Source organism: Glutamicibacter sp. NPDC087344, assembly GCF_044744225.1.
In the GTDB taxonomy this organism is placed as follows: Bacteria; Actinomycetota; Actinomycetes; order Actinomycetales; family Micrococcaceae; genus Glutamicibacter.
In genome coordinates this window covers 1-57671 of the sequence record NZ_JBIUXY010000015.1, presented here as the reverse complement: position 1 = coordinate 57671, position 57671 = coordinate 1, and the positions used below count along the sequence as shown (strand labels likewise).

At 56.4% G+C, this 57671-nt stretch carries 50 protein-coding genes and 1 tRNA gene; 41 read left to right on the top strand and 10 right to left on the bottom strand.

From position 1 onward, the window contains the following. Window positions 1-53: 53 nt before the first annotated feature. Together mshD and ACIOWL_RS19730 are read right to left on the bottom strand one after the other, a co-directional pair. Window positions 54-1010: a mycothiol synthase gene (gene mshD / locus ACIOWL_RS19735; protein ID WP_400389203.1), complete on the bottom strand. Its 957-nt coding sequence runs from the start codon at window positions 1008-1010 to the stop codon at window positions 54-56. A gap of 50 nt (window positions 1011-1060) precedes the next feature. Beyond that, on the bottom strand, window positions 1061-1729 hold the full coding sequence (locus ACIOWL_RS19730) for a winged-helix domain-containing protein (RefSeq protein ID WP_400389200.1): 669 nt from the start codon (window positions 1727-1729) through the stop codon (window positions 1061-1063). A gap of 127 nt (window positions 1730-1856) precedes the next feature. Between ACIOWL_RS19730 and ACIOWL_RS19725 the strand changes: the two genes are divergently transcribed. From ACIOWL_RS19725 to ACIOWL_RS19715, 3 genes are all read left to right on the top strand, one after another. Next, window positions 1857-2597: a hypothetical protein gene (locus ACIOWL_RS19725; protein ID WP_400389198.1), complete on the top strand. Its 741-nt coding sequence runs from the start codon at window positions 1857-1859 to the stop codon at window positions 2595-2597. Window positions 2598-2869: 272 nt separating this feature from the next. Continuing rightward, window positions 2870-3484 (top strand): FABP family protein, encoded by a 615-nt coding sequence (locus ACIOWL_RS19720; RefSeq protein WP_400389196.1) that lies wholly within the window; start codon window positions 2870-2872, stop codon window positions 3482-3484. A 2-nt stretch (window positions 3485-3486) separates the two neighbouring features. Next, window positions 3487-4569, top strand: coding sequence for a YgfZ/GcvT domain-containing protein (locus ACIOWL_RS19715; RefSeq protein WP_400389268.1), 1083 nt, complete (start codon window positions 3487-3489; stop codon window positions 4567-4569). Window positions 4570-4646: 77 nt separating this feature from the next. On the opposite strand, the gene ACIOWL_RS19710 is transcribed toward ACIOWL_RS19715, so the two are convergent. The 4 genes from ACIOWL_RS19710 to ACIOWL_RS19695 all read right to left on the bottom strand — a co-directional run bounded on the left by ACIOWL_RS19710 (window position 4647) and on the right by ACIOWL_RS19695 (window position 7875). Continuing rightward, window positions 4647-5675 (bottom strand): 6-phosphofructokinase, encoded by a 1029-nt coding sequence (locus ACIOWL_RS19710; RefSeq protein WP_400389194.1) that lies wholly within the window; start codon window positions 5673-5675, stop codon window positions 4647-4649. A gap of 239 nt (window positions 5676-5914) precedes the next feature. Continuing rightward, on the bottom strand, window positions 5915-6157 hold the full coding sequence (locus ACIOWL_RS19705; protein ID WP_400389191.1) for a PspC domain-containing protein: 243 nt from the start codon (window positions 6155-6157) through the stop codon (window positions 5915-5917). A 30-nt stretch (window positions 6158-6187) separates the two neighbouring features. Next, window positions 6188-6436 (bottom strand): hypothetical protein, encoded by a 249-nt coding sequence (locus ACIOWL_RS19700; protein ID WP_400389188.1) that lies wholly within the window; start codon window positions 6434-6436, stop codon window positions 6188-6190. A gap of 11 nt (window positions 6437-6447) precedes the next feature. Continuing rightward, complete coding sequence (locus tag ACIOWL_RS19695; RefSeq protein ID WP_400389186.1) at window positions 6448-7875, bottom strand: PspC domain-containing protein; 1428 nt, start codon at window positions 7873-7875, stop codon at window positions 6448-6450. 126 nt (window positions 7876-8001) lie between these two features. On the opposite strand from ACIOWL_RS19695, the gene ACIOWL_RS19690 reads away from it, so the two are divergent. Further along, window positions 8002-9273, top strand: coding sequence for a PspC domain-containing protein (locus ACIOWL_RS19690; protein ID WP_400389183.1), 1272 nt, complete (start codon window positions 8002-8004; stop codon window positions 9271-9273). Continuing rightward, window positions 9270-9935: a LuxR C-terminal-related transcriptional regulator gene (locus ACIOWL_RS19685; protein ID WP_400389180.1), complete on the top strand. Its 666-nt coding sequence runs from the start codon at window positions 9270-9272 to the stop codon at window positions 9933-9935. Before ACIOWL_RS19690 ends, ACIOWL_RS19685 begins: the two co-directional genes overlap by 4 nt. Before the next feature lie 69 nt (window positions 9936-10004). On the opposite strand, the gene ACIOWL_RS19680 is transcribed toward ACIOWL_RS19685, so the two are convergent. Further along, window positions 10005-11204, bottom strand: a complete 1200-nt coding sequence (locus ACIOWL_RS19680; protein WP_400389177.1) for a pyridoxal phosphate-dependent aminotransferase — start codon at window positions 11202-11204, stop codon at window positions 10005-10007. A 264-nt stretch (window positions 11205-11468) separates the two neighbouring features. Here ACIOWL_RS19680 and ACIOWL_RS19675 point away from each other — a divergent pair. From ACIOWL_RS19675 to ACIOWL_RS19640, 8 genes are all read left to right on the top strand, one after another. After that, window positions 11469-11541 (top strand) — tRNA-Trp (locus ACIOWL_RS19675). Between the two features lie 43 nt (window positions 11542-11584). Beyond that, the gene (secE, locus tag ACIOWL_RS19670; RefSeq protein WP_400389174.1) at window positions 11585-11905 is read left to right on the top strand and encodes a preprotein translocase subunit SecE; all 321 of its coding nucleotides are present in this window, start codon (window positions 11585-11587) and stop codon (window positions 11903-11905) included. A gap of 73 nt (window positions 11906-11978) precedes the next feature. Beyond that, window positions 11979-12854, top strand: a complete 876-nt coding sequence (gene nusG / locus ACIOWL_RS19665) for a transcription termination/antitermination protein NusG (protein ID WP_400389171.1) — start codon at window positions 11979-11981, stop codon at window positions 12852-12854. 127 nt (window positions 12855-12981) lie between these two features. Next, complete coding sequence (rplK, locus tag ACIOWL_RS19660; protein WP_047119691.1) at window positions 12982-13413, top strand: 50S ribosomal protein L11; 432 nt, start codon at window positions 12982-12984, stop codon at window positions 13411-13413. Between the two features lie 139 nt (window positions 13414-13552). Then, window positions 13553-14254: a 50S ribosomal protein L1 gene (rplA, locus tag ACIOWL_RS19655; protein WP_400389168.1), complete on the top strand. Its 702-nt coding sequence runs from the start codon at window positions 13553-13555 to the stop codon at window positions 14252-14254. A gap of 812 nt (window positions 14255-15066) precedes the next feature. Continuing rightward, window positions 15067-15630 (top strand): 50S ribosomal protein L10, encoded by a 564-nt coding sequence (rplJ, locus tag ACIOWL_RS19650; protein WP_400389166.1) that lies wholly within the window; start codon window positions 15067-15069, stop codon window positions 15628-15630. 71 nt (window positions 15631-15701) lie between these two features. After that, entirely contained in the window at window positions 15702-16076 is a 375-nt protein-coding gene (gene rplL / locus ACIOWL_RS19645) for a 50S ribosomal protein L7/L12 (RefSeq protein ID WP_400389163.1), read from the top strand. A gap of 148 nt (window positions 16077-16224) precedes the next feature. Then, complete coding sequence (locus ACIOWL_RS19640) at window positions 16225-17394, top strand: acyltransferase family protein (RefSeq protein WP_400389160.1); 1170 nt, start codon at window positions 16225-16227, stop codon at window positions 17392-17394. On the opposite strand, the gene ACIOWL_RS19635 is transcribed toward ACIOWL_RS19640, so the two are convergent. Further along, window positions 17348-17845 carry an aminoacyl-tRNA deacylase gene (locus tag ACIOWL_RS19635; protein WP_400389158.1) on the bottom strand — a complete coding sequence of 166 codons (498 nt, stop codon included), beginning with the start codon at window positions 17843-17845 and terminating at the stop codon, window positions 17348-17350. The two genes, ACIOWL_RS19640 and ACIOWL_RS19635, sit on opposite strands and share 47 nt — an antisense overlap. Before the next feature lie 631 nt (window positions 17846-18476). On the opposite strand from ACIOWL_RS19635, the gene ACIOWL_RS19630 reads away from it, so the two are divergent. From ACIOWL_RS19630 to rpsQ, 18 genes are all read left to right on the top strand, one after another. Further along, window positions 18477-21983, top strand: a complete 3507-nt coding sequence (locus ACIOWL_RS19630) for a DNA-directed RNA polymerase subunit beta (protein ID WP_400389155.1) — start codon at window positions 18477-18479, stop codon at window positions 21981-21983. A gap of 98 nt (window positions 21984-22081) precedes the next feature. Continuing rightward, a complete protein-coding gene (locus ACIOWL_RS19625; RefSeq protein WP_400389152.1) occupies window positions 22082-25972 on the top strand; it encodes a DNA-directed RNA polymerase subunit beta' in 3891 nt (1296 codons plus the stop codon). An 860-nt stretch (window positions 25973-26832) separates the two neighbouring features. Continuing rightward, window positions 26833-27207 carry a 30S ribosomal protein S12 gene (gene rpsL / locus ACIOWL_RS19620; protein WP_047119685.1) on the top strand — a complete coding sequence of 125 codons (375 nt, stop codon included), beginning with the start codon at window positions 26833-26835 and terminating at the stop codon, window positions 27205-27207. Continuing rightward, window positions 27207-27677, top strand: a complete 471-nt coding sequence (rpsG, locus tag ACIOWL_RS19615) for a 30S ribosomal protein S7 (protein WP_047119684.1) — start codon at window positions 27207-27209, stop codon at window positions 27675-27677. Before rpsL ends, rpsG begins: the two co-directional genes overlap by 1 nt. Window positions 27678-27746: 69 nt before the next feature. Continuing rightward, window positions 27747-29861 carry an elongation factor G gene (gene fusA, locus ACIOWL_RS19610; protein ID WP_400389149.1) on the top strand — a complete coding sequence of 705 codons (2115 nt, stop codon included), beginning with the start codon at window positions 27747-27749 and terminating at the stop codon, window positions 29859-29861. A gap of 239 nt (window positions 29862-30100) precedes the next feature. Then, a complete protein-coding gene (tuf, locus tag ACIOWL_RS19605) occupies window positions 30101-31291 on the top strand; it encodes an elongation factor Tu (protein WP_400389146.1) in 1191 nt (396 codons plus the stop codon). 185 nt (window positions 31292-31476) lie between these two features. Continuing rightward, window positions 31477-35226 (top strand): hypothetical protein, encoded by a 3750-nt coding sequence (locus tag ACIOWL_RS19600; RefSeq protein ID WP_400389143.1) that lies wholly within the window; start codon window positions 31477-31479, stop codon window positions 35224-35226. A 434-nt stretch (window positions 35227-35660) separates the two neighbouring features. Further along, the gene (rpsJ, locus tag ACIOWL_RS19595) at window positions 35661-35969 is read left to right on the top strand and encodes a 30S ribosomal protein S10 (RefSeq protein WP_013349689.1); all 309 of its coding nucleotides are present in this window, start codon (window positions 35661-35663) and stop codon (window positions 35967-35969) included. 20 nt (window positions 35970-35989) lie between these two features. Next, the gene (gene rplC, locus ACIOWL_RS19590) at window positions 35990-36640 is read left to right on the top strand and encodes a 50S ribosomal protein L3 (RefSeq protein ID WP_400389140.1); all 651 of its coding nucleotides are present in this window, start codon (window positions 35990-35992) and stop codon (window positions 36638-36640) included. A 4-nt stretch (window positions 36641-36644) separates the two neighbouring features. Further along, on the top strand, window positions 36645-37247 hold the full coding sequence (rplD, locus tag ACIOWL_RS19585; RefSeq protein WP_400389137.1) for a 50S ribosomal protein L4: 603 nt from the start codon (window positions 36645-36647) through the stop codon (window positions 37245-37247). Beyond that, window positions 37244-37546, top strand: coding sequence for a 50S ribosomal protein L23 (gene rplW, locus ACIOWL_RS19580; protein WP_400389134.1), 303 nt, complete (start codon window positions 37244-37246; stop codon window positions 37544-37546). The genes rplD and rplW overlap by 4 nt, the downstream gene beginning before the upstream one ends. 31 nt (window positions 37547-37577) lie before the next feature. Next, window positions 37578-38417 (top strand): 50S ribosomal protein L2, encoded by an 840-nt coding sequence (gene rplB / locus ACIOWL_RS19575; RefSeq protein WP_141365958.1) that lies wholly within the window; start codon window positions 37578-37580, stop codon window positions 38415-38417. 12 nt (window positions 38418-38429) lie between these two features. Next, window positions 38430-38711 carry a 30S ribosomal protein S19 gene (gene rpsS, locus ACIOWL_RS19570; protein WP_022874134.1) on the top strand — a complete coding sequence of 94 codons (282 nt, stop codon included), beginning with the start codon at window positions 38430-38432 and terminating at the stop codon, window positions 38709-38711. Window positions 38712-38771: 60 nt separating this feature from the next. Continuing rightward, window positions 38772-39137 carry a 50S ribosomal protein L22 gene (gene rplV, locus ACIOWL_RS19565; RefSeq protein WP_047119677.1) on the top strand — a complete coding sequence of 122 codons (366 nt, stop codon included), beginning with the start codon at window positions 38772-38774 and terminating at the stop codon, window positions 39135-39137. Continuing rightward, window positions 39138-39923, top strand: a complete 786-nt coding sequence (gene rpsC / locus ACIOWL_RS19560; RefSeq protein ID WP_400389129.1) for a 30S ribosomal protein S3 — start codon at window positions 39138-39140, stop codon at window positions 39921-39923. Next, a complete protein-coding gene (gene rplP / locus ACIOWL_RS19555) occupies window positions 39924-40340 on the top strand; it encodes a 50S ribosomal protein L16 (RefSeq protein WP_400389126.1) in 417 nt (138 codons plus the stop codon). It begins immediately after the preceding gene. A 2-nt stretch (window positions 40341-40342) separates the two neighbouring features. After that, on the top strand, window positions 40343-40606 hold the full coding sequence (rpmC, locus tag ACIOWL_RS19550; RefSeq protein WP_047119674.1) for a 50S ribosomal protein L29: 264 nt from the start codon (window positions 40343-40345) through the stop codon (window positions 40604-40606). Continuing rightward, a complete protein-coding gene (rpsQ, locus tag ACIOWL_RS19545; RefSeq protein ID WP_047119673.1) occupies window positions 40606-40893 on the top strand; it encodes a 30S ribosomal protein S17 in 288 nt (95 codons plus the stop codon). The genes rpmC and rpsQ overlap by 1 nt, the downstream gene beginning before the upstream one ends. 143 nt (window positions 40894-41036) lie before the next feature. Here rpsQ and ACIOWL_RS19540 read toward each other — a convergent pair whose 3' ends face one another. Further along, entirely contained in the window at window positions 41037-41834 is a 798-nt protein-coding gene (locus ACIOWL_RS19540) for a helix-turn-helix domain-containing protein (protein WP_400389122.1), read from the bottom strand. 68 nt (window positions 41835-41902) lie between these two features. On the opposite strand from ACIOWL_RS19540, the gene ACIOWL_RS19535 reads away from it, so the two are divergent. From ACIOWL_RS19535 to ACIOWL_RS19490, 10 genes are all read left to right on the top strand, one after another. Next, window positions 41903-42406: a VOC family protein gene (locus ACIOWL_RS19535; RefSeq protein WP_400389119.1), complete on the top strand. Its 504-nt coding sequence runs from the start codon at window positions 41903-41905 to the stop codon at window positions 42404-42406. Between the two features lie 221 nt (window positions 42407-42627). Further along, window positions 42628-43059, top strand: coding sequence for a helix-turn-helix domain-containing protein (locus ACIOWL_RS19530; protein WP_400389116.1), 432 nt, complete (start codon window positions 42628-42630; stop codon window positions 43057-43059). Further along, on the top strand, window positions 43060-43953 hold the full coding sequence (locus ACIOWL_RS19525) for a zeta toxin family protein (protein WP_400389113.1): 894 nt from the start codon (window positions 43060-43062) through the stop codon (window positions 43951-43953). Window positions 43954-45244: 1291 nt separating this feature from the next. After that, window positions 45245-46009 (top strand): nucleotide exchange factor GrpE, encoded by a 765-nt coding sequence (grpE, locus tag ACIOWL_RS19520; protein WP_400389110.1) that lies wholly within the window; start codon window positions 45245-45247, stop codon window positions 46007-46009. Window positions 46010-46046: 37 nt separating this feature from the next. Then, complete coding sequence (locus ACIOWL_RS19515) at window positions 46047-47642, top strand: Hsp70 family protein (protein WP_400389107.1); 1596 nt, start codon at window positions 46047-46049, stop codon at window positions 47640-47642. Window positions 47643-47690: 48 nt separating this feature from the next. Beyond that, window positions 47691-50414: a fibronectin type III domain-containing protein gene (locus ACIOWL_RS19510; protein WP_400389105.1), complete on the top strand. Its 2724-nt coding sequence runs from the start codon at window positions 47691-47693 to the stop codon at window positions 50412-50414. Between the two features lie 2 nt (window positions 50415-50416). Next, the gene (locus ACIOWL_RS19505; protein WP_400389102.1) at window positions 50417-51649 is read left to right on the top strand and encodes a hypothetical protein; all 1233 of its coding nucleotides are present in this window, start codon (window positions 50417-50419) and stop codon (window positions 51647-51649) included. Between the two features lie 2 nt (window positions 51650-51651). Continuing rightward, complete coding sequence (locus ACIOWL_RS19500) at window positions 51652-53757, top strand: hypothetical protein (RefSeq protein ID WP_400389099.1); 2106 nt, start codon at window positions 51652-51654, stop codon at window positions 53755-53757. Between the two features lies 1 nt (window position 53758). Next, window positions 53759-55405 (top strand): hypothetical protein, encoded by a 1647-nt coding sequence (locus ACIOWL_RS19495; protein WP_400389096.1) that lies wholly within the window; start codon window positions 53759-53761, stop codon window positions 55403-55405. Beyond that, the gene (locus tag ACIOWL_RS19490) at window positions 55402-55629 is read left to right on the top strand and encodes a hypothetical protein (protein WP_400389093.1); all 228 of its coding nucleotides are present in this window, start codon (window positions 55402-55404) and stop codon (window positions 55627-55629) included. The genes ACIOWL_RS19495 and ACIOWL_RS19490 overlap by 4 nt, the downstream gene beginning before the upstream one ends. A gap of 1028 nt (window positions 55630-56657) precedes the next feature. Here ACIOWL_RS19490 and ACIOWL_RS19485 read toward each other — a convergent pair. Next, on the bottom strand, window positions 56658-57416 hold the full coding sequence (locus ACIOWL_RS19485) for a hypothetical protein (RefSeq protein ID WP_400389091.1): 759 nt from the start codon (window positions 57414-57416) through the stop codon (window positions 56658-56660). Window positions 57417-57671 lie beyond the last annotated feature (255 nt).

Here is a 57671-nt window from a genome sequence, read left to right as displayed (position 1 = left end):
GCCGTCTTCACCATGAGTCGGCGGTCCGGGAATTCCCGGACCGCCATGTGGTCTTAGTTTATCGGTTCGGGGCCGTACATGATGTCTGCTGACCAAAGCGTGAAGCCCAGCGAACGGTAGAGTTTGACCGCCGCTTCATTTTCCGCATCCACATACAACAGCACGGAACCGACCCCTTGCTCCAGCAGGTAGTTGATTCCTACCGTGGTCAGCGCCCTACCTAGACCTAGACCTTGAGCTTCAGGAACAACGCCGACCACATATACCTCGCCCATCGGCCGGCTCTGGTCTGCCGTGGCCTGGTGGATCTTGGTCCAGTGGAAGGCGATCAGTTGGTGATCTTGGTCAAAGGCCAAAAAGAAGCCGGAAGGGTCGAACCAGTTTTCGTTCATTCGGGCGTCAAGATCCGCGTAGGTGAGCGAACCCTGCTCGGGATGATCGGCAAAGGATTTAGCGTTGGCTTCAAGCCAGGCCGCTTCGTCTTCTCCGACGCGGAAGGTCCGCAGTGACAGGCCACGCTGCAACGGAGTTTCTTCCAGCGAATCTGTACCTTCGCGGCGCATGCGGTATAGCTCCCGGACCCGGGCCAGGCCAACCGAGGCGGCCAGTTTGCGTGCGGCCTCGTGATCGCCGTGCGCCCAGGTGAGGATCTGTGACAGATCCAGCTGTTCGCCCAGCTTCTCCAGTAGCTGGCGGCCGATACCATGGTTGCGGAAGTCTGGATGAACTACCAGTTCGACAACCCAGCGTTGGGAGATCGGGTCGTCAATCGCGACGATTACACCGCTAAGTTGGGCGTCGGTACCTTCACCGGAGTATGCCTGCAAGGTGATGACATTCTCACCGGAATCCTCGGAGCCCAGGGCGACAAGTGTTTGATCGCTCAAAGGAGGATTGCCGTCCTGCGCGGCGGCAACGGTAGCTAGCTCTCGAATCTCGGCCAGCGAACTTTGTTCCAGCTCGCCAAGGACCTTCTGAATGGACACGGTTTTCTGGGGAAGCTCGTTCATGCTCTCAGGTTATCGGTTCATTGACCGGGCTCGCCAGAGCCAACGAAATCTTACGTTTCGTTATGGAATCTGTACCCGACGTTTCGGACGGTCCCAATCAGTTGCTCGTGGTCGGTACCGAGTTTCGCGCGCAGGCGCCGCACATGGACATCAACCGTGCGGGTGCCTCCGTAGTAGTCGTAACCCCACACCTCATGCAAAAGCTGTTCGCGGGTGAATACGCGGCCCGGAAACTGCGAGAGGTACTTGAGCAGTTCGAATTCCTTGTAAGTGAGGTCGAGGATTCGCTGGTCGATCTTCGCCGTGTAACTGAGCTCGTCAATGCGCAAGCCCGAACGCCCCTGCGGTTGTTCCACCGGGGCGGCAGGCTCCGGGGTGGCCGAGAGGATCAGCCTGATCCGGGCTTCTAGCTCCGCTGGGACGGCAGTGGGCAGAATGAAGTCAGCGGCGTGCCATTCAGAGTTCAGGATGCTCAAGGCACCTTCGCTTGCGACCAGCAGGATCGGGAGCCGCAAGGTTGAATGGATGAGTTGAGCCAAAGCGCGGGCGGCCACCAGCTCCGTGCGGGCATCAAGAATGACCGCGTCACAGTCGGAAATCTGACTCAGGGACTGCGTTTGCGCCGGTAGACACTGGATCTGATGCAGTAGTAATTCAAGCGCCGGAAGCACTTCAGCTTCGGACTGTCCGTTGTTGGTCAGGAGCAGCAGGTTAGCCACAGCGGTCTTCCTCCTGCCGGATAGTTGCGAAAAAATCGTTTTTACGTGTCAAAGTATAGAGAATGGAAGAGTCCAAGTTCGCATGTGAAGTCACAAGTGCGCATAAATTACCGTCAGGAATTCTGGTTTGAGGATTAAGGTACTGATAAGCGGCCTGCTGGCTTCGGCCCTGCTTTTGGGGGCTGCCAGCGTCCAGTCCGTAGCGTGGGCGATGGGCGCTGTGGCGGTCATTTTGCAGCTTCTGTTCTCCTATGCGTGGCCTCGGCTGGTCCGTTCGGATGCACCCTGGCCACTGACGATCATTCTTGCGGTGTGCTCGTTGGCTGCCACCGCGGCGGCATTATTTATGCCCGGCGTGTCGCCCATGGCGCACGGGGTGGAAGTGATTGCGGTCGGTGTGCTCCTGGTTTTTATCAGCCAGGTATTACGTGGAGCCGATGCCGAAGGACGCATGGCCGGGACCGTCAGCGGCATCACCGGGCTGGTGATGGCTGTATTGGGTTCAGCATGGGCAGCCGCTGGCACAGTGAATCAGGGTTTTGCGCTCACAGTGGTGACGGTGATCGGATTGCTCGGTGCTGGGGTGGTGTCCATGACACGATTGCCCAACCGCATCACCATGGTGCTGGCCCCGGTGGTGTCGACCGTGCTCGGCGCCATTGCCACTGCCCTGCCCTTGGGCTTGCATGCCTACGAGGGCCTGGTACTTGGCTTGTTCGCCGGAATCCTGGTCAGCGCGCTGCGTGCGCTGGCACTTGCCACCCGCAGTGTGCGCAACCTGACAGGGGTTATCGGGCTGTCCAGCGGCATGATCTTAATCAGCGGAGCGGCCAGTTGGTACGTCCTTGAACTGATGGCCTTCAGCTAGGCAACGACACCGTTCACAGCACAGATTCCCCGGTGAAGTCACGGATGTCGCGGTTCATTCGATGCTCGCGCTAAGATGAAGCCATGAATGATAATTTTCTTGCACTCGAAATTTTCTTCCAGGCTCTCGTAGTGATCGCCGGACTGGGAATGGCAGCTTTCGCCGGTCTCGTCGTCAAGCGTCTGTTCCAGGGCCAGAAATAGCGAACAGCGCACACAATAGCGTGTGCGCTGTTTTTTATTTCACCGACGATTCTAAGGAGCATGTAGTCCATGGCGTTTGACCTCCCGACTGATCTCACCCCGGAACTAGTGCCGTTTGCATGGCTCATCGGCACCTGGGAGGGAACGGGTCGCCTTGGCGAAGGCGAGGCCGAGGATGAGTACTTCTGGCAGCGGGTCACGTTCACTAATATCGGTGGCCCCTACCTGGAGTACCGAAGCGAGTCCTGGTTGACCGACGCCGAAGGTACAAAACTTCGGCTTTTGACTGCGGAGACCGGGTTCTGGTCGCTGGACCGCGAGCAGCTTGAAGCTGATGCCGGTCCAGGCATGATCCCCGGTGATGCGTTCCCCGTTCTTCGCTCGGCGGATGACGTACAGAAATTGCATACCCCTGAAGGATTCAAGATTCAGGCTCACATTGTCCAGCCCGGCGGAATTTCCGAGCTGTACTACGGCCTGATTAACGGTCCGCGGGTACAGCTGGCCACCGAAGGATTGTTGCGTAGTAAAAACGCAAAACAGTATGCTTCCTCCACCCGCATCTACGGGTTGGTCAATGGCGAGCTCTTCTGGCGCTGGGACGTTTCTGAAGGAAATCTTGAGCTCAAAGCCCATGCGTCAGCCGCTTTGAAGCGTATCGTCGCAGATGAAAACACGAAGTAATGATGACTGAGACTTATCGTTCCCCTTTACTGCAGCGTGAGGGCGCCGTAGAAGCCGGGGGAGTAGATACCGGCGTCGCCGCCCACTATGGTGCGCCAACTCGCGAAGCCCGTCGACTGTTCGACGGTGAAGCGATTGCTGACCTGACGCACTTTGACATCCTTGAAATCTCCGGAGCAGATCGCCAAAGCTGGCTGGACACACTCAGCACCCAGCGAATCTCAACCCTGAAACCCTCAGACAGCACTCAAACTCTGTTGCTTTCCATTCAGGGTCGTGTTGAGCATGAGATGAAGGTGCTGGTCCAGCCGGAACGGCTGCTGCTGATTCTTGAACCGGGTGCCGCTGCTCCTTTGCAGGAATTCTTGAATTCCATGCGGTTTATGCTTCGTGTTGAGGTCGCCGACCTTTCCGCCACCCATGGTGTGCTTGCCGCAACCCGTCCGATTCCCAGCGCGGGCGATGCAGTATGGACCGATCCATGGCCTGGCGTAAGCGAGGGCGGATGGGCGTACTCCCGTGAGGACCATCCCGGTACTGAGCGTCCCTGGTTGCTGCACGTCGTAGAGCTTGAGAACACGATTCAAGCCGTAGCCGATGAACAGCTCGCCGGCATGATGGCCGTTGAGGCGTTGCGTATTGCCGCCTGGGAACCGCGCTTCGGTGCAGAGATCGATGACAAAACCATTCCGCATGAACTGGACTGGCTACGGACCTCGGTTCACCTGAATAAGGGGTGCTACAAGGGCCAAGAGACCATTGCCCGGGTGCACAACATCGGGCATCCGCCCCGGCGTATCGTGTTCCTGGACCTTGACGGGTCGTTGCATACCTTGCCGGCTCCAGGATCCGAGCTGAAGCTTGGGGAGCGGACTGTTGGCCGGGTAACTTCGGTGGCGTTGCATTTCGAGGCCGGACCCATTGCTTTGGGTGTGGTTAAGCGCAACGTCGATCCCGAGTCGGTACTCAGTGTGGTTGACGGGGAGAGTATTTACCCCGCGTCCCAGGAGATCATCGTAGCTCCAGACGCCGGCCAGGTAGCCGGACGATTCACCGGATTCCTGCGCACACCCCCTACCGCATAACCCAATCAAAAATTACAGGAGCCGTGAAGTTCAAGTGAACTTCACGGCTCCTGTGCGTAGATCTTTGCAGCCCTCCGTTAGCCGAAGAGGATTCGTGCTTCGTTGTAACGATCCATCGGCACACGCTTGAGGTTATTCAGGGCAGCGCGCAATGGGACTCGGTTGATCTTGGTCCCGTGCAGGGCCACCATGGTTCCCCATGCCTCATCCGATACCGAATCTACGGCAGCCATGCCCAAGCGGGTTGCCAGCACCCGGTCAAATGCCGTAGGTACGCCGCCGCGTTGGATATGACCCAGCACGGTGGCACGGGTTTCAATGCCGGTGTGTTCTTCGATCAGCGGGGCGAGCATTTCCCCGATCCCGCCCAGGCGTGCCCGGCCAAAGGTATCTACGCCGCGTACCGAGAAGGCCTCTTCCATGCCTTCGGGAACAAAACCCTCGGCCACCACGATCAGCGGAGCGCGTCCACGTTCATGGGCCTCATTAACCCACTGGCAGATCTGTTCCATGGTGGTGGAGACTTCGGGGATCAAGATCGCGTGAGCGCCGGAGGCCATGCCCGCATGCATTGCGATCCAGCCCACGTGGCGGCCCATGACCTCGGCGACCATGCAACGGTGGTGCGAGTCGCCGGTGGTGCGCAACCGGTCGATGGCCTCCACGGCAATCTGATTGGCGGTGTCGAAACCGAAGGTGTAGTCGGTCGCGTCCAAATCATTATCGATGGTTTTGGGGACACCGACGATGGGCAGCCCGGCTTCGCACAGGCGTTGCGCGCCCGCGAGCGTGCCTTCGCCACCGATCGCTATCAAGGCATCGATATTGTTTGTTTTCAGCATCGCCGCGATGTTTTCGGCCCCACCCAATTCGCCTTCGAAGGCGTTGGTTCGTGAAGTTCCCAGGATGGTTCCACCTTGTTTGGCGATACCGCGGACCGCGGTTCTGGGAAGTTCAAAGAATTCGCCTTCTTTGACTCCACGCCAGCCGTCGCGGAATCCAACAAATTCGTAGTCGTAGCTCTTGATGCCGTTGAGCACAGCACCGCGGATCACTGCGTTCAGACCTGGGCAGTCGCCGCCCGAAGTCATGATTCCAATGCGCATTTTGCCTCACTAGGTCATGATGGGAAACGGCCGGTCACGGTGCAGGGGAGCGGGGAAGCTCGGTAAGTCCCAACATATGACGCAGCAGGGTTTCCATCTGGATGTCGATCGATATCCGCGCGCCATTGAGCATCGAGTTCGAGAAATAGTCTACGTGGTTTACGCCACAAGGGCGAGTTCACGAATCACTGATGATCCGTGAACCCGCCCTGGACTTCTGCCGCGTCGCTCACCGAGAGTTAGAGCTTGCGCAGCCACTTCTGGAGAATGATGGTGTCATCCTGTGCCGGGATCAAAAGCCAGGCAACAATGTACGCTCCGATGCCCAATACCGGCAGCAGGAACGAGATCAGCATGATGATTCGCACGATGGTGACATCCCAGCCGAACTTGTCCGCGATTCCGCCGGCGACGCCGCCAGCCATGCGGGCCGGGCCTCGGCGTAGTGGCATTGATCGGATCGAGTTGAAGAACTTGTCCATGTTTAGGCTCCTGATAGTGATAGTTGAATGCTAGAGGTTGGGATTTGCAGGTGGTGGCAGTTCTTCGTCCCGGCTGCCACGTTTCATTGCCGAAGCGATTCCGGAAACGACCATCACGATACCGGCTAAGGCGATCAACGCGATGAAAAATAGCGGAGTGTCCAGTTTCCAATCAAAAAGTGTGTAGCTGAGCGAGACCACGGCCACGACCACGAGGATCAGTCCGAAGACCAAGGTTCCGGTGGGAAATCTTGTCTCCCTGGTTGGTTTGGTGTTCATGAGTTGAGTCCTTAGAACTGGGGTGAAATGACGGTGCCGGAAGTTGCGGCAATTTCTGTGTCGATGCTGGAGAACACGCCATCAATATCTACCGTGAGAGTGGGAGCGTTTGCCGGTAGCTGACGTACATCTTGCGGAAGATCTCCTTCGACGTCTGAGATGAAAACTCCGTCGCTCTTGATCATGACCGGAATATTGTCCGGTAGTTTCAGTTCCACCTTGGAAAATACCGAGGAAACCTCCACCGTGGTGTCTGAGGTGATGCTCTGTTTTCCGGTCAGGTCCAAGGTGGTGTTGCTGAATACAGCGCTATACGAATTTTCCGAATTGCCGCCGCTCACCAGCCCCCGACCGTTGGTAGCCAGGGAACTACCGCCAAAAATGATGGTCAGTACCAGCAGCGGAATGGCTAGTCCCAACAGCCCGCCGCTGGTGCGTTTAGTTGCGGAGACTAGAATCAGTGACACACCTACGAGCAACAGGCCACAGGCTAGGGCTACAGCCCAGCCATTGCCCGGAAGCTGAACAATATTGAGATAGTCGACGCTGAGCACCAGTGCAATGACCAGCACGGTGAGGCCCACTATTGTTGTAGCGATCCATCCGGGGACCGGCGGAGCAACACGTGCCCGGCGGGCTTCCTTGGCTTGTTGCGCGGCCTGCTGTGTCGAGGCGTAGTTCTGGTACTCGTATCCCGAGGTGAAGTCATTTTCCGGGCGCGAAGTTGGCTGGGCCTTGGTGTGTGGCGCGGCCGGTTCCGGTTGGTCAGAATCCATGGTCCCCTCCTGGGAATCCGAAGTGGGTGTCTGGGTGAAGTCGAAAGAATCGGTGGCAGACGGTGGGTCGCTGTGAGGAACCGTGGCCTGCGCGCTAAAAGACGAATCCTGCGAACGCCACGGTTTTTCAACTACTGTGCCTGTGAGCGGGCCGTCGGTGTGGGATGCCGCATTCGGCCAGGTGCCAGTCGGATCGGTGCTGGTACCAGGAGCTGAAGCAGGGTTTGCCCCGGGGGTTGACCCGTCGTATTTGGTGTTGCGGCGCTTGAAAATCAGGAAAATGATGGCTGCGACAATCGCGATGGGCCACAAGATAGGAGCCAGTGTGTCCAAGAACCAGGGGGCCGGGAAGATCCCAAGGATCACCGCGGTCAAGGCGCCGGTCATTCCCGTGGTCCATTCCTTGTTGATGGCTCGCTCAAGGTGGATTTGGTTGTTGGTATCGGGTAGTAAAGCCCAGGCGAGGCCGTACACGATCAGGCCAAGCCCGCCGAGGATGCTCAGTGCCACCAGGATGCCACGGACCAAAACCACGTCAAGGTTGAACCGCTGGGCGATTCCGGCGGCAACGCCACCCACCCACTTGGATTCTTGACGGACAATATTCAGCTTGCGCATCTGGGTGAAAAACTTGTCGTTTTGCCCCGGGCTCTGGTTCTTCATGTATTAATTTTCGCTGGGAAGCTTGCTGCGGCGCTATGAGGGGCTACCCTGATTCTTCCCTAGGGGTGCCCCGGGTTGCACCTAGAACGTGAGGTAAACCGGCGTATCCGTGTTTGACTTAGAAGTATGGCAAGCCCAGAACAACGAAAATTCATCGTGCGCAGCGAAGACCGGTTTATTGCCGGTGTCTGCGGGGGACTGGCCGAGCATTTAAACCTCCCCGTGAGTTACGTACGCCTAGGATTTCTGGCTCTCAGTGCCCTAGGCGGTGTTGGCTTGTTGCTTTACGGATGGTTGTGGGTCTTCACCCCGAGCGCCAGCGAAACCCAGGCCGATGAACTGCGGTCCTGGGGAAGCCGGAACCGCAGCCTTGCCGAGGAGATGTCCCGGGTCCAACAGGGCTTGTTTAACGGCACCGAGAACGCGGTATCGCTCAGCCGGTGGCGGGATGTGCTGATCGGTGTGGGAATGCTGACGCTGGCGGTGTTGGCCTTGGGCCAATGGGCTGGCTGGAACTTCCGGTGGGACTTGATCTGGCCTGCCATTGGAATTATCGGCGGCATTTTGCTCGCCTGGATGCAAATTGACCGCAGTGCGGCACGGCCAGAGCGCAAACTGAACGCCACCTTCGTCATTCGCTTGGCACTGGGATTAGTCCTGGTGATCGGCGGGCTGTTGGCTATCCTCAGCGGGACGGTCTCGGTTGCCGACCTGCTGGGTGGGCTTTGGGCGGCGCTGGCTATTATCGCCGGTGCAGTGGTGGTGCTGCTTCCCTGGGGTGCCAAACTGTGGCGTGATTATCTTGCCGAACGCAGCAGCCGTCAGGCCACGGCGCAGCGCGCCGAATTCGCGGCGCACCTGCATGATTCGGTGTTGCAGACGCTGGCAGTCATCCAAAAACGCAGCGATGATCCGGCCGCCGTGCGCACCTTGGCTAGGGTGCAGGAACGTGAACTGCGGCAGTGGCTCTATGGAGAACAGCACCTCGATGATCAAGATGTGGTTGTTGAACTTCAGAATGAGGCAGAGAGTATTGAGAAATTCCTGTTGAGGGACATTGATGTGGTGGCTGTGGGCAATGCGCAGGGATTCGCAGGACAGCAGGCACTGGTGGCAGCCAGCCGTGAAGCAATGATGAACGCCGCCAAACATGCCGAAGGCAGGATTTCGGTTTATGTGGAGTGTTCGGTTACCGAGGTTGAGGTGTTCATCCGTGATCGGGGAACGGGTTTTGACCAGAAATTGATCCCTGAAGATCGTCATGGGGTGCGAGAATCGATTTTGGGACGGATGGAACGTGCCGGAGGCAGCGCACGGATCCGCAGTAGCGAAGACGGCACCGAAGTACAGTTGAGTATGCCGCGTGGCAGTGACCAGGAAGAATCAAAAACATCATGACTGAAACCTCAAAACCGACCTACCGGGTAGTGCTGGTTGATGACCATGCGATCTTCCGTTCCGGGCTGCGCGCTGATCTCGCGTCTGATCTGCACATTGTTGGTGAAGCTGGCAGCGTGGAGCAAGCGATCGAGGTCATCGAGCGTGAGCGCCCGGACGTGGTGTTGCTGGACGTGCATTTACCAGGCGGCCGGGGCGGTGGAGGGGCCGAAGTCCTGCAGGGGTGTGCCCACCTTTTCGCAGAAACAAAGTTTCTGGCCCTGAGCGTCTCAGATGCGGCACAAGACGTGGTTTTGGTGATCAGGTCCGGGGCTCGTGGTTATGTCACGAAAAGCATCTCTGGTGAGGAGATTTCAGATGCGGTGCGTCGTGTCGCTGGTGGCGATGCGGTGTTCTCCCCACGACTTGCAGGGTTCGTGCTTGATGCGTTCGGCTCCACTGTGGCACCGGGAGCGATTGATGAAGAACTTGACCTGCTGACCGACCGAGAGCTTCAGGTCATGAGGCTGATCGCGCGAGGTTACAGTTACAAGGAAGTAGCCAAGGAATTGTTTATCTCGATCAAGACCGTTGAATCGCACGTCTCAAATGTGCTGCGTAAACTCCAGCTCTCCAACCGCCACGAACTGACGCGTTGGGCCGTGGAACGCAAAATTCTTTAGGACCAGGAAATATAACAGTCGAGGCACCAACCTTGTGGGGTTGGTGCCTCGATGCGGATCACGGGAAACTTACTTCGCTTCACCCAACAGCTTGATCATCCGGTCAACACCTTCGGCCAAGTCAGCATCACCCAGTGCATAGGACATGCGGATGTAGCCCGAAGGTCCGAATGCTTCACCTGGAACTACGGCAACCTCTGCCTGCTCCAAAATGAAGGCGGCCAGCTCGGCACTGGTGTTGTTCACGACTCCGCGAATCTCGCGACCCAGCAAACCGCGTACGTCCGAGTAGGCGTAGAAGGCACCTTCTGGGGTCGGGCAGTGCAGGCCGTCTATGGTGTTCAAGCCCTCAACAATTGCCAAGCGGCGGCGGTTGAAGGCAACCTTCATATCGTCCACGGCATCCAGTGGACCTGCCACGGCTGCCAGTGCCGCATGCTGGGAGACGTTGGCGACGTTCGAGGTGGCGTGTGACTGCAGGTTGGTGGCGGCCTTGATGACGTCGTTCGGGCCGATCATCCATCCCACACGCCAACCGGTCATCGCGTAGGTTTTTGCCACACCGTTGAGGATCACCACACGGTCTTCCAACTCAGGAACCAGGGTGGCGATGGAGCTGAACTGGGCATCGCCATAAGTCAGGTGCTCATAAATCTCGTCCGTGACAACCCACAGGCCGTGCTGCGCAGCCCACAAACCAATTTCCTTGACCTGCTCCGGGGTGTATACAGCACCGGTTGGGTTCGACGGAGAGACGAACAGCAGGATCTTGGTGCGTTCGGTGCGAACTGATTCCAGCTGCTCCACGGTGACCTTGTAACCCTGTTCCGGGCCGGCAAAGATCTCTACGGGTTTTCCGCCTGCCAGCTGGATGGCCTCCGGGTAGGTAGTCCAGTAGGGAGCCGGAACGATCACTTCATCTTCTGGATCCAACAGCGCGGCAAAGGTGTTGTATACCGCCTGCTTTCCACCATTGGTGATCAGTACCTGTGAGGGAGCAACCTCGTAGCCCGAATCGCGCAGGGTCTTCGCGGCCACAGCTTCACGCAGTTCTGGAAGTCCGGCCGCGGGGGAGTAACGGTGGTTTTTCGGATCACGCGCAGCCTGCACGGCTGCCTCGATGATGTAATCCGGAGTTGGGAAGTCAGGCTCACCAGCGCCGAAACCGATGACCGGGCGTCCAGCGGCCTTCAGCGCCTTGGCCTTGGCATCAACAGCAAGGGTTGCGGATTCGGAAATTGCGCCGATGCGGCGAGAGATTCTAGACATAGAAGATTTCGTCCTGAAGTCAACGAGGATTGGTGTCACTTCCAGTCTAGATCCCGATGCAACAGTTCCCGCGAAGAACCGGAAAAATGACTTATCGCAACCGGGATTTACGCGGCGAGAATGCGTTGTGCGACACACTGGCACTTATCAGTTCGACATTTTGGAATTCGTTGCGTAGAGTTGTTTCTCGTTGCAAAGACATCGCAACGGACAAGGCATAACGCTGAATCCGAAAAGATGTGGCAACAGAGCATCTAGCTCTAAAGGGTAGTGGCGCAATTGGTAGCGCAGCGGTCTCCAAAACCGCAGGTTGCAGGTTCGAGTCCTGTCTGCCCTGCGCAGTAGCGATATATCGCTCAGCAAGAATTTCACGTCACGGTGTGTTGTGGTCAGAACGGCTGCGACACACCGTGATTGTTTCAACTGGCCAAAAAATTGAAACGGGGAACAACGTGACAGAGGCTGCAGTGAACCCTGGTAAGGGTAAGCAGAAAAAGGGCATTTTCGCTCGTATGATGCTGTTCTTCCGTCAGGTAATCGGCGAACTGAAAAAAGTTGTCACACCGACGCGCAGCGAACTTGTGAACTACTTCTTTGTTGTTCTCGGCTTTGTTGTGGTGGTCATCGCGATCGTCACAGCGTTGGACTTCGTCTTCGGGCAGGGATCGATCCTCCTGTTCACCCGGCAAGTAGAACAGTAATTTGATTGCCTCGGCGGTATAATCGCTCCGAGGCAATTTTAGTGTCATCCAGTCAAAGAAAGCAGGATCCGCAGTGTCCGACAAGGAACTCGAACCGCAGATTAATGACGAGGTCGAAAACGAGTTCGTTGAAGCCACCGGCGATCAGGTGGAGGCAGCTGAAGAAGTTGCATTCGACGAAACCGAAGAGGAAACCCTAGCGGACGACGAATCCTTCGAGGCTTTCCTTGCAAACGTGGATGCCGATGACGCAGACGCCGAGGATGAAGCAGCTGAAGCTTCAGCCGACGAGGAAGCTGAAGAAGAAGCCCCAGAAGCTGAGGACGCAGCCGATAAGGTCGCGAAACTCAAAGAAGAATTCCGCACCAAGCTTCGTCGCCTTCCTGGTGACTGGTTTGTGATCCACACCTACGCCGGTTACGAAAACCGTGTGAAGGTTAACCTCGAAACCCGTATCCAGACCCAGGACATGGAAGATTTCATTTATGAAATCCAGGTCCCGATGGAAGAGGTTGTCGAGGTCAAGAACACCCAGCGTAAGATCGTGCGTCGCGTGCGCATCCCGGGTTACGTCTTGGTGCGTATGGAACTGACCGACGCTTCGTGGGGTGTTGTTCGACACACCCCAGGTGTCACCGGTTTCGTTGGCAATGCCCACGACCCGAACCCGTTGAACCTTGACGAGGTGTTCTCCATGCTTGAACACACCGTGGTTGATCCGGCCGAGCAGCCTTCGGCTTCGAAGCCAGGCCGTGCGCCAATTACTGAGGTCACCGTCGACTTTGAGGTCGGCGAATCGGTCATCGTCAACGACGGTCCGTTTGAGACCATGCCGGCAACGATTTCCGAAATCAAGCTGGAAGCCGCACAGCTGGTTGTGCTTGTTTCGATCTTCGAACGAGAGACTCCGGTGACCCTGAACTTCAGCCAGGTCACCAAGATCCAGTAGTATTAAGTTTTCGTGCCCCGCTTCGAGTGCTTTCGAAGTGAGGGCGCGTTCGGCTGTCGCGCCACGATAGCCACAACCCGCGCCACGCTCCTGTGCTGCGGGAACTGCAAGAGTAGAAGGACCCGACATGGCCCCAAAGAAAAAGGTCACCGGACTCATCAAGCTGCAGATCCAGGCAGGTGCTGCTAACCCAGCTCCGCCAATCGGTCCTGCACTTGGCCAGCACGGCGTCAACATCATGGAATTCTGCAAGGCTTACAACGCAGCGACCGAGTCGCAGCGCGGTAACGTGATTCCAGTTGAAATCACCGTGTACGAAGACCGTTCGTTCACTTTCATCACCAAGACCCCACCTGCAGCTGAGCTGATCAAGAAGGCTGCCGGCATTGCTAAGGGTTCGGGTGTTCCGCACACCAACAAGGTTGCAAACCTGACCCAGGCTCAGGTTGAGGAAATCGCCACCTCCAAGATGGCTGACCTCAATGCCAACGATCTGGCTGCAGCAGCCAAGATCATCGCCGGCACCGCTCGCTCCATGGGCGTGACCGTAGAAGGCTAATTCCGCCTTCTGGCCATTCGCCCCATGGGGGATGGACACTCAAGAATTCAAAAAAGGCGAAAATTTCATCCGATTTTTTCGCCCGTGGCAGGGCCCCGCGCGGTCCAGATGACCACGACTGCATAAGGAGATAACGCAGATGGCAAAGCGCAGCAAAGCATATGTAGCCGCCGCGGCTAAGATCGAGGCTGACAAGTTCTACGCTCCAGCCGAGGCAATCGCCCTGGCCAAGGAGATCGCTGGCGACAAGACCCAGTCGACCGTTGAGGTTGCATTCCGCCTGGGTGTTGACCCACGCAAAGCTGACCAGATGGTTCGCGGTACCGTGAACCTTCCACACGGCACCGGCAAGACCGCCCGCGTGGTAGTTTTCGCTAACGGTGACAAGGCTGAGGCAGCACGCGAAGCCGGCGCCGACTTCGTTGGCTCGGACGACCTGATCGAAAAGATCCAGGGCGGCTGGACCGACTTCGACGCAGCGGTTGCTACCCCGGACCTGATGGGCAAGGTTGGCCGCCTGGGTAAGATCCTCGGCCCACGTAACCTGATGCCAAACCCTAAGACCGGCACCGTAACCATGGATGTGGCCAAGGCTGTTACCGACATCAAGGGCGGCAAGATCGACTTCCGTGTCGACAAGCACTCGAACCTGCACTTCATCATTGGCAAGGCTTCGTTCGATGCCAAGCAGCTGACCGAGAACTACGCAGCTGCTCTGGATGAGGTTCTGCGCCTGAAGCCTTCGGCTTCGAAGGGTCGCTACATCTCGAAGGCAACCATCGCTACCACCTTCGGTCCAGGTATCCCTGTTGACTCGAACGTTACCCGCGTTGAGGCCTAAGCTTTAGAGCTAACTTAAACCCGCGGACTTTACCACCATCGGTGATAGAGTCCGCGGGTTTTTGCTGTTATCAGAGAACTGAGAGTAAGCGAAACCTGCTTGAAGGTATGGCCTGCAGCAGTAGGGAGAGCATTGCTGAGTGCGAACGGCCGGAAACCGCTGGGCCCGGTATCTGCCGACGGCCTTGATGCCAGCTACAGAGCATTGAGTATTGTATGTGGTTCCAAGTCACATTGCGGCGTCTTAGTCGTCAACGTATAAAAATACGTGCATGGTGAAACTTTTCCATCAGGCGCTTAACCCCTAAAAGTCGGGGATCTAGCGCCTTGGCATGCAGGGAACATGGGAAAACACTTGGAATTTACCGGTTTTTGGTTCTGTGTCGTGGCGCCGAAATGTTACTATTGTTCTACTGAGTTATTCAGCGGTGTCTGCATGGGACCCCCAAGACTATGCAGGCGCTGGGTGGGTAAGTTTCCCCAAAGCTTATTCATCGACAAGGAGCCTGTATCTAGCGTCCCCCAAGTGCTAGATGCAGGCCCTGTCTTTTAACTTCGAGGCAGTGGCAGTAATCACAGCCCGCCCCGACGCCCTGGATTTGGATGACGGCCAAGGGCATGCCTACAATAGAAATACCGAAGACCGTCGGTTGAGCATTTTTGCTCCTAAAGGTCCGTAAGGACAACCAACGCAGGTTTCATAGATTTGCTTTAACTTGAATGAGTTGAACTGCCCTGTGCTCCTGCGCGGGGCTATTTTTATGGCCTCGCCGGTTATGAAACGGTACCGAACAAAACCCCGGAAGGAGTGTTATGGCAACCCCAAGCAAGACTGCAGCGATCGAAGAGATCACCGCTGACTTCAAAGATTCATCTGCGGCTGTCTTGACCGAATACCGTGGGCTTACCGTTGCACAGCTCAAGGATCTGCGCCGCTCGCTTGGTCAGGAGACCAAGTACGCCGTTGTGAAGAACACCTTGACCGCTATCGCAGCGAAGGAAGCCGGCATCGAAGCATTCGATGACCAGCTTTCCGGTCCGACCGCTATCGCCTTCATTAAGGGCGATGCAGTTGCTGCCGCAAAGAGCCTCACGGAGTTCGCCAAGGCCAACGACAAGCTGGTTATCAAGACCGGTTGGTTCGAAGGCAAGGCACTTGATACGGCTGGCATCGCGGCCTTGGCTGCGCTGGAATCGCGCGAGACTCAGCTGGCACGTGTTGCTGCCGTGCTGCTGGCTCCAGCTTCCGCTGCTGCCCGCGTCGTCGACGCCCTGCGTGTAAAGCTCGAAGAGAACGGTGGCGCTGCCGCTGAGGAAGCCCCAGCTGCTGCTGAGGAAGCCCCGGCTGCCGCCGAGGAAGCTCCGGCAGAAGCCTAAGCTTTCGCGATTCTCTCGCAACGTAACCCCAATTCATAGGCCGCAAGGCCAAAACCGAAAGGACGCCGACCATGGCGAAGCTCACCAACGAAGAGCTGCTTTCCGCATTCAAGGAAATGACCATCATCGAGCTTTCCGAGTTCGTTAAGGAATTCGAAGAGACCTTCGACGTAACCGCTGCTGCAGTTGCAGTTGCAGGTCCAGCTGGCGGCGGCGAAGCTGCTGCTGAAGAGCAGACCGAATTCGACGTAGTCCTCGAGTCGGCTGGCGACAAGAAGATCGCAGTCATCAAGGAAGTTCGCGCAATCACTTCCCTGGGCCTGAAGGAAGCTAAGGAGCTCGTTGACAGCGCTCCTAAGGCTCTGCTTGAGGGTGTTGCCAAGGATGCTGCTGAGAAGGCTAAGGAAGCCCTCGAAGCTGCTGGTGCAACCGTCACCGTTAAGTAAGTTCCGCGGTCACTCGCAACTTATTGTCAAGGGTCCACAGATTTTCATCTGTGGGCCCTTGGCCGTTAACTGAATGATTCCTTAGAGATTACTTTATAACGTTTCTATTAACAGCGTTTATATAGGTTCAAAGTTTACGCTGGTACTTGTGTTGACTAGCGCCGCCATTCAGAAGAACAAACAGACCCCCCGCTTGGGTTTGTTGGATGGACTACGAATCACCGCCGCGGTGGTTGTAGTCCTCTATCACTACACCGCGTGGGGTCATAATTTTTGGGGCCAATACGCGCCCGACGCCTGGCCGGTGCTCTCCGCTGTGACTCGCTACGGGCAGATCGGCGTCCAGCTGTTTTTCCTGATTTCCGGGTTTGTGATCCTGATGTCGCTCCAAGGCAAAACGGTGATCCAATTCATTGGGTCGCGAGTGGGAAGGCTCTACCCGGCCTATTGGGTGGCCGTGTTTGCGGCAGCGTTGTTGTCGTTCAAGATTTGGCCAACGATTGCCGACGGCCGTGCGATATCGGATATTCTGCCCAATCTGACCATGATGCAAACCGCGTTCGAGGTCCGGCACCTAGACGGTGTGTATTGGACGCTGTGGGTGGAGCTGCGCTTTTACATTTTGCTTGGGTTGATGTTGCTCTTCGGGCTGATCAAAAACAAGGCGATCATGTGGCTCTCGGTGCTGTGGCCAGCGCTGGGGCTTTACCTGCACTTCACGCCTCACACCACACTCCAAGAATGGGTAGCCGGCCCGTACGCTTCGCTTTTCGCCGCCGGTATGGTGCTCTATCTGATCTACCGTGACGGGCATAGTGCGCTTCGGTGGGTTGTGGTGGCCGCTAATACCGCTGTTGCCGCCTATTTTACCGGGCTCAAAGGCAGCGAAGACGCGCTAACGCTGTCGCATATGCAGGTACCAGCGTGGCACTTCCAGCTGCTGATTGTACTGTGTGTCGGATTGCTGGCGGTCTGTACGCTGACACCCCTGAAACACGTTCAAGCCTCATGGCTGGCTGTGGCCGGTTCGCTGACATTTCCGCTGTATCTCTTCCACCAGCTCTGGGGTTGGTGGATGATCAACCAACTGCACACCTATGTGAACAAGTATGTTTTACTGCTGGGCACCATTACGGTGCTGATGCTGTGGTCGTATGTTGTCGCGCGATTTGTCGAAAGGCCGGTGGGCCTATGGTTGCGTCAGGCTACCATCGCCGGTCTGACCAAGGCTCAAAGCGCGGTGCGCAGGGGACTGGCCAAACCTGGTGTGGCTATTCCGGAGTCGAAATATCCGCAATCGTGGCCTCAAATCCGTTAACCAGATCCTGGGGGTTTACCAGCAGTCCATGGAGGGGGTCCCCGCTGCCCAAGGCGACTCGTGCGGGGACCGGATTGGCGAACACGCTGGCGTCGATAAGCACAGGCAGAACTGTATGGGAGCCAAACGGTGTGATGGTACCCCTGACAAAATGGGTGACGGCTAAGGCCGTTTCCGCATCTGGCAAAGAGAGCTTGTTGACCTGCAAGACTGCACGAATCTTTGCCCAGTCGAGTTTTCGGCCCCCCGGGATGAGGGCAAAAACGAAAGTGTCATCCGAGCGTTTGAGCACCAGGGTTTTGAGCAGGTGTTCGGGAATTACCCCTAGCAGCTGTGCGGCTTCCTGAAGTGACCGCGCGGCCTGCCTCGGGACCAACTCGATGGGTACAGCGCGACGCTGGGCATCCAGAAGAACTCGGGTCATGGCCTCCGAAGCGTTCAGATCCGACATTAGGTTTCCCTTCATGGTGCGTGCTTGCTGCCCGTCGCAACGGTATCGAGATCACGGTACCGCGGCATCTATAGAGCCGAGCCTAATGCAGGGCGGGGCAACGCCATGATTATCGCGGTGATGACACACGGGGAGAACCCGTGTTGCGTAGCAAACTGGAGGTTTCCGTGCGGCAACACTAAAAAGTTTCGTCGCGAAACGCAATATTCATGGCCTTCGCGCCACGTTGTGACTAATCCCACTTTTAGGGAGAAGTGAAATTTTGGCCCGACGGCCAGAAGAATTCTTGCGGTATTGCAGCGCTGCGACTTCAGCAGAAAATGCCGTGATGATCTGGGAAAAGTATCAATTCGGGGGACCGGGAGCGCGTTCGCTGTGTGAAAAGCGAGGCATTTGCTGAACTGCTACGTGGTGACCGCGATGACAGGGCCGAAAACTATAGCACGAATTGAGTCCGGAGGTGTCGACAAGTGCAAATTCCTCCGGTAGGGTTGAAGTTTGCGCCTTACTGTTTGCGCGCGCGGCCTTCATATAGCGGTGGGTCTCGCGAGCGAAAAGAGGGCTTGTCCTATGACAGGCACCTTAGCACGGTAAGCGTTCGGAAACCTGACGGTCTTTGGAAGGATCCATCTTGGTCGCCTCGAGCAACCCTAACAACCAAACCGCTAGTTCGGCTCGCGATGCTGCATACGCTGGCCGACTTTCTTTTGCAAAGATTCACGAACCACTTGAAGTGCCTAACCTGCTGGCATTGCAGACCGAGAGCTTTGACCGCCTCGTCGGCAATGAGCGCTGGGTAGAGCGCCTGACCAAGGCCGAAGCCGCTGGCGATACCAGCGTGCCGAACACCTCGGGTCTGGCTGAAATCTTCGAGGAAATCTCCCCGATCGAGGACTTCCAGGACACCATGTCCCTGAGCTTCTCCGATCCGGAATTCGCTGATCCCAAGTACACCATTGCGGAGTGCAAGGATCGCGACGCCACCTACTCGGCACCGCTGTACGTCAAGGCCGAATTCATGAACAATGAAACCGGCGAAATCAAGCAGCAGACCGTGTTCATGGGCGATTTCCCGCTGATGACCGAAAAGGGCACCTTCATCATCAACGGCACCGAGCGTGTCGTGGTGTCCCAGCTGGTTCGCTCCCCGGGTGCATACTTCGAGTCCGCACCGGATAAGACCAGTGACAAAACCATCTACTCGGCACGCATCATCCCGTCCCGCGGTGCTTGGTTTGAACTGGAAATCGACAAGCGCGACCAGATTGGTGTGCGTCTTGACCGCAAGCGCAAGCAGTCGGTCACCGTCCTGCTGAAGGCCCTGGGCTGGAGCGAAGAGCAGATCCTGTCCGAATTCGGCCAGTACGACTCGGTTCGCGCCACCCTTGAGAAGGACAACATCAAGGACCAGAACGAAGCGCTTCTGGATATCTACCGCAAGCTTCGTCCAGGCGAGCCTCCTACGGTTGAGGCCGCCCAGGCGCTGCTGAAGAACATGTACTTCGAGCCCAAGCGCTACGATCTGGCCAAGGTCGGCCGTTACAAGATCAACCGCAAGCTCGGTGTGGAGACCCCGGTCAACGCAGAGAACGCCTCGGTGCTCTCGATTGACGACCTGGTCGCCATGATCCGTTACCTCGTTGCGTTGCACGCAGGTGAGAAGACCGTCTCCGGCACCCGCAAGGGCGAGATCGTCGACGTTCCGGTGAACGTTGATGACATCGACCACTTCGGCAACCGTCGCATCCGCGCGGTGGGCGAACTGATCGAGAACCAGATCCGCACCGGCCTGTCCCGTATGGAACGTGTGGTGCGCGAGCGCATGACCACCCAGGACGTTGAGGCGATCACCCCGCAGACCCTGATCAACATCCGCCCAGTGGTGGCCGCGATCAAGGAATTCTTCGGCACCTCGCAGCTCTCGCAGTTCATGGACCAGAACAACCCGCTGGCCGGCCTGACCCACAAGCGCCGCCTGTCGGCTCTGGGCCCGGGCGGTCTGTCGCGCGATCGCGCCGGCATGGAAGTTCGAGACGTTCACCCGTCGCACTACGGTCGTATGTGCCCGATTGAAACTCCCGAAGGCCCGAACATCGGCCTGATCGGTTCGCTGGCAACCTACGGGCGTATCAACGCCTTCGGTTTCATCGAAACCCCGTACCGCCGTGTCACCAACGGCGTGGTCTCCAACGAGGTCGACTACCTGACCGCGGATGACGAGCTGCAGCACTACATCGCGCAGGCAAACGCCCCGCTGGATGAGAACGGCGCGTTCATTGAAGACGCCGTGCTGGTCCGTGAAAAGGGCGGTGGCGGTGAACCCGTGATCGTCGACGCCGATGAAGTGACCTTCATGGACGTTTCCCCGCGCCAGATGGTGTCCGTGGCTACCGCCCTGATTCCGTTCCTGGAGCACGACGACGCGAACCGCGCACTGATGGGCGCCAACATGCAGCGCCAGGCAGTGCCGCTGCTGAAGTCCGAGCGCCCGCTGGTTGGCACCGGCATGGAGAAGTACGCGGCGATTGACGCCGGCGACTCCGTGGTGGCTTCCAAGCCGGGTGTGGTGACCGAGGTTTCCGCAGACCTGGTGGTTGTCATGAACGACGACGGCACCGAGTCGATGTACCCGATCATGAAGTTCGCACGCTCCAACCAGGGCAACGCGTACAACCAGCGTGTTCGTGTTTCCGAGGGCGACCGCCTGGAATTCCAGTCGATCATTGCCGATGGTCCGTCCACCGACTCCGGTGAGCTGTCCCTGGGCAAGAACCTGCTGGTGGCATTCATGTCCTGGGAAGGCTACAACTACGAGGATGCGATCATCCTCTCCCAGCGCATGATCTTCGAAGACGTGCTCACCTCGATCCACATCGAAGAGCATGAAGTCGACGCCCGCGACACCAAGCTGGGTGCCGAGGAAATCACCCGCGACATCCCGAATGTCTCGGAAGACATCCTCTCCCAGCTCGATGACCGCGGCATCGTGTACATCGGTGCAGAGGTCGAGGCCGGCGACGTGCTGGTGGGTCGCGTGACCCCCAAGGGCGAAACCGAGCTGACCCCGGAAGAGCGCCTGCTGCGCGCGATCTTCGGTGAGAAGTCCCGTGAAGTGCGCGACACCTCGCTGAAGGTGCCGCACGGCGAGTCCGGCACCGTGATTGGTGTGCGCATCTTCGACCGCGACAACGACGACGAGCTCTCACCTGGTGTGAACCAGCTGGTGCGTGTCTACGTGGCCCAGAAGCGCAAGATCACCAACGGTGACAAGCTTGCAGGCCGTCACGGCAACAAGGGTGTTATTTCCAAGATTCTGCCGCTGGAGGACATGCCGTTCCTTGAGGACGGCACGCCGCTGGACGTCGTGCTGAACCCGCTGGGTGTGCCAGGTCGAATGAACGTCGGCCAGGTTATGGAAATCCACCTGGGTTGGGCCGCCAAGCAGGGCTGGAACATCGAAAACGAGCCAGCCTGGGTCAAGGACCTGCCGAACCTGCCTCGCCAGTCGGCATCCACCACCGTGGCCACCCCGGTCTTCGACGGCGCCTCGGAAGAGGAAATCCGCGGAATCCTGGATTCGACCAACAAGACCCGCGACGGGGTGCGCCTGATCGGCAACTCCGGCAAGGCCCGCTTGTTCGACGGCCGCTCCGGCGAACCGTTCCCGGATCCGGTCTCGGTCGGCTACATGTACATCTTGAAGCTGCACCACCTGGTGGATGACAAGATCCACGCCCGTTCCACCGGTCCGTACTCCATGATCACCCAGCAGCCGCTGGGCGGTAAGGCCCAGTTCGGTGGCCAGCGCTTCGGTGAGATGGAAGTGTGGGCCCTGGAGGCCTACGGCGCCGCGTACACGCTGCAGGAAATCCTGACCATCAAGTCGGATGATATCCACGGTCGTGTGAAGGTGTACGAAGCCATCGTGAAGGGCGAGAACGTCCCGGAGCCAGGTGTTCCGGAATCGTTCAAGGTTCTGATCAAGGAAATGCAGTCGCTGTGCCTGAACGTCGAGGTGCTTGGCACCGACGGCCAGACAATCGAAATGCGCGAATCGGACGAGGAATCATTCCGTGCCGCAGAAGAGCTCGGCATCGACCTGTCCCGGTCGGAGCCGAACTCCGTAGAGGAAGTGTAGTCCGGCGCGCCGCCCGGAAGACATTCTCCGGGCGGCCGCGCCGCACACCAACTTATTCGTATCGACTTCAGACACCATAGAAGAGAGAAAAGGACCCTATGTCCAACGATTCCTCATTTGGCCTCATGCGCATTAACCTTGCCACCGCGGACGAAATCCGCGCCTGGAGCTACGGCGAGGTCAAGAAGCCTGAAACCATCAACTACCGCACCCTGAAGCCGGAGAAGGACGGTCTTTTCTGCGAAAAGATCTTCGGTCCTTCCCGCGACTGGGAATGCTACTGCGGCAAGTACAAGCGTGTACGTTTCAAGGGCATCATCTGCGAACGCTGCGGCGTTGAGGTGACCCGCGCAAACGTGCGCCGTGAACGCATGGGCCACATCGAGCTTGCCGCTCCCGTGACCCACATCTGGTACTTCAAGGGCGTTCCTTCGCGCTTGGGCTACCTGCTGGACTTGGCGCCGAAGGACCTGGAAAAGGTCATCTACTTCGCCGCCTACATGATCACCTCAGTGAACGAGGATCGCCGCCACGCGGAGATGCCGAATCTGCAGGCACAGCACGACCTCGAGCTGCGCCAGCTGGCGAACAACTCCGAAGCTGACAAGAAGGCTGTTGCAGCCGACCTGGAAGCCGAGCTGGAGCGTCTGGAAGCCGACGGCGCCAAAAACGCCGAGCTGAACAAGGCCCGCACCCTGGCCGAGAAGACCGTCCTGCAGATCGACAAGCGCGCCAAGGCTGAAGCCGAGCGCCTGCGTGCGGTCTGGGAACGCTTCAAGGGCCTGAAGGTCGCCGACCTCGAAGGCGACGAAGGCCTGTACCGCACCATGCGTGAGAAGTACGGACTGTTCTTCGAAGGCTCCATGGGTGCCGAGGCGATCCAGAAGCGCCTGGAGAACTTCGACCTTGAGGGCGAAGCCGAAGAGCTGAAGTCGATCATCGACAACGGCAAGGGCCAGAAGAAGGCCCGTGCGCTCAAGCGCCTGAAAGTTGTCAACGCATTCCTGGCCAATGGCAACTCGCCAAAGGGCATGGTGCTCGACGCCGTTCCAGTGATCCCGCCAGAGCTGCGCCCAATGGTTCAGCTTGACGGTGGCCGTTTCGCCACCTCGGACCTGAACGACCTCTACCGCCGTGTGATCAACCGCAACAACCGCCTCAAGCGACTGCTTGATCTCGGGGCACCTGAGATCATCGTGAACAACGAAAAGCGCATGCTGCAGGAAGCCGTTGACTCCCTGTTCGACAACGGCCGTCGCGGCCGTCCGGTCACCGGACCGGGCAACCGCCCGCTGAAGTCCCTGAGCGACATGCTCAAGGGCAAGCAGGGTCGTTTCCGTCAGAACCTGCTGGGTAAGCGTGTTGACTACTCGGGCCGTTCGGTCATCGTGGTCGGCCCGCAGCTGAAGCTGCACCAGTGCGGCCTGCCTAAGCAGATGGCCCTGGAGCTGTTCAAGCCGTTTGTGATGAAGCGCCTGGTTGACCTCAACCACGCACAGAACATCAAGAGCGCCAAGCGCATGGTCGAGCGTTACCGCCCGCAGGTGTGGGATGTTCTCGAAGAGATCATCACCGAGCACCCGGTGCTGCTCAACCGTGCACCAACCCTGCACCGCCTGGGTATCCAGGCCTTCGAGCCTCAGCTCGTTGAGGGTAAGGCGCTGCAGCTGCACCCGCTGGTGTGTGGCGCGTTCAACGCTGACTTCGACGGCGACCAGATGGCAGTTCACCTGCCGCTGAGCCCCGAAGCCCAGGCTGAAGCCCGCATCCTGATGCTGTCCTCGCACAACATCCTCAAGCCTTCGGACGGCCGTCCGGTGGCTCTGCCTTCGCAGGATATGATCATCGGCCTGCACCACCTCACCACCAAGCGTGAGGATGAAATGGGCGCCGGGCGCGTGTTCTCCTCGGTTTCCGAGGCCATCATGGCCAAGGACCGCGGCGAACTGCACCTGAACGCTCCGATCAAGGTGCGTGTTGAGAAGTTTGTTCCTTCCGACGAGCAGGCAGCTCCGGAAGGCTGGGAGCCAGGTACCCCGGCACTGCTGGACACCTCGCTGGGCCAGGTGCTGTTCAACGACACCCTGCCTGCGGACTACCCATGGGTATCCCGCGTGGCCGGCAAGGACGCGCTGTCCGACATCGTGAACGACTTGGCTGAGCGCTACCCGAAGGTTGTCGCAGCGGCAACGCTGGATAACCTGAAGGATGCCGGTTTCCACTGGGCAACCCGCTCGGGCATCACCGTGGCGATCTCGGACATCACCTCGAACATGAACAAGGCCAAGATCCTTGAGCCGTACGAGGAACGTGCCCGCAAGGTCCAGGCCTCGTACGACAAGGGCCTGATTGCCGACGTTGAGCGCCGCCAGGACCTGATCGACATCTGGACCAAGGCTACCGACGAGGTTGCCGAGGCCATGAAGAACGGCATGGAAGAGCTGAACACCATTAACCGAATGGTGACCTCCAAGGCTCGTGGTAACTGGCTGCAACTGCGCCAGATTGCCGGTATCCGCGGCCTGGTGTCCAACCCTAAGGGTGAGATCATCCCGCGCCCGATCAAGTCTTCCTACCGTGAAGGCCTGTCCGTGTTGGAGTACTTCATTGCAACCCACGGTGCCCGTAAGGGTCTGGCGGATACCGCACTGAAGACCGCTAACTCGGGTTACCTGACCCGTCGTCTGGTGGACGTTTCGCAGGACGTCATTGTCCGCGAAGAGGACTGCGGCACCAAGCGCGGCTTGACCGTTGCCATTGCGGACACCACCAGCGGTGTGCGCGTGAAGCACGAAACCGTGGAGAATTCGGCGTACACCCGTACGCTGGCCGCCGATGCCAAGGATGCCGAAGGCAACGTCTTGGCGGCTGCCGGCAGCGACGTGGGCGACGTGCTGATTGACGTCCTGTATGAAGCAGGCGTTGATGAGATCCGCGTTCGCTCCGTGCTGACCTGCGACTCCGCTGTGGGAACCTGTGCACTGTGCTACGGCCGTTCGTTGGCAACCGGTAAGACCGTGGACATCGGTGAGGCAGTGGGCATTATCGCCGCGCAGTCCATCGGTGAGCCTGGTACCCAGCTGACCATGCGTACCTTCCACACCGGTGGTGTGGCATCGGCTGACGATATCACCCAGGGTCTGCCTCGTATCCAGGAGCTCTTCGAAGCCCGTACCCCGAAGGGTGTGGCTCCGATGTCAGAGGTCTCCGGTCGCGTGTCGATCGAAGACGACGAGAAGCAGCTGCGTGTTGTGGTGACCCCGGACAACGGCGACGAGAAGCAGGCCTACCCGGTTCTGCGTCGTGCTCGCCTGCTGGTGGAAGATGGCCAGTCCATCACCGCCGGTACCCAGTTGACCAGCGGTACCCTGGATCCGAAGCAGGTGCTGCGAGTTCTGGGCCCACGTGAGGCGCAGAAGTTCCTGGTCCGCGAGGTTCAGGACGTGTACCAGTCCCAGGGTGTGGGCATCCACGATAAGCACGTGGAAGTCATCGTCCGCCAGATGCTGCGTCGCGTCACCGTCATCGAATCAGGCGAAACCGAGTTGCTCCCGGGCGAGCTTGCAGACCGTTCACGCTTCACCGCGGCGAACCGCAAGGCCGTTGCCGAGAGCAAGCGTCCGGCTGCCGGTCGTGACGAGATGATGGGTATTACCAAGGCATCGCTCGCCACCGATTCGTGGCTGTCGGCTGCTTCCTTCCAGGAAACCACTCGCGTCCTGACCCAGGCCGCGATGGAAGGCAAGGAAGATCCGCTGCGCGGTCTGAAGGAGAACGTGATCATCGGTAAGCTGATCCCGGCCGGTACCGGTCTGGATCGCTACACCCAGGTCGACGTTGAGCCAACCGATGAAGCAAAGGCAACTTTGTTCACCGGCACCTCGGCCTTCTCCTCGGGTCTGTACGACGATGCGCTGGAAGGCGGGCTGTCGCCTGAATTCCGTGCCATCTCGATGGACGACTACGACCACGGCTCGGACTTCCGCTAAACCGGAAGCCTGCCGAGGCTAGTTAGCTCGTAGGGCGCCCGCCGCACACTTAGGTGTGCGGCGGGCGCCTTCGGCTTTAATGCCGGCTCAGGTCTTCGTGATGCCATGCCGCGTGCCCGCAGGAAAACAACATGGGGGATTCATCAACCAGTAAATGACCTTGCCGCGAGGGTCGGCGGTGGTTCATCCAAGGTCCGCATGGGGTAGCTGCGGGGGAGCGGCGCAAACGCAGCCCGAACCCCGATGCTCCCGATTGGGATGATTTATCAACTAGCCTCAGTAGGTGATCGCAGTCGGTATGCGCAGTCGGTGTAGCGAGCTTCGCTGCCGGTCCTCTGGGTCCGGGTACTGCTGCCGAGCGGGAATGCCGCTGGCGAGGATCTGGGTGGCCGGGTGCATGGTGCCGGGCCCTTTTTGGCATGAGTAGAATTTTCAACTAGATGTCAATTCATCTATAAAAGCACCCATGCTCTCGGTGCGACGCGCTGTTCAGTGAGGTGTCACCTGATGGCGGTTGCCCGTTCACCGACGGGCGATAGTTTGGAACCAAGGTCCTCACCGCCCGGTGGCATCAAGCAGTAATCGCACGGTGCCCCGCGGTGAGATAGCTTACTGTTCATGGTGCAGGGGCTGATTAATGCTAGAGTTAAAGCAATTGTTTTATGTGTGGCAAAATGGACTCGGTCCGGGTTGCGGGTAGGTTGCGCAACGAATGCCACACTTTCGCACGCCTAGGGACAATCAGATCCTGGATGGGCGGTAAAGCAAGCAGTTAGTGCTGCAAAGGACAGTGTGAGCCCGCATAAGCCCGCCCTGCCCGATGCCGTGCCGAAGAACTTAGACAATGGAAGGACACGAAAGTGCCTACTATTCAGCAGCTGGTCCGCAAGGGCCGCTCGCCTAAGGTCGTAAAGACCAAGGCTCCTGCCCTGAAGGGCAACCCAATGCGCCGTGGCGTGTGCACTCGTGTGTACACCACCACCCCAAAGAAGCCGAACTCGGCACTGCGTAAGGTCGCACGTGTGCGCCTTGCCGGTGGCATTGAGGTCACCGCTTACATCCCAGGTGTCGGTCACAACCTGCAGGAACACTCCATCGTGCTCGTTCGCGGTGGTCGTGTGAAGGACTTGCCAGGTGTCCGTTACAAGATTGTTCGTGGTGCTCTGGATACCCAGGGTGTGAAGGATCGTAAGCAGGCTCGTTCCCGCTACGGTGCAAAGAAGGATGGTAAGTAATGCCTCGTAAGGGTCCGGCGCCAAAGCGCCCACTAGTTTCTGATCCAGTTTACGATTCCCCATTGGTCACCCAGTTGATCAACAAGGTTCTCGTAGACGGCAAGAAGTCCACTGCAGAGCGCATTGTTTACGGTGCACTCGAAGGTGCAGCTGCCAAGTCCGGTACCGACGCCGTGTCGACCCTCAAGAAGGCCATGGACAACATCCGTCCGGCCCTTGAGGTTCGTTCCCGCCGTGTTGGTGGCGCGACCTACCAGGTTCCCGTCGAGGTCAAGCCAGGCCGTGCAACCGCACTGGCTCTGCGCTGGCTGGTTGGCTACTCCAAGGCTCGCCGCGAGAAGACCATGATCGAGCGTTTGATGAACGAGATCCTGGACGCCTCGAATGGTCTTGGTGCAGCTGTGAAGCGTCGTGAAGACACTCACAAGATGGCTGAGTCCAACAAGGCATTCGCCCACTACCGCTGGTAAGAACCGCTTGGAATTGCTGGGCGTCTACCGGCGCCCGGCAGTTCCAGCACCACCTCTTAGGGAGACAACGTGGCACAGGACGTGCTGACTGACCTGAATAAGGTCCGCAACATCGGCATCATGGCTCACATCGATGCCGGTAAGACCACAACTACCGAGCGCATCCTTTTCTACACGGGTGTAAACCACAAGCTCGGTGAGACCCACGACGGTGCCTCGACCACCGACTGGATGGAGCAGGAAAAGGAACGCGGTATCACCATTACCTCCGCGGCCGTGACTTGCTTCTGGAACAAGAACCAGATCAACATCATCGACACCCCGGGCCACGTTGACTTCACCGTTGAGGTGGAGCGCTCGCTGCGCGTGCTCGATGGCGCCGTTGCCGTGTTCGACGGCAAGGAAGGTGTTGAGCCGCAGTCGGAGACCGTTTGGCGTCAGGCTGACAAGTACGATGTTCCACGCATCTGCTTCGTCAACAAGATGGACAAGCTGGGCGCTGACTTCTACTTCACCGTAGACACCATCGTCAAGCGCTTGGGTGCCAAGCCGCTGGTTATGCAGCTGCCAATCGGTTCCGAGTCGGAATTCACCGGCGTTGTGGACCTGCTCTCCATGAAGGCTTTCGTCTGGGAAGGCGACGCCAAGGGCGACGTCACCATGGGCGCAGCGTACGAAACCCGCGAAATTCCTGCAGACCTGCAGGAAAAGGCCGAGGAATACCGCGCAAAGCTGGTTGAAGATGTCGCTGAGGCATCCGAAGAGCTGATGGAGAAGTACCTCGAAGGCGAAGAGATCTCCGTTGAGGAGCTCAAGGCAGGCATCCGCAAGATGACCGTGAACTCGGAAGCCTACCCGGTCTTCTGTGGTTCGGCCTTCAAGAACCGCGGTGTGCAGCCTATGCTGGACGCCGTGATCGACTACCTGCCATCCCCACTGGATGTGGGCGCCATGGTCGGCCACGATCCAAAGAACGAAGAAATCGAGCTCACCCGCGAGCCTTCCGAGGATGCACCATTCTCGGCACTGGCTTTCAAGATTGCCGCTCACCCGTTCTTCGGCCAGTTGAACTTCATCCGCGTTTACTCCGGCAAGGTCGAGTCCGGCGCACAGCTGCTGAACTCCACCAAGGGCAAGAAGGAGCGCGTTGGCAAGCTCTTCCAGATGCACTCCAACAAGGAGAATCCGGTAGACGAGATCCACGCAGGTCACATCTACGCAGTGATCGGCCTGAAGGACACCACCACCGGTGACACCCTGTGCGATCCGCAGAACCCAATCGTTCTTGAGTCGATGACCTTCCCGGATCCAGTGATCTTCGTGGCCATCGAGCCTAAGACCAAGGGTGACCAGGAAAAGCTGTCGACCGCTATTCAGAAGCTCTCGGCGGAGGATCCAACCTTCACCGTGTCGCTGAACGAAGACACCGGCCAGACCGAAATCGGCGGCATGGGCGAGCTTCACCTGGACATCCTGGTGGACCGCATGAAGCGCGAATTCCGCGTGGAAGCCAACGTCGGCAAGCCGCAGGTTGCATACCGCGAAACCATCAAGAAGGCTGTGGAGAAGGTTGACTTCACCCACAAGAAGCAGACCGGTGGTTCGGGTCAGTTCGCAAAGGTCCAGGTCTCGTTCGAGCCTCTGGAAGTTGTGGACGGCGTAACCTACGAGTTCAAGAACGCCGTCACCGGCGGTCGTGTGCCTCGTGAGTACATCCCATCGGTTGACGCAGGTATCCAGGACGCCATGCAGTACGGTATCCTCGCCGGTTACCCGCTGGTTGGCGTGAAGGCCACCCTCATCGACGGTGCTTACCACGATGTCGACTCCTCGGAAATGGCATTCAAGATCGCTGGTTCGCAGGTATTCAAGGAAGGCGCACGCCGCGCCAACCCTGTTCTGCTCGAACCACTGATGTCCGTTGAGGTTCGTACCCCGGAAGAGTACATGGGCGACGTTATCGGCGACCTGAACTCCCGTCGTGGTTCGATCCAGGAGATGTCCGACGCCGCAGGCGTTAAGGTCATCAAGGCTGGTGTGCCACTGTCTGAGATGTTCGGTTACATTGGTGATCTGCGTTCCAAGACCCAGGGTCGCGCAGTTTACTCGATGACCTTCGACAGCTACTCTGAGGTCCCGAAGGCTGTTGCCGACGAGATCATCCAGAAGTCCCGCGGCGAGTAATCGTCCGGGAACAACCACTTGGCCGTGACCCCCGTGTGGGGAAGTGGCCGATCGCAAGGCCGGCGTTAATTCGTTGAGGCCGGCCTTGCAAACGGCCAACGAGGGATTTGCATCACATGCAGGGCCCGCAGAGGACCGAAATTTCCATATTTATCCATGCCCCCAGTAGACTATTTGAAGTTCGTTTGCGAACCGCGCAGACGAAAAATGTCTTCTGTAAATGTTTCTAGGAGGAACTTGTGGCAAAGGCAAAGTTCGAGCGCAGCAAGCCGCACGTCAACATTGGTACCATCGGTCACGTTGACCACGGTAAGACCACGCTGACCGCAGCAATCTCCAAGGTTCTGGCTGACAAGTACCCAGATATCAACGAGAAGCGCGACTTCGCTAACATTGACTCCGCTCCGGAAGAGCGCCAGCGCGGTATTACCATCAACATCTCGCACATCGAGTACCAGACCGAAGCTCGTCACTACGCACACGTTGATGCTCCAGGCCACGCTGACTACGTCAAGAACATGATCACCGGTGCTGCCCAGATGGACGGCGCGATCCTGGTTGTTGCCGCAACTGACGGCCCAATGGCTCAGACCCGCGAGCACGTTCTGCTGGCCCGCCAGGTTGGTGTTCCTACCCTGATGGTCGCACTGAACAAGTCGGACATGGTTGACGACGAAGAGCTGCTTGAGCTCGTGGAGATGGAAGTTCGCGAACTTCTGTCCTCGCAGGGCTTCGATGGCGACGACGCACCAGTGATCCGCGTTTCGGGCCTGAAGGCTCTGGAAGGCGATCCAAAGTGGGTTGCAGCTGTTGAGGAACTGATGGACGCTGTTGACAGCTTCATCCCGAACCCAGTTCGCGACCGCGACAAGCCATTCCTGATGCCAATCGAGGACGTCTTCACCATCACCGGTCGCGGTACCGTGGTGACCGGTCGCGCCGAGCGTGGCACCCTGGCCATCAACTCCGAGGTCGAGATCGTTGGCATCCGCCCGATCCAGAAGACCACCGTTACCGGTATCGAGATGTTCCACAAGCAGCTCGACGAAGCATGGGCAGGCGAGAACTGTGGTCTGCTGCTTCGCGGTCTGAAGCGCGACGATGTTGAGCGCGGCCAGGTTATCGTAGCCCCAGGCTCGATCACCCCGCACACCAACTTCGATGCAAACGTCTACATCCTGTCGAAGGACGAAGGCGGACGTCACAACCCGTTCTACTCGAACTACCGTCCGCAGTTCTACTTCCGCACCACCGACGTAACCGGCGTTATCACCCTCCCAGAGGGCACCGAAATGGTTATGCCAGGCGACAACACCGAAATGTCGGTTGAGCTGATCCAGCCAATCGCTATGGAAGAGGGCCTCGGCTTCGCTATCCGTGAAGGCGGCCGCACCGTTGGTTCGGGCAAGGTCACCACGATCACCAAGTAGTTTCTACTTGATGTTCTAGACCGCTAGCGGTCGAACAGCTTTCCCCGTCACTCATTACGAGTGGCGGGGATTTCTGTCTTAACGGTGTCCGAATGTGGCAAGTAACTCTAAAAGCTGGTCTAATTGGAGAAGGGCGGCGACTGCTCGCCGCACAATAGATCAGTTGTGAGGGGAGCGCACGGAGAATGGAAGTGGTCTTAGCACTGGTTCTGATCGCGGCAGCGTTTTTTATTGGCCGCCGGCAGGGGAGCAAGACTCCCGCCAAGGATTCACCGGCGCTGCTCAAGGCGCGCGAAACCGCCTGGCAGGAAGGGTATGGCGCCGCGGTACGTTTCTACGCCGAACAGCAGCGCAGTGCCGCGGCCACGGCCGCCGTGTCCGAAACAGCCCCGGGCGCACCCGAGCCTGCCACACCCGAACCGGTGGCACCCGAATTCTCGAACGCAGGGCCGGCAACGCCAGAGCCACGGGCCACTGAGCGGCCTGCGGCCGATTCCGTGCCTCAGGCGGGCGCAACCACCGAACCGCAGGCGCCTAGCCGCCAACTGTTCTGGCAGGCCGCACCGGCCACGAATGCAGCGACGGTACTCTCGGCCGCCTCTGCGCCGCCGGTGCTGAGCACCCCTGCCAAACCGGTCAAGGTCCTCAGCAAACGCGAACGCGAACTGCGAAACATCAACATCACCCTCTACGTGGCGGCGCTGATGATTGTTGCAGCCGGGGCGCTGTTCCTCAGCTTTGCGCTCCCGCCCCTGGCCAAGTTGGTGGCGTTGTTCGCCCTGGCCGGGGTGTTCTACGGCGGCGGATTGATTGTCCACGCTACCCGTGCCTCGTTGCGTCCGGCCGCCGCGGCCTTTGCCGGCACAGGTCTCGCGTTGCTTCCGCTGAGCGCCATTGCCACCTACAACACCGTGAACCTCAGCGGTCCCACGGTGTGGCTGGTGTTCTCCGCCATTGCCACGCTGGCCGTTGGGTACGCCACGTTGCGCTTCCGTTCCCGGGTTCTTGCCTGGCTGGCGGTGCTGATCCTGGTGAGTACCGCCATGGCCGGGGCAGCCACCATGCAGCGTGGAGTGTTCTACTACTTGCTGTTTTTGTTGCTGCTCTCCATCATCTTGTTGCTCGCCGCTACACGCAGCATGGCAGTGCGCGCCTCCCTGTTCTTCCAGGCGCTGCATTCAACGGCGCAGCTGCTCCCGGCATTGGTACTGGGATTGGCGGTGATCCTTGCCTCGCAACTGAGCGCGCGGGATTACCTGTGGGTCTTTTTCCTGCTGACCATACAGCAACTGCTGGGGGTCAGGCTTTTCGATTCCATGCGCCACCTGCGATTCCTGGGGGCGCGGCTGAGTGCCATGCTCACGGTGGTGGCCGGCTGTGCGGTGCTGGAACTACGCGTCTCAACCATCGCGCTGGTTCTTGCCTTCCTGCTTGCCGCCCAGGGCGTGGCGGTGCTGGTGGCCGGGCGACGGTATCGCGAAGTTTTTGCCGTTGATGATTCACTGTGGCGCATCGAGCGAGCTAGCCTCTGGGTATTGAGCTTGCTGTCCGTGGTGACCGCCTATGAGGCAGGCGGCTCCGCGTCCGAGTCCAGTCTCATCAGCCTGGTCGTGGTTCCGGTCTTGATGCTCTCAACCTTGCCGGGACTGTGGCGCAACGCGAAAATTGAGGCCGCGGCGCTTCTGCTGTTTGCCTTTGTGCCCGCTGCGGACAGCGCAAGCGACCCTTGGCGCCTGTTGCCCTCGCTGATTCTGGCGCTGGTGATCATGGTGCTCATCAGCCGGCGGACCGAGGGAGCCTGGAATGCAGGCTATCGGATGGTGCTGTGGTTCCTGGGCCTGGCCCTGGGCATCACTGCCGGACGCAGCGCAGCTACGCTGATGTATCCTTCTGAATTCCCGGCGCAAAGCCTGGGAAGCATCCTCGGGCTGTGGGTGGTTCTTTTTGCCTGGTGGGCCGCGGACATCCTGCGCTTGAACTCAAACTCACTGAGAATCCGTGAGCTTGATCTGCGACCAGTGCGGATCGCCTTCAGCGCGTTGGCTGCCGCCGGGACCCTTGCTGCGCTCACCGGATTGGGCTCCGACCAGGCACAGATACTCTTCGGGTTGAGCCATGCGGGTTGGTTTGTTGTTGGCATGATCCCCGCCGTGGTGTTGACCATGGCCTCGGGGCTGCGGATCGCCGCGCATTCCACGCGCGAGGAGCACCTGGTACGTGCAACCGCGGCAGGAATTCTAGTGCTCATTGGACTCTTGAGTCTCACGCTCACGTGGTGGCAGGTTGCCCCGCTGCTGGGACTGGCGCTGATTGCTTACTTCCTCTTCGAAGCCCGCCGGGTACACCACGCGATGTGGAAGATGATTTACGCCGGTGCTGCGCAACTGATCTTCTCGGGCTCCATCTGGTGGTTCACCTGGCACATGGGCTTTGACGTGCATGGCCAGTTCGCCATGTTCATGGTCTCCTTGGTCCTGCCGCAACTCGCTCGTTTGGGTTATGCCTGGCGTCAGCGCCAGCAGCTGCGCAGCGAGCTGAAGGTTATCGCGTGGGGGATGTTGGTTTTCCTGCCGGTATCCACCGCCGTGTATCTGGCCGTGAACACACCGGCCGATAGGGGAGTGCTGCTCCTGGCGAGCGTGCTGTTTGGGCTGTACGGAAGTTTTGCCTTCCTTGCTGATCGGCAGGCCGGGTTCGCGCGGCAATTTTACCTGGTGGCCCCGATCCTGGGGCTGCTTGCCCTGATCCAGATTCCGGCGTGGAGCATGTCGAGAACAACCGGTTGGGTGCGCAGTGCCTGGTGGGACACGAATGTCTCCTTTGGCATGCTGTTGGGGTTCGCGGTGCTTGCCGCGAGTGCCGAGTGGATACTGCGGCGCACACAGAATCTGAGCCTGGTATTGGGTGTAGCACTGTTCGCGCCGCTGTTGGTGCTTGCCGCGTGGAATCCGGCCAGTGGATGGATCATCGCCGGGGCGGTTCTTGCCGCAATGATTTTTACCCTCTTGGTCCATACCCGTGCCGTGGCATGGTTTGCGGCGGGAACCGGAATTTTCACCAGCTACGCACTGTATCTCGTGGTCCAGCTGTGGCGTGAACAGCAGATCCCCAACAGGATGCAAACCTTGGATCTGGTGTGGGTGCTGCTGGGAGCGAGTTTTATCCTCTACGTGCTGGCGGCAGCCCACGGGCGATTCGCCGAGCCAACGCCGCGCTACCCGCAGCTCACATACCGAGCCGTGGATCCCAAGGGTTCGGCATCGAGGCTCTACCTGGCCATGGGCCTGGCGACTGCGGCCGGTGCCGGTGGGCTGGCCCATCTGGGAAGTCCCGGCACGGGCTCGGTGTTGGGCGGGGCGGTGCTGATCTTTGCGGTGGCCGTGGCCTTGCGAATTTTCGAATGCCCGCAGCAACTCAAGCCATTCACCGTTGATCTCTTGTTGCCCTTGACGGCCTGCCTGGGGATGAGCAGCTACATTCAACTGGAACATCTTCCGCAGGCAAGCACTCTGGCCGCGTACGGCAGCGTGGTGTTTGTGTTGCTGGCGCTGTGGCGGATAGTTCAAAAAACTCCGCTGCTGGAGCATCGCTACCTGGTGGTTGCCGGTGTATTGGCGAACCTGGCGATGCTGGCAGACCTGATTCAAGCCAACCCGGTGACACGAATCTACGCACTGGTGTTCTTCGCGGCACTGATTGCCTACGGACTCAAGCAAGGGCGCCGGCTGTATATCTGGTGGGGCGCGGCAACTATCACGCTAGCAGTGCTCTGGTCTCTGCGTTCCTTGGCCTTCCTCTGGCTGGTAATCCTTGGGCTTGGATTGATTGTCGCCGCGGTCATCAAACTTTCACGGGTGGACAAAAACTCGAAACAAGATAGTCCGCAGAGCGAGGTGCCTCATTCGGAGCCACCCAACGCAGACTCGCCTCGGTAAAATTTTTACGCCGGAGATCAACTCCTCGGGCGCGTGAGGTCAAGATCACGCGCCCCAAAGAGCCTGAAAGATTTGCGCGATCTGCATCGACCTGTCAGACTAGATAAGTTGCTTCGTTGCAACCCGATCCCCGTTTCGCGGGGTAATCGGCTGGTTTGAACAACCGGGATCGACTCTCACGCAGGATAATGCCTGGGGTTCGGGATCGATACAACCGTTTCAAACTCTAAGGCCTTCGATAAAAGTGAAAACTTTTGCGGGCTGTTGTGACTAAAATTTTCACGACACGCCCGAGTTCGGGGGTCGGAGCCTCCTGGGGTTGAGGAACCCGGATTTATTCGGATTCAGCCGCAGCGTAAGGCGTGCCGGCTCGCAAGAGCCCGTATATAGGCACAGAACTTGTAAATAGTGCTATCAGAAAGAGGCATGACGCCATGGCGGGACAGAAAATCCGCATCCGGCTGAAGTCGTATGACCACGAGGTCATTGACGTTTCAGCACGGAAGATCGTTGAGACGGTCACGCGCGCAGGCGCAACCGTAGTCGGCCCAGTGCCGCTGCCAACGGAGAAGAACGTGTACTGCGTTATCCGTTCGCCACACAAGTACAAGGACAGCCGTGAGCACTTCGAAATGCGCACGCACAAGCGTCTGATCGACATCGTTGATCCGACCCCGAAGGCTGTTGATTCGCTGATGCGTCTCGACCTGCCAGCGGATGTCAACATCGAAATCAAGCTTTAAGGGGAGGTGGCGAGAAAACTATGACCGCAACCCGCAATGTTAAGGGCCTGCTGGGCACGAAGCTCGGCATGACCCAGGTTTGGGACGAGAACAACAACCTGATCCCTGTCACCGTCGTGCAGGCTGATAGCAACGTTATCACCCAGCTTCGCAACGCTGACCGCGATGGCTACACCGCAGTTCAGATCGGCTACGGCCAGATCGATCCGCGCAAGGTAACCAAGCCACTGGCAGGTCACTTCGAAGCTGCTGGCGTGACCCCACGTCGTCACCTGGTAGAACTGCGCACCGCAGACGCTGCCGAGTACGCAGCTGGCCAGGAACTGTCCGTCGAGATCTTTGAAGCCGGCCAGAAGGTCGACGTCATCGGTACCTCGAAGGGTAAGGGCTTCGCCGGCGTTATGAAGCGTCACAACTTCCATGGCGTAGGCGCTTCGCACGGTGCTCACAAGAACCACCGCAAGCCAGGTTCCATCGGCGGCGCATCGACCCCAGGTCGCGTTTTCCGTGGACAGAAGATGGCCGGTCGTATGGGTTCGGAGCGTGTCACCACGCAGAACCTGACCATCCACGCCATCGACGCTGAGAAGAACCTCCTGCTGATCAAGGGTGCCGTTCCAGGCGCCCGCGGCCGTGTCGTCCTCGTACGCACCGCCGTGAAGGGAGCATAAGTAAATGACTAAGGCACTTAAGGTCGAACTGCCAGAGAGCATCTTCGGCGTACAGACCAACGTCCCGCTGCTGCACCAGGTTGTCGTTGCACAGCTGGCTGCTGCCCGTCAGGGTACCCACAAGGTCAAGGACCGCTCCGAGGTTTCGGGTGCAGGTCGCAAGCCGTTCAAGCAGAAGGGTACCGGCCGCGCCCGTCAGGGTTCGATCCGCGCTCCTCACATGACCGGTGGTGGCATCGTCCACGGCCCAACCCCACGTGATTACTCGCAGCGTACCCCGAAGAAGATGAAGGCTGCTGCACTGCGCGGCGCCCTGTCTGATCGTGCACGCTTCGATCGCGTACATGTCATTGAAAACCTGGTTGCCGGTGAAACCCCGTCGACCAAGGAAGCACTGGCAACCCTGCGTTCGCTGACCGAGCGCAAGAACCTGCTTGTCGTCATCGATCGCGCCAACGACGTTGCAGCACTGTCCGTGCGCAACCTCGCCGCTGTGCACGTTCTGTACGTCGACCAGCTGAACACCTACGATGTTCTGGTTTCGGATGACGTAGTCTTCACCAAGGCTGCATTCGATGCCCTGGTCCAGAAGGAGGAAGCCAAGTGAGCACCTTCTCCAAGGCTCCACACGACGTGGTCATCGCACCAGTCGTATCGGAAAAGAGCTACGGTCTGATCGACGAAGGTAAGTACACCTTCCTGGTCGACCCACGTTCGAACAAGTCGGAAATCAAGAATGCCGTTGAAGCTATCTTCAACGTCAAGGTTGAGTCCGTCAACACCATCAACCGTGCAGGTAAGCGCAAGCGCACCCGCTTCGGGTGGGGAACACGCAAGGCTACCAAGCGTGCAATCATCACCCTCAAAGACGGTTCGATTGACATCTTCGGCGGTCCGCTTTCCTAAGCGGAGACCACTTTAACGAGGAATAGAATAAATGGGAATTCGTAAGTACAAGCCGACTACCCCGGGCCTTCGCGGCTCGTCGGTAGCCGACTTCGCAGAAATCACCCGATCGACTCCGGAAAAGTCGTTGGTTCGTCCACTCACCAAGAGCGGCGGCCGTAACAACTCCGGTAAGATCACCACCCGACACAAGGGTGGCGGACACAAGCGCGCATACCGCGTGATCGACTTCCGTCGTCACGACAAGGACGGCGTTCCGGCAAAGGTCGCTCACATCGAGTACGACCCGAACCGTACCGCTCGTATTGCACTGCTCCACTACGTGGACGGCACCAAGCGCTACATCATCGCACCGAACAACCTCAACCAGGGTGACACCGTTGAGGCCGGTCCGAACGCTGACATCAAGCCAGGTAACAACCTGCCGCTGCGTAACATCCCGGTTGGTTCCGTGATTCACGCTGTGGAGCTTCGCCCAGGTGGCGGCGCCAAGATGGCTCGCTCGGCTGGTGCATCGATCCAGCTGGTTGCCCGTGAGGGTCGCTTCGCTCAGCTGCGTCTGCCTTCCGGCGAAATCCGCAACGTTGATGTGCGCTGCCGCGCAACCATCGGCGAGGTCGGCAACGCCGAGCAGATCAACATCAACTGGGGTAAGGCCGGCCGCATGCGCTGGAAGGGCGTTCGCCCAACCGTGCGTGGTGTAGCCATGAACCCGATCGACCACCCACACGGTGGCGGTGAGGGTAAGACCTCCGGTGGTCGTCACCCGGTCAACCCTAACGGTAAGCGTGAAGGACGCACCCGTCGTCCGAACAAGGAAAGCGACAAGCTCATTGTGCGTCGTCGCAAGACCGGCAAGAACAAGCGATAGGAGCCTGGAAACATGCCACGCAGCCTGAAGAAAGGCCCCTTCGTCGATCAGCACCTGTTCCTGAAGGTCGTTGCTGAAAACGAAAAGGGCACCAAGAACGTCATCAAGACGTGGTCCCGCCGTTCGATGATCATCCCGGACATGCTGGGTCACACCATCGCCGTGCACGACGGACGTAAGCACATTCCTGTGTTTGTCACCGAATCCATGGTTGGTCACAAGCTCGGTGAGTTTGCTCCAACCCGCACGTTCCGTGGCCACGTAAAGGACGACAAGAAGGGCAAGCGCCGCTAGGCCCCGCAAGGGAACTAGTGATCGCTTAGCACTTCTTCGATAGACGAGAGAAGGATAGCAATGGAAGCCAAGGCAATTGCGCGTCACATCCGCGTAACGCCTATGAAGGCCCGGCGCGTCGTCAACCTTGTTCGTGGTCTGCAGACCAACGAAGCACTGGCCATTCTGAAGTTCGCCCCACAGGCAGCTTCGGAGCCGGTATACAAGGTTGTCGCATCGGCAGTGGCTAACGCCCGTGCCGCCGCGGACCGCGCAGGTGAAGCATTCAATGAGGACGAGCTGATTATCAGCGAGGCGTTTGTTGACGAGGGTCCGACCATGAAGCGGTTCCAGCCGCGAGCTCAGGGTCGCGCATTCCAGATCAAGAAGCGCACCAGCCACGTGACTGTGGTTGTTTCAACCCCTAAGAAGGGTGGGGAGAACTAAATGGGACAGAAGGTAAACCCGAACGGTTTCCGTCTCGGCATCACCACTGACCACGTGTCGCACTGGTTCGCTGATTCCAGCAAGCCAGGTCAGCGTTACGCGGACTACGTAAAAGAAGACGTACAGATCCGTGCACTGCTGTCTGACGGCATGGACCGCGCCGGCATCGCCCGCGTAGAGATCGAGCGTACCCGTGACCGCGTGCGTGTGGATATCCACACCGCTCGTCCGGGCATCGTAATCGGTCGCCGCGGCGCCGAGGCCGACCGCATTCGCGGTGAGCTGGAGAAGCTCACCAAGAAGCAGGTTCAGCTGAACATCCTCGAGGTCAAGAACCCTGACATGGAGGCCCAGCTGGTCGCCCAGGGCATCGCCGAGCAGCTTGCTTCCCGCGTGGCTTTCCGCCGTGCGATGAAGAAGGCCATGCAGTCGGCAATGCGTGCAGGTGCCAAGGGCATCCGCGTGCAGTGCTCCGGTCGTCTGGGCGGTGCAGAAATGTCCCGCAAGGAGTTCTACCGCGAAGGCCGTGTGCCACTGCACACCCTGCGCGCGAACATCGACTTCGGCAAGTTCGAAGCCAAGACCACCTTCGGCCGTATCGGTGTGAAGGTTTGGATCTACAAGGGTGACGTCACCGCCAAGGAACTGGCTGCACAGCAGGCTGCTGCTGCTCCAGCTCGTGGCGGCCGCGGCGGCAACGATCGTCCACGTGGTGGAGAGCGTCGTCGTCGTAACGACCGCAACAAGGGCGCTGCAGCTGGTGCTGCGGAAGGAGGAGAGGCTTAAATGCTTATCCCACGTCGAGTAAAGTTCCGCAAGCAGCACCACCCGAAGCGTTCGGGTGCTGCTAAGGGCGGCACCACCCTGAACTTCGGTGAGTTCGGTATTCAGGCGTTGACCCCGGCTTACGTGACTAACCGTCAGATCGAAGCCGCTCGTATCGCCATGACCCGTTACATCAAGCGTGGCGGTAAGGTGTGGATCAACATCTACCCAGACCGTCCGCTGACCAAGAAGCCTGCTGAAACCCGCATGGGTTCCGGTAAGGGTTCCCCGGAGTGGTGGGTCGCCAACGTCAAGCCAGGACGAGTCATGTTTGAACTCGGTGGCGTCAGTGAAGAAGTAGCTCGTGAAGCATTGCGTCTTGCAATCCACAAGCTGCCGATGAAGGCACGCATCGTGCGTCGTGAAGGTGGTGAATAGGGATGTCTATCGGTTCTAAGGACCTAAGCATTGAGTCCCTGGACGGCTTCGATACTGCTCGTTTGAACGAGGAATTGAAGAAGGCCAAGGCAGAACTGTTCAACCTGCGTTTCCAGTCGGCCACCGGCCAGCTCGAGACCCACGGTAACTTGAAGGCTATCAAGCGCGATATCGCCCGCATCTACACGGTGCTGCGCGAACGCGAGCTGGGTATTCGTCAGGATGTCGTTGTTCCGGTTGAAGAGACCAAGAAGGACTCCAAGTAATGAGCGAGAAGGAGAACGGTGTGGCTGACGCAACCGAGCGCAACGACCGCAAGACCCTCCGTGGTTACGTGGTTTCCGACAAAATGCAGAAGACCATCGTCGTTGACGTTGAGGATCGTGTAAAGCACGCCCTCTACGGCAAGGTCATGCGTCGCAACAAGAACGTGAAGGCTCACGACGAGAACAACGAGGCCGGCATCGGTGACTTGGTTGTAATCGCAGAGACCCGCCCGCTGTCTGCTGACAAGCACTGGCGTCTGGTTGAGATCGTCGAGAAGGCTAAGTAAGCTTTCTTGGTGATTTCACGGATTACGTGAACTGCTGAAAACGCCCCGAACACTTCGAAAGAAGAGTTCGGGGCGTTTTTATGCGCTCCGGGGGAACATTCCCGGTAGAAAACGACTTTCCACCGCGGATCATATTCGAACCGTTACATATTGCCACTGGTGTGACCGCGGTAGCTACTTGGGCTGAAGCCCAGCACTTTGCGGAAATCTGTGGCCAGGTGCGCCTGGTCGGCGTATTCCAACTCGGCAGCGATTTCAGAGATGGATTGCGAAGGATTTTCCCTGATTCGTTGGGCCGCTTCCTGTAACCGGTAGCGGCGTATAACCGCCAACGGCGGCAAGCCGATGTAGCGCAGGGAAAGACGCTGGAGACTCCTGACACTCATTCCCAATGCGATAGCGGATTGTTCGACGTTGATGGCATTCGTGGTTGTTGAGACGTAGTTGATGAACTCGTTGGCCAGCAAACCGTTTGCATCCGGAGGTGGGAGACTCTCGCGTAGCCAAGCGCTGTAGGCAGTGGAACAGTCCTGATTCGACGCCGTTCCCTGACCCTTGTTGAGGATACGGGAAATGGGTTCGAGCAATTCTGGTGCGTCATAGTCAACTTCGAGACCAACGAGTTCGTGAGGGGACACCTTGAGGCTTGAAACCGCCGCCGGTTGCAACAGTGCGGCTACGGCCCAGCCTTTTCCACTCAGATCGCGATGCGAGGCGGAAGCCGTAGGACCTGAAAGGGTAACTCCTGGCGCTTGGACCACAAGGTTCATCAAGGGGAACGGCAACAGCTGTTGCCGCGAGGTCCTGCCGTCAGCAATGTCCCAGTGCACGAGCCAATACCACGCCACCAGGTCGGCTAAATCGTCGGGTGGGAGAATCCGTTCAAATTGGGGGAGCTTCGCCGGGTATAGAACACCACGAGGATCATGAACGTCAGGCACTGATTCCCACCTTGCGATTGTCGTTTATTTACAAGTCTAGAGCTGCGTCAGCAACCTAGACTGGTGGCATGAACGCAAACAATGAAGCAACACAGGGTGTCACAGGCGAGTACACAACCAATGGCGTCCCTCGTGGCGTCACCAGTTTGACGCCGTTCCTGGCCATCACCAATGCCGCCGGCGCGCTGGAGTTCTATCGCGACGTATTTGGTGCACGAATCATCGACTCTACGGTGATGGGTGATGTTGTTGTCCACGCGGAGATTGATTTTGGGCAGGGCCATTTGCAGATCGGAGAACCGAGCCCGGACTACGGTTTGGTGCCGGCGCCCGAAGCGCCAAATGCCTGTTACTCCCTGGGCTTTTACTGCAGTGATGTCGATGCAGTAGTGAACAAGGCCGTTGAAGCTGGTGCTGTCATTCGCGAACCTGTCACGAATTTTGTATCAGGTGATCGTTTCGCATCCATTATCGACCCTTTCGGTGTCCGCTGGTCGATCCTCAGCCGGGTTGAAGACCTTTCGGAATCAGAAAGTGCGAGCCGCGTGGCGCAGTGGGCCACCAACCAGTAGGCCTGGCGGTCATTCGATCCTTGCCTCGGTACAAGGTGCATCGCGATGATTCTAGCGTCAGGGTGAAATAGCAGCGTGGCGTGTCGGGTAAGCAGAAATCCGACTTGGGAAAGACGGCTTAACCGCGCATGTGAATTACATTGAGGGTCTGTCGCTCGTTCGCGAAGGAGCGTACCCTAGTGGCTATACATTATGTATAAACAAAGAGGCGGGAAGACACAATGAAGACCATACAAGACGAACTTGCTCAAGTGTATGCGTTTCGTGAGCTGAATCGGATAGATCAACTTCGTGTGTGCAACGAGGCACGTGATCAGGGGTTAACTCAGTCTGAAATCGCAAGACGGTTGTCTCTTTCGCAACCGGAGGTTCATCGTATTCTCAGAAAGATCGACTCATTTCCAGAACTTCTCTTGCGAACACCGCGGGAAGTGATTCTCGACTTTCACGCTGAGAGGTTGGGACATGAAGCGATGATGGAAGAGCTGTTGAACTGGTCATATACGTACTCGGAGCATGCGGAGCCAGGCAACCCGGAAAGTGAGCTGATTAGCGGTAGCTGGGAAAGCGTTACTGACGCCTTTCTTCGGGATCTGATAGACGTTGAAGACTATGAGCGGATACTACACACCGTGTCTGGCGAAGGACGTTAGATGTTGCACCGGGAGCTTGTCGCTGTAGAATACGAGCTTCACTCGATGACGCAACCCGGCGGAATCTTGCATCGAGATTCTTCAATCGCAACTTTTCATGTTGGAAAACCAATGGCCTCCAGCCGTGTGAGGCCATTTCGTTTGTTGCTGGACGAAGCGATGACGGACTTTGAAGGAGATATATCTGAAGACGGTCGGGGCGAGATCGTATTTACCGCGGGACCTCCCGGTGCAGGGAAATCCACGATGGTACGCGAATCAGAAGTAGGGGCGCCGGGTTGGCGGGTAATTGATCCAGATGCAATCAAGGTGAAGCTATTGACTCAAATCATCGAAATGGAGCCATACGCTAATCTTCTCGCGCGCACCTTGAGCGATGGTCATCCGCTGATGGTGAATGAGCTATCCTCGCTTGTGCACAATGAGAGCGTACTATTGGCTGACAGGTTGATCGAGCGTTGTCTAGAAGCCCATGAGAACATCGTGATCGAGGGAACTTTCTCTTGGGGTGGACTTCCGAAACGTTATTTGCGCCTGCTCAACCAGTACGATTACCATGCGGTTACTCTTATTGATGTGGAACTGGACCAAGAATCTGCGCTCAATAGGACGTATTCTAGGTGGGCCAATGGGCGGATGCTGGCCATACAGGAGAATACGATACAAGGTGGTCGGTACACACCTCGCGGGGCGGTAACCTCAAATTATGCTGACAATGGAATTTTCAGCTTGTGCAACAAGAACGCAGTAGATTTCTTTAACGCAACTGAAGCTGAGAATTTTGCAGACTTGAAACTTGTCGTGCAACAAGCCTCAAGCGACAACGTTGGAGTTGTCTACCGCCGAGCAATGGGTGCATACGAATCGGCCGTTCCCACGTACTTGGATATGTAGTGCTGCGCCAGAAACTTGGACATTTTGACTTCAGCTTTTGCGGTTCGTGGTCGCCAACGGGTCGCCTGCCGGTGGGCTAAGCGCAAACATATGGTCAGCCGAACCTGCACCTCAGCTAGTACGTTGTTTTGGGCGGCGGTTTTCATGTTGTCCGCACTAGGAATCCTATGGCCGCAGGTACATTGTCTAGGTGGCGGTTGGCTGCCGAAGATTCAGGCTATTCAAGTATGGCTTCTGTCACTATTGGTGGTTAGCGGACTTTGGCCATATCTTCAGATGATGATCGTGCCTGCTGTCGTTGAATGCGATCCCGGTATACTTGTTGTATTTGATGCCAGTAAGCCATTACATGATGGCTTAATAGACTTCGGGTCATTGTCAGCGTTTACCGTAACGCACTGCCTCGGTGCCTACAGGGGGACAACCGAGATACCGTCTTCTTCTCCAACTACCCGCTGACCGAACGAACTGACAGCCTGACTGCATTGCAGACTGGGTGGTTTTCCCTGCCGGTTGCTGACATTGATGCCCCAATGGGGACGATTTCGGTTGTTGGGGTGCAGTTCTATCGGCCGTTAAATGGGAGAGTCCGATGGTAGTCATTGTCTGCAGATGCTCAGCGATTGGTTGCGAAACGTATCCGATGACCTCATGGTCGTGGTGGGCGATTTCAGTTCAGTTCAGTTCAGTGCGAACGCACCTCGGCTTTCGCTCTTTGAGTACAGGAAGCCTAGACACAGATGGACTGTGGCAAGCGGCCAACTGGCCCGCCAAAAATCCCTATGTTCCACAGATGGGCATTGACCACGTCTTGGCCCGAAATCTGACACCTACTCATTTCCGCTCTATAAAAATAGTCGAGTTAGACAACACAGCAGTCATATCTGCGATAACTCAGTATCGACACCGGCTGATTCTTACCGAAATAGTAATCGAGATATCCAAAGTACAATGGTGACGCAGTCGATCATACGGCCCCGACCTCGAAGTAGATCTACGAGTGGACAGGCGAATAGCCAGGTGCAGCCAACGTATTTTGTGTGATTCAGATTTTGGTTCTGGTTTTGACTATTAGAGCTTTTTGGCTCTTGAAACTTGAAGGTCGATTTGTAGGATGGCCATGGTGGGAAGTTGAACTCGGCCGTACAAACTCTCAGACCAGCGTAATAATCTCGTAACCTATTGGCGAATACTCGACGAAAATAGCATTTTCTGCGGATGATTTGGAGCAGTGGCCCTCTGTTGCTATTTTATAGAAGATAATGCCCGTTGCGTATGGAGGTCCCTTGGTATGGAAAAAGATTTAACGGACGATGAACGAGGGACAAGTAAAGCCGATTTTGTATTCGATCAAGAGCAACACGAGGACACTTTTGCGGATCATTTTGCGATGCCTAGTACTAACTTCGTAACGGGATCTGGTCCTGAGCCAACGTTGGAGATATCGGCAACGCTCGATGGCTCTGACCTTCTGCCTGTTACTGCCACGGATGATGGCGCACTGATTGAACGAATGCTGGCAGCATTGGCTGCGAACACGGCAGAAACTTCTCTGTTTCATGAGCGTATGAAGGCGTATGAAGATAACGCACGTGTAATGCACGCGCAGATTGAAAAACTTCAACAAGATCAGGTTCGAGTATTGCTCAAACCAGCCTTTGAAAGATTGACGGCTCTTCACGCTCAAGCAAATGACATCGTTGATCAGAAGCAAGCCGATGATCCTGATGCGGCCGGAGACTTTAGATTCTTTGCAGAATCAATTGAAGACATCTTGGGTCTATATGATCTTGAATCGGTATCAGCTGCCGTTGGAATGCCGTTCGACCCCAAGAAGCATCAGGCGTCACGAGCAATTAAGACTGACGACGTTGCGTTGGATGCTACTTTGCAAAAGGTAATTCGACAGGGCTTCGGTTTTGCGGCCGCTGACAGGGTTCTTTTACCTGCGCGAGTTTCGGTATATCGCTATCAAAAGCCTTCTGAACTCCCATCGACATCTTCGGCTGAGGATGAAAGAGGGATCGAGGAATCGACTCCCGTCACATCTATCTGAAATCGTCCGACCCATAACATTCGAAAGAGACAACGACATGACCGACTCAGTTTACGGAATCGACCTTGGGACCACCTATTCGGCAATCGCTCGGATCAGCGCACTTGGTGCCCCAGAGATTATTAACAATTTTGAAGGTGACCAGACCACTCCATCAGCGGTTTTCTTTGAAAGTCCAGGCAATGCGGTTGTAGGAAAAGAAGCAAAGAACGCGGCAGTGACCGATCCGGACAACTCGTGCATGCTTATCAAGAAGCACATGGGAACAGAGTTTCCGCAGGATTTTCACGGAGAGACTTTCACTCCTGAAGCCCTATCCGCCCTGATCCTACGGGAATTAGTTAACGCAGCAAATCAGGAATCAGACTCTGAGGTCTCCAAGGTCGTAATTACAGTTCCTGCATACTTTGGCGTGCAAGAACGACAGGCCACTCGTCAGGCGGGACAAATGGCAAATCTCGATGTGGTTGGAATTGTGACCGAACCTGTCGCAGCAGCTCTTTCAATTGGCTCACGAAGTGATGGACCTGAAACGATCATGGTTTATGACTTGGGTGGGGGCACCTTCGACACGACGATCATGCGCGTGGATAGCGGTAAAGTCTCAGTGCTGGCAATCGATGGTAACCGCGTGCTTGGTGGTTCTGACTGGGACCGAGCACTCATAGATTTGATCGCTGATCGTTTCGTCTCTGAAGCAGATTTGGAAGATGACGATCCACGTCACGATGAAGAATTTATGCAGGATCTGGCTCTGAAAGCTGAGGAACTGAAGAAATCGTTGACGAGAAAAGAAAACGCGAAGATCCGACCGGACTATGCAGGAAAACGGGTGGACATCGATGTCCTTCGCAGCGATTTTGAAGAAGCTACCGCACATCTATTGGAACAAACCATCGAGATCGCTGAGCGGACGGTCAAGACCGCTCAAGGTAAGAACCCTGATCTGAAAATTGATCGTGTTCTATTGGTTGGTGGGTCTTCACGTATGCCCATGGTCCGTAACGCACTGAAGGATCGTTTGGGCTGGGAGGCTCAAGATACTGAATTCGACCTTGCAGTTGCGAAGGGCGCTGCTATCTACGGACAAGCTGCGATTGATGAAGTTCTTGTGACCGGCGATGAAGTAGAAACCGTAGAGCCACAGAACGCGGTATCTCGTCCCTATTTTCCTGGTCAGGCAGGAACGCTTACGGTTTCCAATGTGCTCTCACGTGGTGTCGGTATGGAGTTCGTACGAGACAGTAATCCAGACGATCCCTATATTGCTTTCTTTGCGCATGCCAATGACGGAATACCATTCACTCCTGAACCAACACGTGGGTATACCAGCGTGGCCAACCAAGCTTCTGTAAATATAAAAATGTATCAGCAGTCAGGCGAAATTGAATCTGACGTGGTCGAAGACAATGTTCTCCTGAAGGAATCCAGCCTGGAACTTTCACCGGGTTTGCCGAAGGAGTCGGAGGTGGAGATCTATGTTGATATTACTGCGGAGGGAGTAGTTAAACTTCGTGTCGTGGACCCTAAGAGTGGCAACGAAACGAATCTTGAAGCAACGGTCAGCGTACTCAGCGAAGAAGAAATAGCACAGCAAACTAAGACTGTTTCAGGAATTACTCTTCGGTCCTAACAGGGCTATCTCACTAACACACTGCGCGCAGAGTAAGGTTCTACAGGCATGGGTAACTTTGATATCAAGAGGTACAAAAGCGAAGTTCTAAAGCCACACTCAAAGGGTGAGCAATTTGAACAGATCCGTGAGGTAGTCCAAGCACTGGGACGCTCGGATAATGATCAAAGCTATATGCGACTTGATTTGCAGCGGCTTTATGCTGTGCCTTCCCCTGCAACGAATGCTGAACTTGAAGCTTGGCGACCCACCATTCGATCCGCACTTAATAAGTCCGCGGGGATGTTTGCGGTAGCCAAGCTTCTAAATTCCTTGTTGGAATACTTGGAAGCGCGCGGCCACGATCTTACTGATCCGGCCTTTTGGGGTTCGTTGCAGGGGCAGCGGCAAAAACAGAAAATCGTGGCATTACAGAAGAGCCTCGAACAATTGGTCGATGAATACCCCCTCAAGGTAACCACGCTGGTCGAATTGAAGAGCAGACTTGACACGACCGGTGTATCTGGAGTCAACGATGAGAATATTTTGGCTGAAGCGAGCAACGCTGGTCTAAGTATCTATCCTGAAATAAAGCTACCAGCGTCAGCATTGCCGAGCCCTGGACTGATCAACTCATGGAAAAACTTGGAAAAGGACAGTAGCTACGAATCGGTTCTTAGCGTCATCTTGCTCCACGACCCCAAGCGCATCAAGAATGTCTCTTTGTTCGACCGATTGAGCTCCAACGGTCAAATCATAGGATTGCAGGACGTTAATTACGCCCATGCCAAGGCTGACAAGAGCAAGGACACCAACGACATTCAACACGCAAAGAAGTTTCTAAATGTGTTGAAGAATGAAGTAAAAGATGAGGACACGCTCCGTGAAATAGTTCTCACAACATTAACGCAGTGGGTGATGGTTCGATTAGATCGTAGGCTGCCAATTGTCATGGTGCGCGATCAATTGGTCACCAATGGGATTGCCCTGAACGATGCGTCGAGATTAGTATCCACGTTGCATCAGGCGTCACCCTTGGGATCATCAGGGCCAGCCCTGGACCTGAATCACGTACGTGAGCTGCTGAGTCAGGGAGAACTAGCTGAAGCGGAGCGCGCCTACGGCGCAGTCTCTGTTGAGACTGAGGAACAAGCTGAGTATCAGCAAGTAGGTGCGCTGATCGGAAAGATCAACTCGGAGAAGGGTTCTTTTCTAGAACGCTATCAAGATGCGATGAACAACCGTGATTTTGGGGTCGCGGACCAGGCGCTGGCGAAAGCGATATCGGTGGATGTAGGTGACGAAACACTACTTCAACTACGGGACGCCATTCCACCTCTTGCGCCCTCCGAACTGAGGGTGAGAAATATCGACACCGCAGTTGAGCTAACTTGGCTTGCTTCATTGACCCCGGGCGTTGGATACACAGTCGTTCGTTCAACAACGGGTGTACCGAGATCCACCAACAATGGCACCATACTGGCGCGAAATCTGCGTGCAACAGATTTTGTAGATAACGAACCTCAAGTCGGTCATGAAGTCGGATACTCGGTTTTCGCGACACGTGATGGGGAGTCCTTTTCTGATGCTTCGTCTGCGAAGATCACCGCACTGCAAATTCCTCAGGAATTGAGCGCTCAAGTTCGTCCAGACAATATCCATTTGAGCTGGACCGCTCATCCTAAAGCTGCCGGAGTGATCGTTACCAGAACAGACTCGAACGGCACAAGCGTTGAAACTGAGATCACTTCAGGAACGACCTTTTACGTTGAGGGCCTTGAAATTGGTAAAAGTTACCGATTCCTGGTGCGTGCAATCTACTTGCTGGGATCAGGACGACAGCTTTCGGCGCCTTCGACAATTACGGTGGTGACTCGTGGCGAAGCCAGAGCAGTCGTCGACTTGCATATCGAAAAGGTGGACGAAGAAGGCAATCTTCAAGCAATCTGGTCTGAAGTAGACGGTTTCGACGTTGAACTCTGGAGTCTGTCCCGACACGCGGAACTGTCAATAGGTAGTCTTCTCGACCCAAATGAATTACGTTCGATAAGTTCCGAACGTCTCCCAGTCACGTTCCAGAGCCTAGGAAATGGCAAAAGCAGTGCTTTTCTCTCTGTGCTACCTGAAGTCCTGAAGATATATCCTCTGGTTCGCGTTGACCGAGGCTATTTAGTCGGCCAACCGGTGCTAGCCGGTACTGCACCTAGCGCTGGCAATGTTGTCACCGAGGATTTTGGCGATCAGATACGAGTATCGTGGGATTGGCCTTCTGGCGACTACTTAATGGAGCTCAAGTGGACCGATAACGGCCGGTCACGTACTCGTCGTGTGACACGAACTAAGTATCGGGCAGAGGGTGGAATTATGCTGACCAATGCTGTCGGAATCGCAGAATTGAGCATTTCAACTGTTGTGCGAGTCGACGATGAAGAGTGGACATCTGCTCGTATTCCCGTCCAGCTTGCAAAAACAGATAAACGACAGCGGGTTTCTTATAGAATGGATCTTACAAAATCATTATTTGGCGGCAAGGTGACATGTAAGATTACGGCCTCTACTGAAACTCCGGGTTTTGTTATGCCAGTAGACGTCGTTTTGAAGCAGGGTCCAATTATGCCTTTTAGAGTTCAAGATGGTCAGCGAATTACACAGCTTGAACTCGACTTTAGTGCGGAAACAGAACGCACATACACCTTGCAACTGGGCAAACAAAAATCCCCATTCTGGGTTTGCTTATTTACTGAAGACCCAGAGTTGCTTGTCCCACCTTCCTCATCCGAATTGAAAGGCTGACGATGATCTCATCGTTGTTCAATAAAAAGACCACTGCTTGTCCATACTGCTATGTCAATCTGGACGTGAACAAAGTGGCGTTTCGTTGTTCAGGGCGTGGTCTGCCTGGTCGTCCGGCATGTCGTCCAGTTACGAGTAGTCGGCGCTCGAAAATACTAGACGATAAAACACCGGTGATGCCGTCTGTGGGGCCAGTAAACGTTTCTGAGGGTGAACGACTAAAGGATAAGTTTGGTGACACCATCGACACGATTGCGAAGAGCGAGGCGTCGTGTATGCAGTGTGGGGGTAGCACTAGTGTGCGCATCTGCCCTTGTTGCCACAGCCTCCTGCCATTTAGCCTCGACAACAATTCTCCCCTGTTCGGACTCATCGGTGTGCGAAACTCCGGTAAGACCGTGATGCTTTCCATCTTGCATAAGGAACTTCTCAGGAACGTGGCGCGGCGTTTCAACGCAGCCATTGACAATCCTGGCGGATCGTCCGGTCTGGCACGTGATCTTGATCTTTTTGAGCAGAACATGTCGCAGGAGGGTGGCCGCCTTCCGGCCCAGACGGCTGCATCGGGTGCTCGGAAGAAGCTTCCAGCTGTGTACGAATGGAAATATTCGAGAAATCGAAAAACTAGTGCAACTATTTTTTCATTCTATGATTCTGCAGGTGAAGATATCTCGCAGCAAGAGAGAGCCCTAGAACAGCAATACTTGGGGCAGGCTTCAGGCATGATTATGCTCCTCGACCCTTTCAGCTTTCCTGAGAATATTATGAAAGCGAAGGCAGTTGGTGCCGCTGTCTCAAATGCAGATTCGCCGGAAACAGCGCTCGATAGTATCACTTATCTGCTGCAGACTGAGAATCGCGTTAAAAGGAACAAGAAAATCGAGGTTCCTTTGGCGATAGTTGTCTCGAAAATTGATGCCTTTATGGACGAAGTCCCGCCAAACCATCCATTGAGACAGAGGGGGGATACGGGGAACACGTTCGATGAGCTTGAATCTCAGAATATTCACGATCACATGGTCTCTCTCATCGCTCACTGGGGTGGCGACAACTTGCTTCGTAAGCTTGAAGAAAACTACAAAAATTTCCGAATCTTCGGTGTTTCTGCGCTAGGTGCAGAACCCGACTACAAGTCGAGCACCGTAAATTCGCGGGGACTGCTACCTCATCGAGTTGCTGATCCATTGCTTTGGCTACTTGCTGATAGTGGATTCATTCCGAAAGGCAAGGCGTAGGCGTGGCGTTCGAAACAGCAATTTACACAGACGTCACTAGAGATGAAGCCATTGACGGAACTGACGGTTTCAACTTTCAGTCGATTTCGAGTGGTATGGATGGCAAACTGCAACGACAGATTCGCGAGTCGATGCTCCACCTCGTTAGCAACCGCTGGCCATCGGATCGCGACGATTTGGAACACCCGTCCACGGCAATTTATGCCCAACATGATGGTGTCAGCTATTTCTCTCGCGGTTGTTCCGTAGGTGCCACGCACAGTGGTCGGAGGGGAAACCAGCTGACTCAGGCTATTGCAACGGAACGGCAGGATGATCTAGAACCATACTTACCCGCACAGGTGTACGGCGCGCGTAATTGGCGGATGGAGAAGGCGCCGGAGCAAAGTTGCTCTCAGTGGTTCGCACCGTTGGAAATAGATGAGCAATTCGAGACTGAAGCCTTGTGGAAGATCCTGGTTGACAACACGTGGGCGTTAGAAATCCTTCCGGGTTTCCTCGCTATGTTGGAAGACGTGGCTGAGAACTCATCTCAGAAAATTGTCCTCATTCACGATGAGCTTGACACAGTTATGCGATGGTTTGCTCTTGGGACAATGCTCCTGGGCCGCGAACGAGCACTGTCATTGGGCTACAAGGCCTTCGTGACTGAGGTATTTCAGAATAGTGCGCAACTGATCGGCGTGCATCCCGACCTAGATGCGGGGCCGTTGACTGGTGCGCACGTGATAAATCTTTTGGAGCAAACTTCGACTCCAATTGAAGTTACTGAAAGTGCAATGCGAGTGAGTATTTGGGCGGGGGAGCTTGATGTATACGAAGCACTCGAAGTAATCTCTATTGCCCAGAAGTGGATGCCAGTACTCGGAACTTCTCTGGGGGCCCGGGCTGCCGAGATGGTGACACTCGCACAAAGTATCCCTATTGGACGCGAATCATGGGAACTTAGCCTACAAATTATTGAAGGTTTGGCGAAGCATGGGTTGATCGAGGACCTAAAACTGTACATGGATGAACTCAGCGACGCTGTTGCTTCGCACCAGCTAGTCGAAGAAGACGAATTCCTACTTGCTGCTAGGGCAACTCGCTTCGCCGCCAGCTCCAATGTCGACGAGCTTACGTCGTTGGTCTTGCTACCTTCTATGGAGTCTCTCGCATCCGCACCAATTCATGCTAAACGGTGGGCAAGCGAGTTGGACAAGGACGGCCGATGGGCATGGCCATCGATTGAAGAACCGGCGCAACTAACTGAACTGCACACAGAAATCATAGCCGAAGCCGCTCAGGTGGAAGAAGCCAAGAGTAGCTTACCGTTATTGCTGCAGCTTGCGTCTCGTCTTCCCATCCGACCAGACGAGGAAAGTATTTCCGTTGAACTAGAAATCGTGGCCGAGCTATTAGTCGAACAACGAGGAGTAGTAACTGATGGATTAGAACAGTGGCTCGGTGCCACGCGTATAAAGCAATCAGCACGCAGAAGAATTATTGATCGGCTGAAATATCCTGCAGGAGACGCATTCGTCTACCAAGGTCTTTTGGATGGGCGTTGGAGCTCGTTGGGTAATGAAGATCTTGGGGATTCATGTGAAGAACAAAAGGAAGATCTTTACACGCTCAGACAATGGATTGACGCTGCGAAGCTCTATTCCATGCCAATTGAAGAACGAAAGTTCGCATTGGAAGCAGGTCAACTGAGGCCGCATCCGGATTCCTGGAAATTTGCGCTAAACGGAGCGGCACTTCCTATCAATATGAGCCTGTATATGGCTTGGATAAATGCCGTGGTTGTTCGGAATGAACTTCGGGACGACATACTGCGCTACGTGCAAAGTGTTCTTGAGGTAAATCCGAAGCAAGCAAAGTCTAAGGAGTTGGAGCGACTCTCTTTGCTCCTCGACTCATTGCACACTTCGCTGATGGGTGATGCGGAAGTTGCAAAAATTTGCTTGAAGGTTAAGGAGTACTCCGAGAGTATTCCAAGTTTCATGGACAAAGCCAAGGAACACGGCGACCGTTTAACTGGCTGGATTAAGTGGAAAAAGCCGCACGAGTCCGGCCAAAAGAAATCTGCACGGGAATCATCGCCTCAGGCTGGAGAGGATACATAACATGCAGTACTTTATTCTTGCAGTAATTGCTATCAGTATTGTTGTATTCGTTGTCTGGGTCGCCGTTGTTGCTATCGCGCGGCTGCTTGGAGTCATTCTTACCATTGCTTTGGTACTTGCTGGTATGGGATTCCTTCTCGGCGTGATTCTTGGAATGATCGCCCCCATTCGTGTTCTGAGGGGAAAGTCCGTTGAACAGCCTAAAGTTGCTACTCCTGCTGCCGTTAGAGCGGGAACCGTCATGGGTCCCTCACCGAAGGGTCCTGCTCAATTTTTCGGATGGGACTTGGCCTGGCCATTATACGTTCCGTATCAAATGAAGTACGACCAGGCGGCAGTGATTGCGGAGACGCGCAGAATCTGTCGTGACGTCCACCGAAAGTGCCGTGGATGGGTCCCTCAAGTGGAAAGCTTGATAGGACGGGCAATTGCTAACGTTCTGTCATTCACGATCGTAGGAATTCCATGCTGGGGTCTTATTGCTGGCATTACTGCCGGAACTTTGCTGTGGCTCGCACTTACTTGGGTATACAGTCTAATCGCTCGAACAATCCAGCGAATTACAAACCGTGTCATGAACGGTCTAGAAATACGTGACATGAAAAAGAATGGGGCGCATATTCGATGCACGCGGTGCTATAACATCTTCTCGATGCCCAGTTATGAATGCTCCGAGCCTTCATGTACGCGTATTCACCGGGATTTGTCGCCGGGAGCACAGGGCATCGTGAACCGTATTTGTGAGTGCGAGACTGAGTTGCCGTTGACTGTTGCGCGGGCTTCTGCGTCCTTGAGAGCGATTTGCCCGTTCTGTGACGTGACTCTGCCGTCGGGCAGTGGCCGTCGACGAGTGGTCGTAGTTCCAGTCTTTGGATCCGTTGGCGCAGGCAAAACCAGCTTCTTGGCTGCGTCAGTGGTAGCTTTGCAGAAAAGATTTGTTGGGAGTAGCAACAATGAAGGTCTCATGGCGTTGTCAGATGCTTCAGAGAGTTTTCTAAAAGTATCAACGGAAGAGGCTAGATCGGGTCAGGCACCCGTCAAGACCACTAGGCTTGAGCGGCCGGAAGGATATCCTTTCTTACTGAATCATCAAAACGGTAGTTTTGAACTTCATCTCATGGATGCAGCTGGTGAGAATTTTGTAAATGTTGAAACGACAACGTCGTTACGCTATCTCGACATCGCAGATACTTTGGTTTTGTTGATAGACCCACTTGCCTTTGATGATGTGGCAGATCAACTGAAGATCAGTGCTCATAAGGCTGAGTTTCAAACTGCTCAAGGTTCCGCTGACGATGCGTATGGCAGTGTAATAGAGAGGCTACGCAGCAGCGGGGCCGATTTGCACAAACGAAAGTTGGCAGTAGTCGTAACTAAAGCGGATGCAATCGCCAAGATTATGCCAGATGATCCCTTGCCGGAAACAAGTGAAAAAGTTCAAGAATGGCTTTCCCGGCATGGCGAAGACAGGCTAGTAGCACGCATCGGTATGGACTTCACTCAAGTTAGTTACTTTGCAGTTGCATCACTAGCGCGGGACGACCATGGTCAGCATCCTTTGGAAGTTGTCGACTGGACGGTCGTTTCTCAGGGTGGTGCGTCATTTATGGAAAACGGTTCCAGGGCCTCAAAGGAAGCGATATCGTGACTTCAGAGAAAAATAATATGCGCAACGGTCAGCCAATCAAGTATTGGCGATACAGAAACTTGGTTTCAGCTGGCCAAATCATCATAGTTTTAGGTATTGCCGTTGTGGTTTCCCTCTGGGCCTCAACCGATGGAAATGGTGAACGCGTGTGGCAGAGCTATTTGGATTTTTCTAGTTCAGTTTCTGATTTTGCTAATAATCGGATGAGCATGCCTTGGGAATGACGCGGATTCAACAGGTGAATACTGTTTTGGGAGCATTGAGTAAGGGAACAGAGCACACATGGCCGCTAAGTGAACTTGGTTTCGTTTGGCTGGTGCTATCCGATACTTACGCCGGCGCTACCGTTTCGTCGCGCACCCATCACCGAAAGCCTCTGCCGTGCACCGTTCATGCTTAATCGAGCAACGCGAATCCAATAACGCGGGTTGTCAGTGCGGGGCTGCCGAATCGGGCGAATCGGTACGGCCGTTCCGGCAACTGGGTCCGGCAACTGGGTACCGACCCCTGATATCGACCGGGTACTCCGATTACGGCCTGTTGGTACCGCCGACGCTCCGATGAATACCACCACGGATCCAGCCAACAACTTCACGCTGCCTTCCGTGTTGTTCAGCAGCCTTACTTCCAAGTCCCTAGGCGTGAAGATTCAATCAGTCTGCTGCAGTGCGTAGGCTGGGCCCAGGCCCTCGTTGCGGCAGCTTGCTCGTGGGAACACACATCGGGGCTGCCACAACAGGGCGCGGGAACATACGTTGTTATGCCATTGCTGTTGGGTTGCCTTGGCGACAGAAGCGTCTGCGCTGTTGTCACCGACGCGAATCTGGTTCGCTGGAGACTCAACGAGGCAGTACGTACATTCCATATCTTGTGTAGCGCAGCAGTAACCCGGGTGGTGCTCCGCAAGCCGCGCCGCATTCGATGCTTAAGTGCTATCGCAGGAGGCACAGAGCGTCCATGGCTTTCTTACAGTTCCATGAGGGCGGAATAGCGTTACCATCTCGCCGGAACAGAAGTACTGAACCCCTATTCGGCACGGGGCCATATGATTGGCATCAGACTTATCTTCTGAGCTGTGGGTAACTGCCAGCCATGAAACGGGTTTGCATCGATTAAGCTCGGCAGAACCCCCATGCTGCATAGACGTTCTCAATCTAGGAATCGTCACAAACTCGAATGCGGTAAATCTCTAGCCGAAAACATGGTGGTTATTGTTGGTTTGTCGCGTTCAATTTCAATGACCGTTTGATGGCTAGAGTAGCTTCCGAAGCGTTTTCTGGGGAAGTGGACCTAGCACCGCAGCGCATCCGCCACCTCGGTGTGCAAGAAAAGTATGGACTTCAGCCTCAATGCCTTGGTAGACCGAGGAATGATGACGATTTTTCAAGGTACCGATTAGTGAAATTGCAATGACCCCAGTCAAAATCTTGTCTACCAGTGAATACATAATGTTGGTGTTGAACACCGCAAGCCCGAGCGAATGAGTCTTTTCGAACAACAGATTCATGGTCGTTTCAGAACCGTGTCCGGTGGAACCGCCAAAAACGAATAGCAACAAGATGCTGGCCACAAGTGAGCAGGTAAAGGCAACAGCGACGTTGAGAAGTGCGAATTTTGGGATGATATTGCCGGCCTTGATCGACCTGACTCCATAGCCCCAGACCAAAGCTCCTGCAACGTTTACTAGCCCAAAAGCTGCCGAGCTTTCGCCGGTGATCCCTAATCCGAGAATATTCGTCAAGAGGCCCACCGCTGCGCCGGACCACGGTCCGATGAAGATTGCGACAACAGCCGTGCCGATCATGTCGAGATACAGCGGAAATCCGGTTTGCGAAACGACCCAGTATCCAAAAAGGTTTAGTGCCAAACAGGACAGCAAGAGCAAGACTGTGGCAGAACGCGCGGGTTTCTGCGGGGCATCGTCGCTGGATTCGTCAAGAGGCTCGTCAACGTCAGGAACTACATCGGCAGGCGGTGTTTCTGCGTGAGCAGTGTCTTTGGACGCCGCCATTGAGCGTGCCCGAATGCATCTTAGCGTCCACTCTTTGGCTTCTTCGCTCGAACAGCCTAAGGCCAGAGCTATTTCGCCGACAAGTTCGGCATTGATTCGGGTTCGTCCTGTTCGGAAAACGTCATACACCGTTGTTCGGGCTGGTCTGCCCAACGGGGAGCTAGTAGTACTTTGTTAGGTAGGCGGGGGTCGCTGGCAGGTGGGGCAGCGTTCGAGCGTTCCAACGAGGATGTGCTGAATATTTTTCAACACCTC

What these genes read in the sequence shown, in the direction of transcription:
- mshD (WP_400389203.1), bottom strand. Translation starts at nt 1,010, where the DNA reads ATGAACGAGCTTCCCCAGAAAACCGTGTCCATTCAGAAGGTCCTTGGC.
- ACIOWL_RS19720 (WP_400389196.1), top strand. Translation starts at nt 2,870, where the DNA reads ATGGCGTTTGACCTCCCGACTGATCTCACCCCGGAACTAGTGCCGTTT.
- ACIOWL_RS19715 (WP_400389268.1), top strand. Translation starts at nt 3,487, where the DNA reads ATGACTGAGACTTATCGTTCCCCTTTACTGCAGCGTGAGGGCGCCGTA.
- ACIOWL_RS19710 (WP_400389194.1), bottom strand. Translation starts at nt 5,675, where the DNA reads ATGCGCATTGGAATCATGACTTCGGGCGGCGACTGCCCAGGTCTGAAC.
- ACIOWL_RS19705 (WP_400389191.1), bottom strand. Translation starts at nt 6,157, where the DNA reads ATGGACAAGTTCTTCAACTCGATCCGATCAATGCCACTACGCCGAGGC.
- ACIOWL_RS19700 (WP_400389188.1), bottom strand. Translation starts at nt 6,436, where the DNA reads ATGAACACCAAACCAACCAGGGAGACAAGATTTCCCACCGGAACCTTG.
- ACIOWL_RS19695 (WP_400389186.1), bottom strand. Translation starts at nt 7,875, where the DNA reads ATGAAGAACCAGAGCCCGGGGCAAAACGACAAGTTTTTCACCCAGATG.
- ACIOWL_RS19690 (WP_400389183.1), top strand. Translation starts at nt 8,002, where the DNA reads ATGGCAAGCCCAGAACAACGAAAATTCATCGTGCGCAGCGAAGACCGG.
- ACIOWL_RS19685 (WP_400389180.1), top strand. Translation starts at nt 9,270, where the DNA reads ATGACTGAAACCTCAAAACCGACCTACCGGGTAGTGCTGGTTGATGAC.
- ACIOWL_RS19680 (WP_400389177.1), bottom strand. Translation starts at nt 11,204, where the DNA reads ATGTCTAGAATCTCTCGCCGCATCGGCGCAATTTCCGAATCCGCAACC.
- rplK (WP_047119691.1), top strand. Translation starts at nt 12,982, where the DNA reads ATGGCCCCAAAGAAAAAGGTCACCGGACTCATCAAGCTGCAGATCCAG.
- rplA (WP_400389168.1), top strand. Translation starts at nt 13,553, where the DNA reads ATGGCAAAGCGCAGCAAAGCATATGTAGCCGCCGCGGCTAAGATCGAG.
- rplJ (WP_400389166.1), top strand. Translation starts at nt 15,067, where the DNA reads ATGGCAACCCCAAGCAAGACTGCAGCGATCGAAGAGATCACCGCTGAC.
- rplL (WP_400389163.1), top strand. Translation starts at nt 15,702, where the DNA reads ATGGCGAAGCTCACCAACGAAGAGCTGCTTTCCGCATTCAAGGAAATG.
- ACIOWL_RS19635 (WP_400389158.1), bottom strand. Translation starts at nt 17,845, where the DNA reads ATGTCGGATCTGAACGCTTCGGAGGCCATGACCCGAGTTCTTCTGGAT.
- ACIOWL_RS19625 (WP_400389152.1), top strand. Translation starts at nt 22,082, where the DNA reads ATGTCCAACGATTCCTCATTTGGCCTCATGCGCATTAACCTTGCCACC.
- rpsG (WP_047119684.1), top strand. Translation starts at nt 27,207, where the DNA reads ATGCCTCGTAAGGGTCCGGCGCCAAAGCGCCCACTAGTTTCTGATCCA.
- ACIOWL_RS19600 (WP_400389143.1), top strand. Translation starts at nt 31,477, where the DNA reads ATGGAAGTGGTCTTAGCACTGGTTCTGATCGCGGCAGCGTTTTTTATT.
- rpsJ (WP_013349689.1), top strand. Translation starts at nt 35,661, where the DNA reads ATGGCGGGACAGAAAATCCGCATCCGGCTGAAGTCGTATGACCACGAG.
- rplC (WP_400389140.1), top strand. Translation starts at nt 35,990, where the DNA reads ATGACCGCAACCCGCAATGTTAAGGGCCTGCTGGGCACGAAGCTCGGC.
- rplD (WP_400389137.1), top strand. Translation starts at nt 36,645, where the DNA reads ATGACTAAGGCACTTAAGGTCGAACTGCCAGAGAGCATCTTCGGCGTA.
- rplB (WP_141365958.1), top strand. Translation starts at nt 37,578, where the DNA reads ATGGGAATTCGTAAGTACAAGCCGACTACCCCGGGCCTTCGCGGCTCG.
- rpsS (WP_022874134.1), top strand. Translation starts at nt 38,430, where the DNA reads ATGCCACGCAGCCTGAAGAAAGGCCCCTTCGTCGATCAGCACCTGTTC.
- rplV (WP_047119677.1), top strand. Translation starts at nt 38,772, where the DNA reads ATGGAAGCCAAGGCAATTGCGCGTCACATCCGCGTAACGCCTATGAAG.
- rpsC (WP_400389129.1), top strand. Translation starts at nt 39,138, where the DNA reads ATGGGACAGAAGGTAAACCCGAACGGTTTCCGTCTCGGCATCACCACT.
- rplP (WP_400389126.1), top strand. Translation starts at nt 39,924, where the DNA reads ATGCTTATCCCACGTCGAGTAAAGTTCCGCAAGCAGCACCACCCGAAG.
- rpmC (WP_047119674.1), top strand. Translation starts at nt 40,343, where the DNA reads ATGTCTATCGGTTCTAAGGACCTAAGCATTGAGTCCCTGGACGGCTTC.
- rpsQ (WP_047119673.1), top strand. Translation starts at nt 40,606, where the DNA reads ATGAGCGAGAAGGAGAACGGTGTGGCTGACGCAACCGAGCGCAACGAC.
- ACIOWL_RS19535 (WP_400389119.1), top strand. Translation starts at nt 41,903, where the DNA reads ATGAACGCAAACAATGAAGCAACACAGGGTGTCACAGGCGAGTACACA.
- ACIOWL_RS19530 (WP_400389116.1), top strand. Translation starts at nt 42,628, where the DNA reads ATGAAGACCATACAAGACGAACTTGCTCAAGTGTATGCGTTTCGTGAG.
- ACIOWL_RS19525 (WP_400389113.1), top strand. Translation starts at nt 43,060, where the DNA reads ATGTTGCACCGGGAGCTTGTCGCTGTAGAATACGAGCTTCACTCGATG.
- grpE (WP_400389110.1), top strand. Translation starts at nt 45,245, where the DNA reads ATGGAAAAAGATTTAACGGACGATGAACGAGGGACAAGTAAAGCCGAT.
- ACIOWL_RS19515 (WP_400389107.1), top strand. Translation starts at nt 46,047, where the DNA reads ATGACCGACTCAGTTTACGGAATCGACCTTGGGACCACCTATTCGGCA.
- ACIOWL_RS19510 (WP_400389105.1), top strand. Translation starts at nt 47,691, where the DNA reads ATGGGTAACTTTGATATCAAGAGGTACAAAAGCGAAGTTCTAAAGCCA.
- ACIOWL_RS19505 (WP_400389102.1), top strand. Translation starts at nt 50,417, where the DNA reads ATGATCTCATCGTTGTTCAATAAAAAGACCACTGCTTGTCCATACTGC.
- ACIOWL_RS19495 (WP_400389096.1), top strand. Translation starts at nt 53,759, where the DNA reads ATGCAGTACTTTATTCTTGCAGTAATTGCTATCAGTATTGTTGTATTC.
- ACIOWL_RS19485 (WP_400389091.1), bottom strand. Translation starts at nt 57,416, where the DNA reads ATGGCGGCGTCCAAAGACACTGCTCACGCAGAAACACCGCCTGCCGAT.